We start from the raw sequence: 57,671 nt of genomic DNA on the forward strand, positions 1-57,671 counted from the left end.
AGAACGCCAGGAGGCCCGCTACGGCGGCAAGGGTGGGCCCAAGTGTTGTTGAATTGAGCTAAACCCCATGTGGGAGCGGGCTTGCTCGCGAAAGCGGTGGGTCAGTCGCCATTGATGCGGCTGACATCCGTCTTCGCGAGCCGGCTCGCTCCCACATTGGTTTGTGCTTTTCTTTAATTTCGAAGCAGGAGATCCAGTTTGTCCTCTCCCATCCCGGTCACGATCCTCAGCGGCTTCCTCGGCGCGGGCAAGACCACGTTGCTGCGTCATCTGCTCAAGGCCGAGCACGGACTGAGAATTGCCGTGATCGAGAACGAATTCAGCGATGCCGGTATCGATACCCAGTTGCTGGGCGAAGAGCCGGTGCAGGTCATGACCCTGGCCAACGGCTGCGTTTGCTGCACGATCCACACCGACCTGACCAAGGCCCTGTACCTGTTGCTCGAACGGCTGGACAGCGGCGAAATCCATTTCGACCGTTTGGTGATCGAGTGCACCGGCCTCGCCGATCCGGCACCGGTAGCACAGACGTTTTTCATCGACGAAGACCTGCGTGAGCGCTACATACTCGATGGCATTCTGACCCTGGTAGATGCCGCCCACGCCGACACCCACCTGACCCAGGCCATTGCCCAGGCCCAGGTCGGATTTGCCGATCGCTTACTGCTCAGCAAGACAGACCTGGTCGACGCGGCGCACGTCGAGGCCCTTGGCGAACGCTTGATGCGCATCAACCGGCGGGCACCGATCCGAGTGGTCGAACACGGCAAGATCGACCTGGCCGAATTGCTGGATATCCGTGGATTCAATCTCAATGCGGATCTGGGCGCCGGGCTCAGCCTTCGTCCGGTTGGCAAGGCAACCACGGGCGATCGCATCAGCAGCCTGGTCCTGCGCACCGACAAGCCGCTGGACATCGACAAGCTCAGCGAATTCATGAACCAACTGCTCGAAGAGCACGGCAAGCAGTTGCTGCGCTACAAGGGGGTGCTGAATATTGCGGGCGAGTCCCGCCGATTGGTGTTCCAGGGCGTGCTCAAGTTGTACGGCTTCGATTGGGACACCGAATGGGCCCCAGGCGAAACCCGTGAAAGCGTGATCGTGTTTATCGCCGATGAACTACCCGAAGAGAAAATCCGCGCAGGTTTCGAGGCCGCGTTACGTTGACCGAAGACCCTCAAAGGCTTGTCCCGGTAACAGCGGCTGGCTGGAAACACGTCGCCGCTGTGCAGCGTCGTCAAAGTAGGCTCAGGAGAAAAGTTATCTTGGATTTTTCTTCTGTCTCGGCGAGGTAAAGATAAGGCGAGCCGCGCACCTTTAATCCGCCTATGTATTTATTGTTTTGTGTCATCAGCGAGACAGGCGAATGGGCGGCGGTATTGTTTTCCCGCGTAAGCGTTCGGTTTTGATGATCCAGGAGTGTAAGCACTGTTGGACTGCCGAGCTTTGGACCATCGACTCCTAGAGTCTCCAGCCAGCTTTTCCTGATGAGCTTGTCGTAGTGCTTGCCAGTGTTTTTGATGACCAGCTTATAGCCACCCACGGCGGGGCGAAACTGTAGCATCAGAGGCGCGGTGACGACGCCTGGTACTTTTGGCTTCATGCCAAGCAGATTGGAATGATCGCGGGTTTGCCGCCTGCCGCTGTAGAAACCTCCGCTGAACGCGGTCACGGTAACCATGGTCGGTTGGCCATGCAGTAGTTCAAGGAAGTTGACTTCAGCATCAAGCATGCTGAGCGTTGCTTCGAAAGATTTATTGTCCATTGGCCGTCGAGTCCTTTCTGGCTGGTGTAATGGGAATCGAAGGTTAATGGGTTTTCTTTCGTTCGCGGGGATGTATGTATTGCCAGTCGTTAAGTCTTTCCTGACTGTCTGGTTTTAGATTGAGAAGATGTTTCCTTGAATAACAGGCATAAAAAAGCCCGCATCTTTCGATGCGGGCTCGTTTTTATTGCAATCTTAATTAAGCGCCATAGACCGGCAGCTTCTTGCAAATAGCCTTGACCTTCTCACGCACGGCGTCGATCACCGCTTCGTTGTTCAGGTCCGCCAGGATGTCGCAGATCCAGCCGGCCAGTTCCTTGCACTCGGCTTCCTTGAAGCCACGAGTGGTCACGGCCGGGGTGCCGAAGCGCAGGCCCGAGGTGACGAACGGGGAGCGTGGATCGTTGGGCACCGAGTTCTTGTTGACGGTGATGAACGCTTTGCCCAGCGCAGCGTCGGCGTCTTTGCCGGAGATTTCCTGCTTGATCAGCGAGAGCAGGAACAGGTGGTTTTCAGTACCGCCGGACACCACGTCGAAGCCGCGCTCGATGAACACGCCGGCCATGGCCTTGGCGTTCTTCACCACTTGTTGCTGGTACGCCTTGAACTCAGGTTGCAGGGCTTCCTTGAAGCAGATCGCCTTGGCTGCGATCACGTGTTCCAGCGGGCCACCTTGGGCGCCTGGGAACACGGCGGAGTTCAGCTTCTTCTCGATGTCGGCGTTGGCGCGCGCCAGGATCAGGCCGCCGCGTGGACCGCGCAAGGTCTTGTGGGTGGTCGTGGTGACCACGTCGGCGAACGGCACCGGGTTCGGGTAGACGCCAGCGGCAACCAGGCCGGCCACGTGTGCCATGTCGACGAACAGGTAGGCACCGACCTTGTCGGCGATTTCGCGGAAACGCGGGAAGTCGAGGACTTGGGAGTAGGCGGAGAAGCCGGCGACGATCATTTTTGGCTTGTGCTCGAGGGCCAGGCGCTCGACTTCGTCGTAGTCGATCAGGCCGTTGCCGTCGATACCGTACTGGACGGCGTTGTACAGCTTGCCGGAGGAAGAAACGCTGGCGCCGTGGGTCAGGTGACCGCCGTGGGCCAGGCTCATGCCCAGGATGGTGTCACCGGCCGACAGCAGCGCCAGGTACACGGCGGCGTTGGCTTGGGAACCTGCGTGTGGCTGGACGTTCGCGTAATCGGCGCCGAACAGTTGCTTGGCACGGTCGATGGCCAATTGCTCGACCACGTCGACATATTCGCAACCACCGTAGTAGCGCTTGCCCGGGTAGCCTTCGGCGTATTTGTTGGTCAGTACCGAGCCTTGAGCTTCCATCACCGCGGGGCTGGTGTAGTTTTCCGAAGCGATCAGCTCAATGTGCTCTTCCTGGCGCTGAGCTTCTTGCTCCATGGCGGCAAAGAGATCGGCGTCGTACTTGGCAATAGTCAAATCACGGCTGAACATGGCGGTCCTCAAGGATCGGGGCAGAAAAGGGGGGCATTCTACCTCAACCGGTTTTGGAAGGCATATGAAAGGGCGTCATGTCTTGGACGAATGGGGTTCATGCGCCATTCAGCGGTGTCCAGGCCGGCTTCATCGCAAGCAAGCCCAGGCGCCTCGGAATTTCAGTCGAGCATGAACAACGCATCATTGCTGAACTGCGCTTCAAACCGATTCGCCGGCATCGGCCGGCCAAACAGGTAGCCCTGGACTTCGTCGCAGCCATGTTCGCGCAGGAAGTCCAGTTGCTCGTGGGTCTCGACGCCCTCGGCGATCACCGCCAGGTTGAGGCTGTGGGCCATGGCGATGATCGCTCGGGCGATCTGCGCGTCCTGCTCGCCGGACGGTAGGCCGTCGACGAAGGTGCGGTCGATCTTCAAGACGTCGATGGGAAATTGCTTGAGGTAGTTGAGCGATGAATAACCGGTGCCGAAGTCATCGACGGCAATGCTCAAGCCCAGGTTCTTCAAACCGGCGAGGATCTGCATCGCTTCGCTGACCTCGCGCATCAGGATACTTTCCGTCAGTTCAAGCTCCAGGCATGCCGGCGGCAGCCCGGTGCTGCGCAGGATATTGGCGATGCGCGTGCCCAACTGGCCGTCCGAGAATTGCCGGGCGGAAATATTGACCGAGACCTTCGGCACCCGGACCTTGGTCTGGTGCCAGGTCCTGAGTTGTCGACAGGCTTCGCTGATGACCCAGTCGCCGACGTCCACCACCAGCCCGAGTTCTTCGAGCACCGGGATGAAATCCCCCGGCGGCACCAAACCGCGTCGTGGATGGCGCCAGCGCAGCAGGGCTTCGGCACCGGTCAAGCGTTTGCCGTCGCCGCTGAATTGCGGTTGGTAATACAACACGAACTCATTTTGCTCCAAGGCATGGCGCAGGTCGCTTTCCAGTTCCAGGCGCTCCAGGGCGCTGGCGTTCATGTCGGCCTGGTAGAACTGGAAGTTGTTCTTGCCGCGTTCCTTGGCGTGATACATGGCCGTGTCGGCGTTCTTCATCAATTGGCTGAGTTCATTGCCATCCTGGGGGCTCAGGGCGATGCCGATACTGGCGGTGACAAAAAACTCGCGGCCTTCGAGCACGAATGGCCGGACCAGGCTCGCAAGGATCTGCTCGGCCACCGTGATCGCCCGGTTCAGTGCCATTTCGCGGCTGGCACGCGGTTGCAGCAGCAGGGTGAATTCGTCGCCGCCCATGCGCGCCACGGTGTCGTCGTCGGCGACACAGCCGAGCAGGCGCGTGGCCATTTCCTTGAGCATCCGGTCACCGGCCGCATGGCCAAGTGAGTCATTGATCGGCTTGAAGCGGTCCAAGTCGAGGAACATCAGCACTACCCAGCTCTTCTGCCGCTCGGCCGATTGCAGCGCAGTGTGCAGGCGGTCCTGGAACAGCGTGCGGTTGGGCAGGTGGGTCAGGGCGTCGTAGTAGGCCAGGCGATGGATGCGCTGCTCGCTGGCCTTGCGTTCGCTGATATCGCTGAAGAAACACACATAGCTGGCCAGGTCGCCTTCGTCGTCGAGCACCGCCGTGATGCCGACCCAGGCCGGGTAGTGTTCGCCGTTGCGGCGCTTGAGCCAGACTTCGCCTTCCCAGGTGCTGTGCTGTTCCAGTTGCTTGAGCACATAGCGCAGGTGCGCTTCCTGCTGGTCGTCAACGGTCAGCATGTTGGGCAACTGGTCCAGTACCTGCGAGACGGCATAACCGCTGACGCGACTGAACGCTTCGTTAGCCTGGACAATGTAGCCGGCCGGGTCGGTGATCAGGATCGCCGAGGTCGAGTGCTCGAATACCGTGGCGGCCATGCGCAAGTCCTTTTCGGCGCGACGCTGCTGGCTGATGTCGCGACCGACGCCGAGCACGCCTTCGAACGCACCGTTGTCGTCCCACACCAGCACTAGCCGCAGCTCGATCGGGATCTTGCGTCCATCGGCGCGCAGGCAATCGAACAAGAACAACTGGGTCTGCATCTGGTTGCGCAGCTCGGTCAGTTGCTCGGGCTTGTCGAGAGCCTTGCTGAGCCGGTCCATCAGGCTGTAGATGCCGGTCAGTTGCTGTGGATTGGCGATGGTTGACTGCCAGCCGTTCTGGAAGATCGAGTCGGCGGTGTAGCCCAGCACCGCCTGGACGGACGGGCTGACATAGTTGAGCGAAAGCTTGCTGTCGGTCGAGAAAATCACGTCACTGATACTCTCGGCGAGCATCCGGTAGCGTTGTTCGCTGTCGCGCAGCGATTCGCTGGCTTCGATCTGCTCGGTGACGTCCTTGGCCACGCCGATGATCCGCGTCACCTGGTCATGACGGTCCCGGGCCAGCGCCTGTTCACGGACTTCGAAACGGCGCCATTTGCCGTTGCGATGGCGAAAGCGCAACTGGCATTGCAGCAACTGTGTATAGCCGCCGCGTCGTTGTTCCTGGCGCAGCGTGTGATAGTGATCGGCATCGTCGCTGTGCAGCAGGATTTCCCAGAAATACTCGCCCATCTGGTGCAGTTCGGTACGGTCATAACCGAGCGTCTGGCCCAGGTGGTGGTTGCTGAAGATCATCCGCTGGCTGATCACATCCTGCACATAAAGATGATCCGGAACGGTACGCACCACATCGGACCAGAACCCTTCGCGCTCGAGCAAAGACAGTTCGATCAGCTTGCGGCTGGTGATATCGCTGATGCTGAGGATGACGGCGTTATAGTCGTGCTGCGTCTCCGGCAGGCGCAAGACCAGCCACAAGTGCTGGTCTCGGCCATGGGCGTCCTGGATCCTGATTTCCAGTTCCAGCTGTTTATGCGAATCGAGCAGCGCTTCGATCAGTTTCGAACCGACCGGGTTGTTGTCCTTTGCCGCATTGCCAACCAGCAATTGCCAGGCTTGCTCGCACGAATCGACATTGAGCAGCTTCAACGCCATCTGGTTGACTTCGGTGACGTGGACTTGCTGCTGCAACTGTTCGAGCTGTTGTGGGACCTCCAGCCAGGCACGCAACTGGTCGCCGCTGTGCAATCCGGCTCCGGCAAAGAATGCCTTGAGGCCGGAAAGGTCAAGCACGCAAAGGGCCACGCCGGTGCCTTCGAAGATGTCCTGGTAGCGACGGCGTCCTTCGTGCAACTGCCGCTGGCGTCGGCGCATGTTCAGCAGGGCAATCACCGGCAACAGCGAAAACGCCAGCCCCAGCAGGCATTTGCCGATGAAGGCAGGGAGCAGTTGCTCAAGCACCTGGCGTCGGTCGAATAACCCGCGCAGTTGCCAGTCGCTACTGCTCAGGGGCACGGTCAATACGGTGTTGCTCAGGTCTTGCGGGGTCAGTTGGGTCGGGGTGAGCGCGGGCAGGCTTTCGTCGCGGCTGATGATTTGCTGGTTGAGACGGTTCTCCACCAGCCAGAGAGGCCGCAGGCCCGTATCGGCTTGCTTGGTCAAGGTCGAAAAGAAACTGGGTGTCAGGCGCAGGGCCCAGTATCCGCGAGAGCTGCCGCTGGCCTGGTGCAACAGCAGGTGCACCACGGAACCATCCTCGGCGTTGCTGAAATAGTGCGCCTGGGCGTGACTGCGTCGCACCAGTTCGACCAGGTAGTTGGCGTCGTGGCTACCTGCGTCACTGTCACTGAGCACTCGGCCGGAGGGGCTCAACAGCGCCAGGCTGCGCAGTTCGGGCAATGATTGCTGGAGCTTGCGCAACAGGGCCTGCTGTTCGTCGGCGCTTTGCGGTTGTTCGACGATCGGTAGCAGGTTAAGGGCTATTTGCGCATTCAGGGCCATGTTCAGGCTGACTTGCGCGGCGAGGTCGGCGGTGTAGTCGATGGTGTACTGGCGTTGCTGCTGCTGGGTTTCGCGCAACTGGTCGAGCAGTTGCCAGAAGAGTAATCCCAGCAATAACAGCACCAGCGAGGCCAGCGCGCCCTTCAATGTCCCGCGCAGGGGCAAGCCAGGCACAGCGACGGGCGCGCTTGGGGACGGTGGCGAAGTGACGTTGGACAAGCTGTAATCCTGCGGTTTGCTGGACTGGCGCGACGTGCACTATAAGCCGGACGCCCGAAGGGCGGCTAGCATGCCTTGACTTGTGGCAAAGTGCCAGCCCTTGGCGGCTGGACCTTGACCGACGGTTGAGGTAGCTTTGCCGGTCAAACAAGAGCGTTCCAGCTCCAGATTCCCAGGCTCTATCGGCCCGCAGGCATTGATAATCATCAACTGCCCGCGCCGCGCATGGCCTGGCTCGTTCTTTTCACCTGTCACTGACGCTAGGTTCACCATGGCTCAATACGTCTTCACCATGCATCGGCTGAGCAAAGTTGTTCCGCCGAAGCGGGAAATCCTGAAAAACATTTCTCTGTCCTTCTTTCCCGGCGCCAAGATCGGCGTACTGGGCCTCAACGGCTCGGGTAAGTCCACGCTGCTGAAAATCATGGCCGGCGTCGATAACGAATTCGACGGCGAAGCCCGGCCGATGCCGGACCTGAACATCGGTTACCTGCCGCAAGAGCCCCAGCTGGACCCGACCAAGACCGTCCGTGAGGTGGTCGAGGAAGCGGTCAGCGTCATCAAGGACGCCCAGGCGCGCCTGGACGAGGTCTATGCCGCCTACGCCGACCCGGACGCCGACTTCGACAAGCTGGCCGCCGAACAAGCCAAGCTCGAAGCGATCCTGCAGGCCAGCGACGGCCATAACCTGGACCGTCAGCTGGAAGTGGCCGCCGATGCGCTGCGCCTGCCGGCCTGGGACGCGAAGGTCGAACACCTCTCTGGTGGCGAGAAGCGCCGCGTGGCCCTGTGCCGCCTGCTGCTGTCGGCCCCGGACATGTTGCTGCTCGACGAACCGACCAACCACCTGGACGCCGATTCCGTCGCCTGGCTCGAACATTTCCTGCACGACTTCCCAGGCACCGTGGTTGCGATCACGCACGACCGTTACTTCCTGGACAACGTCGCCGGCTGGATCCTGGAACTCGACCGCGGCGCGGGCATTCCGTACGAAGGCAACTATTCGGGTTGGCTGGAAGCCAAGTCCGATCGTCTGGCCCAGGAATCCAAGCAGCAGTCGGCCCATGAAAAAGCCATGAAGGAAGAGCTGGAGTGGGTGCGCAAAGGCGCCAAGGCCCGCCAGTCCAAATCCAAGGCACGTCTGCAACGCTTCGAGGAAATGCAATCCCAGGAATTCCAGAAGCGCAGCGAAACCAACGAGATCTACATTCCGGCCGGCCCGCGCCTGGGTGACAAGGTCATCGAGTTCAAGAACGTCACCAAGGGTTATGGCGACCGCGTGTTGATCGACAACCTGTCGTTCGCCATGCCAAAAGGCGCCATCGTCGGTGTGATCGGTGGTAACGGCGCGGGTAAATCCACGCTGTTCCGCATGCTGATGGGCAAGGAAACGCCGGATTCGGGCACCATCGAGATCGGCGAAACCGTGCAGTTGGCCTGCGTCGACCAGAGCCGCGAGGACCTGGACGGCAGCAAGACCGTGTTCCAGCAGATCTCCGACGGTTCCGACCAGATCCGCATCGGCAACTATGAAATCCCGTCGCGCACTTATGTCGGTCGCTTCAACTTCAAGGGCGGCGACCAACAGAAGTTCGTCAAGGACTTGTCCGGTGGTGAGCGCGGTCGCTTGCACCTGGCGTTGACCTTGAAGGAGGGCGGCAACGTCCTGCTGCTCGACGAACCGTCCAACGACCTCGACGTCGAAACCCTGCGTTCCCTGGAAGAAGCCTTGCTGGACTTCCCGGGCGCCGCCATTGTGATCTCCCACGATCGGTGGTTCCTCGACCGTGTGGCGACTCACATCCTGGCGTACGAAGACGACTCGCAAGCGGTGTTCTTCGAAGGCAACTACACCGAGTATGAAGCCGATCGCAAGAAACGCCTCGGCGAAGCCGCTGCCCAGCCGCATCGCGTACGGCACAAGAAACTGGCCTGATTCGGTCGGTTGCATGAAAAACGGAGCCATCATCGGGCTCCGTTTTTCATGGGCACAACCCACTGTTGGTTCGCTCAGGCTGACATCGCGAAATCGAGCGAGAGGATATTGGGAATCGTTGGATCTATCTCATACAGCAAGGCATAGCCTGCGCCCGTAATGCCAGTCAACAGGCTGACGTCGGGCACTCTATCGCGATCGAGAAACGGGCCTTCGAAAAACTGCCGTGCGACCTCTCCAAGAGCTTGTCTAACCCTGGCGATGCCCTCGGGATTGTCCGAATGCCGATACCATTCATACAGGCAGATCAGATTGCCGAAATCGCCATGGCACAAGCTATAGCCCCCGCCGAAGCCGTGCTGCCATAGATTGTTCTCGCAGCGCTGGATGTCGTCGAGCACCGTCTGCCGGGTCGTTTCGTCCAAGGCGTCGCCCATCGACTTCATGAGCTGTTGCCTGGCGATGAGGATGCCACCGTCTCCGTGGCACCATTTGGAGGCATGGTCCACGGGCCCCTGGTTTCTCAGGTCGAGCCAGAAACCGTCTCGACTCAAGCGGTTTTCCCCCGCCAGCACTTGGATAGCCAAAGGCACTAGCGTCTTATCGCCGGTCGCGTCATAGGCTTTGCACAAGGCATGAATGACACCTGAAAGGCCATGGGACAGGCCGGTCAGAATCACGGAGCGGTCATCGCGTCGCAGAAGTTGGCCGTCTTCAATCAGTAATTGGTCCTTGATGTAGTCGACCATGCGCCGGATGGCAGGCCTGACATCCGCCTGACTCGATAATGCATGGACATTGGCGAGCAGCGTTATCGCACCACAACAACCGCCCAGAAAGTCGAAATCGTAATTGTCCGGCGGCACTTCCATCAGTCGGGCCAGCAGCTCGGCAATTTCCTTATCGTGTTTTGGCTCGCTCGTTATCTGCCGACGATTGATCAGCAGATAGAGATAAGCTCCCAGGCCATGATAGGCGCTGACGGTCAGGTCCGCGCTGAAGAAGCCAAAATGATGCTCCAGTGAGTTCAACACTTCATCCAAGAGCGACAACCAGTGCGGTTTGCCGCTTACCTTGAACAGGCTCAGATAAAACAACCCAATCCCGGCGATACCGGAGTACAACCCGTGTTCCATCGGCAAAGGGTATTGCCGGTGAGTCGTCGGGTGGGTATGAAAAGCCAACCAGCTGACGTCCATTGCCGTTCCCTTGAGGGCAAGTTCTTCGAGGCGGGAGCTGATAGTCGATATCGCGTCGAGTCGGTCCGGCCGGGGCGACTTTTCAGGGGCCGCACACGTCGCGGTAACCCGGGAAGGCGGATGTCCTAGGGCTTCAGGAAATAGACTGATCTCGATCAGCGTGCGTTGCAGTGCCCAGTCCCCGCGGGAGAGGTTGGATATTTTCCGCAGACAGCTTTTTATAGGTGGCTCGACGCCAGCCATCTTTATTTCTTGACCCTGTGCACTCGTAAAATGATCGGCAGTTAGTGGCATGGTGAAACATGGGATGCAGGACCGGTGCAGGTCGGCTATTTCATACCGCGGGATGGCTTTTTCCCGAAGGGGCTCTTTCGAATCCTTCCACAGGGTTGCGAGCAGAAGCTCCCTGTCGAGCATGTTTTGCGTAAAGCGTGGATGGCGCAGCAGCTTGATGAAATCAGCGTAGCGTTGAGAGTTCTTGAGCAATACGCGGGTAGACAGTTCGCCAGCGGATAGTTCGAGCATCTGCATGATCGTTTGCCGATGATTCATCAGCTCGCCATAGGCATAGTCGAAACCTTGGAGCAGTTGTGCCCTGTACGTTTCGGGCCCCTTGCGTTCACCCTGCAACAGTGGCAAATGCTTCTGCGTCGGCTGGTGCTCGAATTCGACCTTGCGCAGGTGGTAAAAGCCCTTTTCGAAAACGAGGGATTGACGGGTAGAAATGAAGAGTGCTTGCCGAGTCAGCCCGCTCTGGTCGTTATTGGAATTCTGTGAAAAGGGCACAAGGCCGCTGGAACAGACCGATTGTTGGATCACGTTGAAACTATTGGACAATGCACAGCCAGCGGGTAATCCAGTGAACAAGTTACTGGTGGAGGCAGTGAACAGGCACTCCAGGTCAACCATGACCGGGTTGCTTTTACAGGCAATGATGTTTTCAAAGTGGAAGTCGATGCCGTTCAATGCGTGGATAACGGCTATCTGTGCGCCCATTTTCTTGTAAAACAATTCAACGTCCGCTGCGTTGTCGCAGGGTAGATGATTGATTGTTTCAATCCAGCTATGCCGTTCGCGGCTGAGGGTCCGTGGCGATTGGATAAAAAAACAATCGGCGCCTGTCGATTCGTGCAACCGTTCAAGAAGGCGATTGAAAAACAATGCCTCACGACTTGCCCTCGGCTTATAAACCAAGGTCGTCGCGCCAATATAAATTTGGCAAACCGTTTCGCCGCGGCCATGGGGATCCCCTAGGCCAAGTTCAATGGCATTGATTTGCCGGGAAGTAACAGAGAATTCAGTTTCCAGTGAATGGATATCGACTGCGAAGTCGAGAATGACCTTGTAAAGGTAATCATGGGCATCTTCCAGCAGATCAAACAGCAGGGTCGCCAGTACCGGATAAGTCTCGAAGAACCCTTTTAGTGGTGATGCGCGTAGCTGTTCATTCAAACTGTCCAGGTCTATGTTGTCGCCTTCCGCAATGCGCGTATTCAAGTAATGAACCAGGCTTTGTTCTGACAGGCGCGCTATTCGGGTCACGACGTAAAGTTCGAGGCCCGTGAAAAAGCTGGATTCGTCAATATACGTCGAGGCGCGCGAGTAGCGCCCATCCGCCTTGAAGGTTTCAATGAAGTAAAGGAAAAAACGTTGGCTAAACCAATGAAAGTTTTCCTTATCGCTCGAGCAAATTGTCGTTTCGATAGACAGGCGCTCGAACCGAGCGATTTTTTCCCTAAGTAGATTCAGGGCGGTTTCGCCATCAACAGGCAAAGGCTGCTGATTGACGGGTTCATTGATATACGAAATCAATTGTTTCCTGCCGGTCCCGAAGTGCTCCAGCAAGGGCTGGTCGTCATCGTGCAGGCGAGATAAATTGTTTTCAAACAGGGCGATGTTACTTTTGGAAGAGAATCGATATCCCCCTCGCTGATCCAGCTTCAACGCATTGACAAGCATGCCGTGGTTCCTGATCTGGATAGAGCAGGCGATGCCTGCTCTATATTTCTAGCTATTGCAGGTTCTAGCTGTCGGTCGGATTAACATCCAAATGACTTGGTAGAACCAATGCAGTGTCTCGCGATCTTCGGGCACCAGAAGACATACGAACCGGAGCGTGTAAAGTTGCTCAGGGAGAAAGAGGGGCTGCCCCCTGTAATGCTGGTCTGTTGCGCAGGGCTGGACTCAGCACAGAATGGCGGTGCATTGTATGGTGCCGCACTCGACAATAGTCAGTGCTGCTGATGCGGTACTTGAGTTGCCAAGATCTTGAAAGGACTTCAGATCGCTTTCGAAATCGCCGGACATGGCAAGAATCTGTTCGTTCATTATGTAATTCCTATGGCTGGTGTCACGCACTGGGTGCGGATTAGTGGCAGTGAAAGGTGAAGGATTTTACGTTGATGTGGGAATCTTTTGTTTGATGGTATGCCTTGAAGTCGATATCGAAATTTCCAGACATTTCCAGCAGTTGATGGCTGATCATATAAGTATCCTTTGATTGTTCTGGTGCGCCGATAGAGGCGAGGCAAACCATAACATGGCACTCGGTGGGTAGAAACTTGTTGTTGTGGCCTGATGTTGCAGTTGTGTTTTGCTACAAACTTGTCGTGTGTTGCTATAAGTATGTAGTGGGGTTTAGTTGGTCGTGGTCAGCCAGCGTTTATTTCGATAACTTCAATGATGAGATGGCCGGCTGGTCGCTGCCAGGTTACTTCATCCCCTACCTTGGCCCCCAGTAAAGCCCGGCCCAGCGGCGAGCCCCAATTGATCAATCCTCCGGCCGCATCGGCCTGGTCTTCCCCCACCAATTGCACGCGCTGCGCCTGACCGTGCTCATCGGCAAAGGTTACCCAATGCCCGATCCGCACCTGATCTGTAGCATTCGCTGTAACAACCTGGGCGCTTTGCAAGCGTCGGTTGAAGTACCGCAGATCTCTTTCGATGTCCGCGATACGCTGCTTGTCCGCCCGCTCGCCCTGGGCAGTCTGTTGGCTATGCAATTGCTGCAACTCGGCGACCCGTGCCTGCAATTGAGCAAGCCCTGTCGGCGTGACGTAGTTGGGTTGCGCGCTGATCTGGCGTTCGACCGGTTGATTGGCCTGGGCGGCGGCGTTGTCTTCGTTGACGAAAGCGCGACTCATAGGTTTCTCCTCTGTTGGAGTTTGGGCCATGGTCGCAAGGTTTTGGTTTCGACGAATGTCTCAGAGCGACTCACTGCGAGCGATAAGCCCGGGCGGCGTCGCGATCTTTCTCTTGTTGCCAGGCACGTTCGCGATCGTCCCAGTGGCGTTCGCGGTAGTCGTTACGCTCTTCACTCTCGCGCATGGCCTGGCACTGGCGAAAACCGTCGCTCCAGCCTTCGGCGTAATGTGCGTCCTTGAGGTAACGTGGCACATCTTTCCTGAACTGGCCGGTAATCGCCCCGGCTGCTTGTCGGCCACTGCTGCAACCATCATCGAAACCGTCTGCAAAGGCAGGCGGAAAACCTCGGGCGATCAAGTCCTCGCGGGTGGTTTCGCAGCCGCCGAGCAACATCAACACACCCAGTACCACCGTCGCACGCCACATGTGCTGTCATCCCGACCGATCCACTCATGACAGAAGTCTAGAAGTGGATTCGTCAGAAAGGCGTGAAAGCGCGGTGATCAATCCGTTCAGTAGTGATACCACTTCACTTCAAGCATCACCTCGTTCTCCGGCGAGGCCAATTGGCTGAACTCGCGCTGGGCGCTCAGGCGCAGGCCGAGGTTGCGGGACAGTTCCCACTGCTGGTTGAGGCTCACGCTACGGCGCACTTCGCCGTTGACGAAATAATCGCCCTTGGCTTCCAGGCTCAGGTTGCCCAGCGGGTTTTTCCACAGCACACCGCTGTTGAACCCGGCAGCCGGGGCGATGAATTGGGCGAAGTCATTGTTGTGCTCGACTCGCACCGTACCCAAGGCAAAGCCCAGCACATCTTCGCCCAGCGCCCAAGTGCCACCCGCGCCGCCATTGACGTGGCTGACCAAGGTTTCATCGTCGTGTTTGCCCGGCACCCGCTCCAGGCCGCCGGTGACCTGCCAGGAAAGCGGTTGCAGCAGCTCGTTGCGCGGGGTCAGGGAACGGATGGTCGCCAAGTCCAGTTGTTGCACTTGCCAGTCGTTGCCTTCGTATTGGCGCAGCTTCAACTGGAGGATTTCAATCTGCGCCCCCAGCGGGAAGCTTTCGGCATTGTCGTTGAGGTCGTGATAGGCCATGCGCAGGCCGTACTCACCAAATGCGCGGTCGCCCCGTGTGCCCAGGCCGGCCTGCCAGGTGCGCGACTCATGGCCGTCTTCCGGCAGGCCCGGTTGTGGGATGTCGAGTTCCGGCGCGGGGTTCTGGTTGATTGCCCGCAGCAATTCGAAACTGCGCTGGGCCCGCTGTGGATCGCGCTCCTGGCCATTGGCGCGATAGCGCTCCAGACGATAGGCGGCATCGATGATCAATGCCTGGCGCTCGCGTGGTAATGCCTTGAATTCCCGGGTCTGCAATTGTTGCTGGGCGGCGCTGACTTTCAGCACCCACTGCTGTTCCTCATCGCTCAAGGGCTCGGCGCGGCTGAGCAGCTCTCGTTCACGGGACGGCCGGTACTGGATGCTTTCCACCAGTCCGGCTTCTTTCACTGCCTTGACGGTGTCGGTGGGAATCGCGGTCAGCGGGAACTGTTCGGTCAGGCGCAGGCTGGGGCGCGCGACTTGCAGCAATTCAAGCAAGCGATAGGAGCAGTTTTCGTCGAAGAAAAAGTAGTCGAACTGGATCTGCTTGAGCTCCCACACATGCTCGACCATGCGTTCGGTCTCCGCCTGGCTCAGGTTGAGGCGGTATTCCCACAGGTCGCGGTTCTCGAGGCTACGGTACTCGGAGAGTTTTTCCTGATAGGGCACCAGGGCGAACAGGCCGGGATAGCCGCCCATCAGGCCTTTCCAGGCGTAGAGGATGCTGTTGTCCGAACCTTCGATGTAGGCGCCGAAGTTGATTGCGTAGCTGAGCAGGGCGGTCTTGTCGCTTTGCACATCGGCCTGGTCGATGCGCAGCAGGGTGTGACCGAACATCGAGGACGGGCTGTTGAGGTACGCGGCGGGGAAAATCATCACCGCGCTGTGGGGCGAAACGTCCTTGAACCACTGCGTGTAATCGCTGCAATTGACCGTCGGCAGGTCCGCCAGGTCGAGCTGCGCCTTCAACCAGCGGGTTCGCGCCGGGTATACGCATTGCGCGTGTTGCTGGCCGGCGCTGGCCGGACCGTACAAGGCTTGGAGCGTGGCGGTCAGTTCGCGGTCGGGATGCTGGTTGCCGTCGGGTGCCAAGAAGAATTTCTTGTCGCTGATGTAGCTGCGCCAGCCGCCGAGCTTGGCGGTTTCGTAGTGGCCCAGGGAAATCCAGAAGCGGTCATTGGTCAGTTGCTGCAAACGTTGAGGGTCGATATGAGGCGCGGCGGATAGCGGGGCGCACACACAGAGCGCCAGCCAGGCAAGGCGTTTGAGCATAGTCGGCTACTTGGAAAGTCGAAAAATAAAGACCGAGAGGGCCCCAAAAAGAAAACCCGCTCCCCGAAAGGAGCGAGTGATGCCGAGCTTAAGCTTGAGTCGCGTACTTGGCCAGGCGAGGGTCGTTTTTCAGCACGGCCAGGGTATTGGTATGCACGTCTTCTGCAGTCACGTCAGCTTTGCTGAAGATCTGCTGGAAGTGCTCATGGGTCACTGCGGAGAAGTGTGCGCGATCTTCCGGCGCCACACCCAGTACCACGGCGTAGGTGGTCAGCGCTTCACCCTGACCCTTGGCCATGTCTTCGGACAGCTCGTTCATCATGCCATTCATGGCCAGCCAGGATTTGCCGCCGTAGGTCAGCGCGGCGTTGGTCGAGCAGCCGTTGGTGCCGGAGGTCATGCCGAAGGTGGCGTTGCCGGAAGTGCCGTTGGTGGTGGATGCGAGGAAGTGAGCCGGGGTGCCACGCTGACCTTCGAACAGCATGTTGCCCCAACCGCAATCCGGGCCGCCCGGCGCCTGAGCCATGGCGTTGATGGATACAGCGGTGAAGAGAGTACCGAGAAGAATCCGTTTCATAGCTATGTTCTCTTTATGTGCATACCAATGGACAGGGTCTGGCCCCTACAGCAGCCAGTGGGCCGGTTATTGTTCCAGCCGCGCAGTTTGGAGTTTAGGCACGATCCGAGGGTTCCGTGACATTTTGCAAAAACATTACGGCAAATCCATTGCTTGCGCGGCTCTGCCCAGGGTTTTTCCCTCGACTATGCTTTGGTCTCAGGCGCTCCTTGCCAGTCAGGTACGGGCAGCGCCAGAATGCCGCTATCTGCCCCGCCTGATGTAAGGAAGCCCGATGCCTGATCCTGTTGCTGCCAGCTTGCGTCTAGCGCCCGAAGCGCTGACCCGTCCGTTTTCCGCTGAACAGTTCAGCTTCTCTACCACTAATGATCTGGAGCCCTTCCGCGGTGTGCTTGGCCAGGAACGTGCGGTCGAAGCATTGCAGTTCGGTGTGGCGATGCCACGCCCCGGTTACAACGTATTTGTGATGGGTGAGCCCGGCACCGGCCGGTTCTCGTTCGTCAAACGCTACCTCAAGGCCGAAGGCAAGCGCATGCAGACCCCGGCGGACTGGGTCTATGTCAACAACTTCGACGAGCCACGCGAGCCGCGCGCCCTGGAGCTGCCCTCCGGGACGGCGGGCACGTTCATAGGCGATATCAACGGCCTGATCGACAACTTGCTGGCGACATTTCCGGCGGTGTTCGAACATCCGTCCTACCAACAGAAAAAGAGCGCCATCGACCGCGCCTTCAACCAGCGCTACGACCGCGCCCTCGATGTGATCGAGCGCCTGGCGCTGGAAAAAGACGTCGCGCTGTACCGCGACAGCAGCAACATCGCCTTCACACCGATGAGCGAAGGCAAGGCCTTGGACGAAGCGGAGTTCGCCCAGTTGCCGGAGGCCGAGCGCGAGCGATTCCATGAGGATATTTCCGGCCTGGAGGAGCGCTTGAATGAAGAACTCGCCAGCTTGCCGCAGTGGAAGCGCGAGTCCAACAATCAGCTGCGCCACCTCAACGAAGAAACCATCACCCTGGCCTTGCAGCCCTTGCTGGCGCCGTTGTCGGAGAAATACGCCGAGAACGCCGCCGTGTGCGGTTATCTGCAAGCCATGCAGGTCTATCTGCTCAAGACCGTGGTCGAGCAGTTGGTCGACGACAGCAAGACCGACGCGGTCGCCCGCAAGCTGCTGGAAGAGCAATACGCGCCGAGCCTGGTCGTCGGCCATCCGGCGAGCGGTGGCGCCCCGGTGGTGTTCGAGCCGCATCCGACCTACGACAACCTGTTCGGGCGCATCGAGTACAGCACCGACCAGGGCGCGCTCTACACTACGTATCGGCAGTTGCGTCCGGGTGCCCTGCACCGTGCCAACGGCGGGTTCCTGATCCTTGAAGCGGAAAAAATGCTCGGCGAGCCGTTCGTGTGGGATGCGCTCAAGCGTGCCCTGCAATCGCGCAAGCTGAAAATGGAGTCGCCGCTGGGGGAGCTGGGTCGCCTGGCGACGGTGACCCTGACACCGCAGCACATCCCGCTACAGGTCAAGGTCGTCATCATCGGCGCGCGCCAGCTCTATTACGCCTTGCAGGACCTAGATTCGGATTTCCAGGAGATGTTTCGCGTGCTGGTGGATTTCGACGAAGACATCCCGATGGGCGATGAGAGCCTGGAGCAGTTTGCCCAGTTGCTCAAGACCCGTACCTCGGAGGAGGGCATGGCTGCGCTGACCGCCGATGCGGTGGCGCGCCTGGCCACCTACAGTGCGCGCCTGGCCGAGCACCAGGGGCGCCTGTCGGCGCGTATCGGCGACCTGTTCCAACTGGTCAGCGAGGCGGATTTCATTCGCCAACTGGCCGGCGACGAAATGACCGACGCCGGCCACATCGAGCGCGCCCTCAAGGCCAAGGCCACCCGCACCGGGCGCGTTTCGGCACGAATCCTCGACGACATGCTGGCGGGGATCATTCTCATCGACACCGATGGCGCGGCCGTGGGCAAGTGCAACGGGCTCACGGTGCTTGAGGTGGGCGACTCGGCGTTTGGCGTGCCTGCGCGGATTTCCGCCACGGTGTACCCGGGCGGCAGCGGCATCGTCGACATCGAACGGGAGGTCAACCTCGGCCAGCCGATCCACTCCAAGGGTGTGATGATTCTTACCGGGTATCTGGGCAGCCGGTATGCCCAGGAATTTCCCCTGGCGATCTCGGCCAGCATCGCCCTGGAGCAATCCTACGGCTATGTGGACGGCGACAGCGCATCCCTCGGCGAGGCGTGCACGCTGATTTCAGCTTTGTCGAAGACTCCGTTGAAGCAGTGCTTCGCCATCACCGGCTCGATCAACCAGTTCGGTGAAGTGCAGGCGGTGGGCGGGGTCAACGAGAAGATCGAAGGGTTCTTCCGCCTTTGCGAAGCCCGTGGGCTGACGGGCGAGCAGGGGGCGATCATTCCCCAGGCCAACGTCGCGACCTTGATGCTCGACGAAAAAGTGCTGGCCGCCGTGCGCGCCGGGCAGTTTCACGTCTATGCCGTGCGCCAGGCCGATGAGGCATTGAGCCTGCTGGTGGGGGAACCCGCCGGTGAGCCGGACGAGAACGGCGAGTTCCCTGAGGGCAGCGTTAACGCTCGCGTAGTGGAGCGGTTGCGGGTCATTGCGGAGATGATCAGCGACGAAGATATCAAGGAAGCGGAAAAGGAAATGGCGCAGCAGGCGCTGGTGGAGGCCAAGCCGGCGTAAAGCTTTCCTGACCGCCGCAAGACCGGTGGGAGCGAGCAACGTCGCTCCCACCGTATTGTTGTGGATGATTCCCCATAAGCGTCACCAGTTTGGCGTCAATATTCACACTGTGACCGCTCGGCGTATTCTGGTCTCGAAATCCTTCGTTGCTGGAACTTTTCTCCTATCCTCAGTTCAAGGATAACGAGAGCCATCATTGGATCGAAACAGCCCGCTCACGGGCTGAATACCGGATCTACCCGAGGGGCGCCGCCATGTCGCGCAACCTTTGCCTCACTCGCCAATGCCTGGGCCTTGTGACCCGCATTGAATGTGCTGTCCGCCCGCTGGCTGGAGATACGGGCATGTGGACCGTACTCTTCGCCGCCGGAATGGCCGGTGAACAACCTTCCGCCATCAAGGCCCAAGGGCCGTTTCCGGGGCCGACCGCCGCAGAAACCATTCTCGACACCATCGTCCAGAACCTGACGACCCATGGTTATGAACTGGCTGACGATCCGCAGATCTGGTCCCTGCACATGCAGGCGCAACTGCGGGAAATCAACGGTGGTCGCTGTCGCAACGTCGGCGGTTTCGAGTTTCGTCCGCTTCAGTGAGTCGTTTCCGAACACGCTCGGCCAGTCACCTGTGGGCCGGACCGGCGTTTGTCGGTCAGGTCTTGGCTGATATACTCGCCGCGTTTTTTCAGCCCTGGTGAGACTCAATGGAACGCTTTATCGAAAATGCAATGTACGCCTCCCGTTGGCTGCTGGCGCCGATCTACTTTGGGCTATCGCTGGGCTTGCTGGCCCTGGCGCTGAAATTCTTCCAGGAAGTATTTCACGTCATCCCCAACGTGTTCTCCATGGCCGAGTCCGAGCTGATCCTGGTGCTGCTGTCGTTGATCGACATGGCGCTGGTGGGCGGTTTGCTGGTCATGGTGATGATCTCCGGCTATGAGAACTTCGTCTCGCAACTGGACATCGGCGACGACAAGGAAAAACTCAACTGGCTGGGCACGATGGACTCTTCGTCGCTGAAGATGAAGGTCGCGGCCTCGATCGTTGCCATTTCCTCGATCCACTTGCTGCGTATCTTCATGGACGCCAAGAACGTCGATCCTGACCACCTGATGTGGTACGTGATCATCCACATGACGTTCGTGGTGTCGGCATTCGCCATGGGCTACCTGGACAAACTGACCAAGCACTGAGATCCAGCCGCGATTCTGAAGCAGCGCCCGCCTGTCGAGAGACAGGCGGGCGTTGTCGTTTAGAGGGGAGGGCGCGCGAGCGGTTCGTCCGCGCCATGGCATCTGTGCTAGTCTGCTTGCCCTTTTGGTTCCGGGCGCTCCGGGAGGCGCTGTGTCACGCACGGCAACTTTCCGGGCCGTCCGCACAGCGGAGCAGCATGATGTCCGAAGTTAACCTGTCCACCGACGAAACCCGCGTCAGCTACGGCATTGGCCGTCAGTTGGGCGACCAACTGCGCGACAACCCGCCACCGGGCGTGAGCCTGGACGCAATCCTGGCTGGCCTGACCGACGCGTTCGCCGGCAAGCCGAGCCGCGTGGGCCAGGACGAGATGTCCGCCAGCTTCAAAGTCATCCGCGAAATCATGCAGGCCGAAGCGGCCGCCAAGGCTGAAGCCGCTGCTGGCGAAGGCCGTGCGTTCCTGGCTGAAAACGCCAAGCGTGAAGGCATCACTACCCTGGCTTCCGGCCTGCAATTCGAAGTGCTGACCCAGGGTGAAGGCGCCAAGCCGACCCGTGAGGACCAAGTGCGTACCCATTACCATGGCACTCTGATCGACGGCACTGTATTCGACAGCTCCTACGATCGTGGCCAGCCAGCCGAATTCCCGGTAGGTGGCGTTATCCCAGGCTGGACCGAAGCACTGCAACTGATGAATGCCGGCAGCAAATGGCGCCTGTACGTGCCGAGCGAACTGGCCTACGGCGCTCAAGGCGTTGGCAGCATTCCACCGCACAGCGTGCTGGTGTTTGACGTCGAGTTGTTGGACGTCCTGTAAGGCCCTGCCCGGTTTAATTGCCGGACATGAAACTGTGGGAGCGATGGTGCGGCAATCCGACTTGCTCGCTCCCACAGGGCTAAGTGTTTCATCCCTGGAACCTGCCGCTGAAATCCCCCGTTGGGCGCAACGCCCGGGCATAACAGAACAGGAACAGGTTTCGCACCAATTCCTTGAGTACCAGCGGCTCGCTGGAATTGAGGCTGCTGAGGTCCAGGTCTCCTTGGTCCTTCAGCTCGCTCAAGGCTTCTTCTTCAAGCACCGCACAGACTTCCCCGGTTTCCCGATGCAGGATCCTCAGGTAGGGATGTGGGCGGTCCAGCCAGGCATCGATCAAATAAGTCATGGTTCTCATCTCCTTGATGGGTTCGATGAGAATAATTCTTATTCGCTAAATAGCAAGTCTCTATTGGCGCAACGATTGTTTTTCTGACGATGGGTTGTGATAGCTCAAGCGGGCTGGAGCGAGCGTGCTTGCACAAGAGGGGGGCGGCGCGGGGAGGGCAAAGCGCCATCCCACGCGGGGCGCGGGATGGGAGTACAGCAGGTTCAGACTTTTCTGACGAACTCGGATTTGAGCTTCATCGGGCCGATGCCATCGATCTTGCAGTCGATGTCGTGGTCGCCGTCGCACAGGCGGATGTTCTTGACCTTGGTGCCGACCTTGACCACCAGCGAGGTGCCCTTGACCTTGAGGTCCTTGATCACGGTGATGGTGTCGCCGTCCTGCAGGACGTTGCCGACCGAATCCTTCTTCACTGTGTCGTCGGACGGCGTTTCAACTTCACCGCTGGCGGACCATTCGTGGGCACACTCCGGGCAGACCAGTTGGGTGCCGTCTTCGTAGGTGTATTCGGAATTGCATTTCGGGCAGGGAGGCAACGTGCTCACTAGGGTTCCTTGGGTATCAGGAGGGCAAAAGGGCGCACATTATATAGGGTTTTGTTGCTGGGATGGGTGTTCGCAGTCCCGTGGCGAGGAAGCTTGCTCCCTCGCCATAAAAGCTCGCCTTGATCGGCCAGGATCAGTGCGTACGGGCGACCGCAAACTCGCTCAGTTCCACCAGCGCATCGCGGTATTCGCTGGCGGGCAGGGCATCGAGGCATTTGATCGCGCGGGCAACGTAGTCTCGGGCCAGGTTCGCGGTGTACTCCAGCGAGCCGGAGGCTTCGACTGCGACACGGATGCTTTCCAGGTCTTCGATCCCGCCTTTCTGGATCGCCTGGCGGACCAGCGCCGCCTGTTCCGGCGTGCCCTCGCGCATGGTGTAGATCAGCGGCAGGGTCGGCTTGCCTTCGGCCAGGTCGTCACCGACATTCTTGCCCAGGGTCTCGGCGTCACCCTTGTAGTCGAGCAGGTCGTCCACCAACTGGAACGCGACGCCCAGGTGATCGCCGAAGGTGCGCAGCGCTTCGCTCTGCTCGGCGGTGGCGCCGGCCAGGGCCGCGGCGCTGTGGGTCGAGGCTTCGAAGAGCATCGCGGTCTTGCCGCGGATGACTTCCATGTAGGTTTCTTCCGTCGTGCTGGCGTCGCGCACCTTGGACAGCTGCAATACTTCGCCTTCGGCAATGATGCGCGTGGCCTGGGACAGGATTTTCATCACTGGCATCGAGCCCAGCTCGACCATCATTTCGAACGAGCGTGAATACAGGAAATCACCCACCAGCACGCTTGGGGCATTGCCCCACATGGCGTTGGCGGTCGAGCGGCCACGGCGCATGCCGGACATGTCGACCACGTCGTCGTGCAGCAGGGTCGCGGTGTGCAGGAACTCGATGGTGGCGGCCAGCAGGCGCATGTCGTCGCCTTCGCGGCCCAGGGCCTTGCCGCACAGCAGCACCAGTAATGGACGCAGGCGCTTGCCACCGGCCGACGTGATGTAATCGCCGATTTTCGATACCAGCGGCACTCGGGAAGTCAGCTGCTTCTTGATGATGCCGTCGACGGCACTAAAATCGTCCGCCACTGCGCGGTAGAAAGCTTGGGGTTGCATCAGCGACAGGCGCTCCAGAAGGGTTGCGCGGCATGCTAGGACCCACGTCCGCAGGTGTCAAGGCGCGACCAGACCCTGTTAAAGCTGCTGCGCTCGGTAATCCTGCGTCAAAAACAGGCTCGGAATACGCATTTACAGCCTGTAAACTCCGCTTCCTCGTCTGTTTTTTCCTTGTCTTCCCTTCGCTCGCGACGCTTTAACAGTGTCTGGTCGCTACTTGCAAGGCTCCGTTGCCTTGCGTACAATCGCGCACCCTGAACTTCCTGGGCAGCACCTGCCTTACGCAATTGCATCCGGGCCTTCCAGCCCATGCAGCCATGCCAGCCAATACCTCTTCCTATAAAGCGCTGGGTGAGCAGGATTATCGGAGAAATACCATGTCGTACGCAGTAATTGTTACTGGTGGCAAGCAATACAAGGTCGCCCCAGGTGAATACCTGAAGATCGAAAAACTGGAAATCGCTACCGGCGAATCCGTGACTTTTGATCGCGTTCTGTTGGTCGCCAATGGCGATGACGTGAATATCGGCGCTCCAGTCGTTGCTGGCGCTACCGTTGTGGCTGAAGTGATCTCCCAAGGTCGTCACGATAAAGTCCGCATCATCAAGTTCCGTCGTCGTAAGCACCACATGAAGCGCATGGGCCACCGCCAGTGGTACACCGAGATCAAAATCACCGGTATTCAGGCTTAATTTCAGCCTAATTCCTCACTAGGAGAATTGAACTCATGGCACACAAAAAAGCTGGTGGTAGTACCCGTAACGGTCGCGACTCAGAAGCCAAACGCCTTGGCGTGAAGATGTATGGCGGCCAGAAAATCATTCCGGGCAACATCATCGTGCGTCAGCGCGGCACCCAATTCCACGCCGGTTACGGTGTTGGCATGGGTAAGGATCACACCCTCTTCGCTAAAATCGAAGGCGTGATCAAGTTCGAAGTAAAGGGCGCGTTCAACCGCCGTTACGTGAGCGTTGTCGCAGCTTAATTGCGAGATCGCTGGAAAAGCCCTGTCTTGCGACGGGGCTTTTTCGTTTGTGGGGTGAGTCTCTTGCAAAACTGTTTGTATGGGCTGTCGGCGCTGCGGTTGGGCGTGTTTTCAGGTCGCTGCGCTCATTTTTGCAAGAGTCTTATGTCTTGTTTTTTTCGGCTCGTCCGTACGGCGAGAGGCGTGTGTCATGAAGTTTGTTGATGAAGTATCGATTCGAGTAAAGGCTGGCGACGGCGGCAATGGTTGCATGAGTTTCCGTCGGGAAAAGTTCATTGAAAACGGTGGTCCGAACGGTGGTGACGGGGGCGACGGCGGCTCGATCTACATGCTCGCCGATGAAAACCTCAACACCTTGGTGGATTACCGTTACACCCGGCACTTCGATGCCGAGCGTGGCTCCAACGGCGGCAGCACCGACTGCACCGGCAAGAAGGGTGAAGACCTGATCCTGCGCGTGCCGGTCGGCACCACGGTGATCGATTCCGCCACTCAGGAAGTGATCGGCGACCTGACCAAGGCCGGCCAGCGTCTGCTGGTGGCCCATGGCGGTTGGCACGGCCTGGGTAACACCCGTTTCAAATCCAGCACCAACCGTGCGCCGCGCCAGACCACGCCAGGAAAGCCCGGCGAGCAGCGCGACCTGAAACTGGAAATGAAGGTATTGGCCGATGTGGGCCTGTTGGGTCTGCCGAACGCCGGTAAAAGTACCTTCATTCGCTCGGTGTCGGCGGCCAAGCCGAAAGTGGCCGATTACCCGTTCACTACCCTGGTGCCGAACCTGGGCGTGGTCAGTGTCGATCGCTGGAAAAGCTTCGTGATCGCCGACATTCCGGGGCTGATCGAAGGTGCTTCCGAGGGTGCTGGCCTGGGGATTCGTTTCCTCAAGCACTTGTCCCGTACCCGCCTGTTGCTGCACCTCGTCGACATGGCCCCGCTGGATGAAACCAGTGCTGCCGATGCCGCCGAAGTCATCGTCAACGAACTGACCAAGTTCAGCCCGGCCCTGGCCGAGCGCGATCGTTGGCTGGTGTTGAACAAGTGCGACCAGATCCTCGAAGAAGAGCACGAGGAGCGGGTCAAGGAAATCGTTGATCGCCTGGAGTGGGAAGGTCCGGTCTACGTGATCTCGGCCATCGCCAAGGAAAACACCGAGCGCCTCTGCCACGACATCATGCGGTACCTGGAAGATCGCGCCGACCGCCTGGCCAACGACCCGGCCTACAAGGAAGAGTTGGCCGAGCTCGACCAGCGCATCGAAGACGAGGCTCGCGCCCAATTGCAGGCGCTGGACGACCAGCGTGCCCTGCGTCGCAGTGGCGTCAAGTCGGTCCATGACATCGGTGACGACGATTGGGACGAAGAAGATGTGGATGATGAAGACGGTCCGGAAATCATCTACGTCCGCGACTGATGCTCCTCGGTTGAAATCGGATCTGTGGGCGCGGGCTCGTTCCCACAGGTTCAAGTGTTTCAGCGCGGTGTTATCATCGCAGCCAGCCGGTTTCCAAGGCGCCGCTCGATCGAGCGGCGTTTTGGTATCTGTAAAACGCAAATACGAATAATCCCATGGGCGGCGCTGGGTCGCGCCGTTCGCTGGCAAAGGTTGAAGATGATGCGGAGCAAGGTGACGGGTGCGCAGCGCTGGGTCGTGAAGATCGGCAGTGCACTGCTGACAGCGGATGGCAAAGGCCTGGATCGCCAGGCAATGGCGGTGTGGGTCGAGCAGATGGTGGCCTTGCATGAGGCTGGCGTTGAGCTGGTATTGGTCTCTTCCGGGGCCGTGGCCGCCGGCATGAGCCGCCTGGGCTGGACGTCGCGACCCAGCGCGATGCATGAGCTGCAGGCTGCCGCCGCCATCGGCCAGATGGGCTTGGTGCAGGCTTGGGAATCGAGCTTCGCCGAGCATGGTCGCCATACCGCGCAGATCCTGCTGACCCATGACGACCTGTCCGACCGCAAGCGCTACCTCAATGCCCGCAGTACGTTGCGGGCGCTGGTGGAGCTGAAAGTCATCCCGGTGATCAATGAAAACGACACGGTGGTCACCGACGAGATCCGTTTTGGCGACAACGACACGCTGGCTGCGTTGGTGGCGAACCTGGTGGAGGCGGACTTGCTGGTGATCCTCACCGACCGGGACGGCATGTTCGATGCCGACCCGCGCAACAATCCCGATGCCAAGCTGATCTACGAGGCCCGTGCCGACGACCCGGCGCTGGATGCTGTGGCGGGTGGCACCGGCGGTGCGCTGGGGCGTGGCGGCATGCAGACCAAGTTGCGCGCGGCGCGCCTGGCGGCTCGTTCCGGGGCGCATACGATCATCGTGGGCGGCCGGTTGGAGCGGGTGCTTGATCGCCTGAAGGCCGGCGAGCGTATCGGTACCTTGCTGTCACCTGAGCGCGGCATGCTGGCGGCGCGCAAGCAATGGCTGGCCGGGCACCTGCAGACCCGTGGCACGTTGGTGCTGGATGCCGGGGCAGTGTCGGCCTTGTCGCAGGGTAACAAGAGCTTGCTGCCGGTGGGGGTGAAGCTGGTCCAGGGCAGTTTCCGTCGGGGTGAGATGGTGGTGTGCGTGGCGCCGGACGGTCGTGAGATCGCCCGTGGCCTGGCCAATTACAGTGCGCTGGAAGCACAGAAAATCATCGGTCAGTCGTCTGATGCGATTGTCGGTCTGTTGGGTTATATGGCGGAGCCTGAGCTGGTTCACCGTGACAACCTGATCCTCGTCTAAGGAAAAATCATGGGTTTGGCAAAAGGATTGATCGGCTTGCTGTTGGCGATGCCATTGCTGGCTTCGGCCGAGGAAATTGGTCAGGTATCGACCGTTTTCAAATTTGTCGGGCCGAATGACCGGATCGTCGTCGAGGCGTTCGATGATCCCAAGGTCGATGGCGTGACCTGTTACCTGTCGCGAGCCAAGACGGGTGGGGTGAAAGGTGGTCTCGGGCTGGCCGAGGATCGTGCCGAAGCATCCATCGCCTGTCGGCAGGTTGGACCGATCAGCTTCAAAGGCGAGCTCAAGGACGGCGAAGAGGTGTTCCGTGAGCGCACTTCGCTGGTGTTCAAGACCATGCAGGTGGTGCGTTTCCTCGACAAGAAGCGCAATACGCTGGTGTACCTGGTCTACAGTGATCGCGTGATCGAGGGCAGTCCGCAGAATGCGGTGACGGCGATTCCGATCTTGCCTTGGGCGCGGGCTCAATAACCTACGCAAAAAAACTGTGGAAGCGAGCAGGCTTGCTCCCGCAGTTTTTTTGCGATGTGCGGACAAAACGCAGGCAATAAAAAACCGACCCTGAGGTCGGTTTTTTAACGAGCGCGTCGCTTAGGCAGCAGCGGCAACGTTCAAGGCCTTTACGTGGCCATTCAGGCGGCTCTTATGGCGAGCAGCCTTGTTCTTGTGGATGATGCCTTTATCGGCCATACGGTCGATAACTGGCACAGCCAGAACGTAAGCAGCTTGTGCTTTTTCAGCGTCTTTTGCGTCGATGGCCTTGACTACGTTTTTGATGTAGGTACGGACCATGGAACGCAGGCTGGCGTTGTGGCTGCGACGCTTCTCAGCCTGTTTTGCACGTTTTTTGGCGGAAGGTGAGTTGGCCACCGTCGAGCTCCTCGAAAGACTTTTTAGGAAATAGCAAACAAAATAGGCCGCGAATCATGCCGATGAGTTGAGGTCTTGTCAAGGGCGGGTGACACGTTCCGCTGAATGGCAGGTGCGGCGCACCGAATGATTTCTTTCCGGCGTGCGACCTGTAAACTCGCGGGCTTTGGCGCTGTGCTGTTTAGCGGCGCGGAGTATCGCATAAGTGGGCGCATTGTTCGCCTGCTGTTTATCGACAGGCAAAAACTCTTTTCATGAACCTGCTCAAATCGTTGGCTGCCGTCAGCTCTATCACGATGCTTTCCCGCATCCTGGGTTTCGTTCGCGATACGCTGATTGCCCGGATCTTCGGTGCCGGAATGGCCACCGACGCCTTCTTTATCGCGTTCAAGTTGCCCAACCTGCTTCGGCGAATCTTTGCCGAAGGGGCCTTTTCCCAGGCCTTCGTACCGATCCTGGCGGAATATAAAAGCCAGAAGGGCGACGAAGCGACCCGCACATTCATCGCCTACGTGACGGGTTTGCTGACCCTGGTGCTGGCGCTGGTCACGGCCGCCGGCATGCTTGCCGCACCTTGGGTGATCTGGGCCACCGCGCCAGGCTTTACCGATACGCCGGAAAAATTCCAGCTCACCTCCGATCTGTTGCGGGTGACCTTTCCTTATATATTGCTGATCTCCCTGTCGTCGCTGGCCGGGGCGATCCTCAACACCTGGAACCGGTTCTCCGTGCCGGCCTTCGTGCCGACGCTGCTCAATGTCAGCATGATCGTGTTTGCGTTGTTCCTGACGCCGTACTTCGATCCGCCGGTAATGGCCCTGGGTTGGGCGGTATTGGTGGGTGGCCTGGCGCAGTTGCTGTATCAACTGCCGCACCTCAAGAAGATCGGCATGCTGGTGCTGCCGCGGCTGAACTTGCGCGACAGCGGCGTCTGGCGGGTCATGAAACAGATGTTGCCAGCCATTCTCGGCGTTTCGGTGAGCCAGATTTCCCTGATCATCAACACCATATTTGCCTCGTTCCTGGTGGCCGGTTCGGTGTCATGGATGTATTACGCCGACCGCTTGATGGAATTGCCATCCGGCGTACTGGGCGTGGCGCTGGGCACGATCCTGCTGCCGACCCTGGCCAAGACCTACGCCAGCCAGGATCGCCATGAGTATTCGCGGATCCTCGACTGGGGGCTGCGCCTGTGCTTCGTGCTGGTCCTGCCTTGTGCCTTGGCGCTGGGGATTCTCGCCGAGCCGCTGACGGTTTCGCTGTTCCAATACGGTCAGTTCAATGCCTTTGACGCATTGATGACCCAGCGAGCGTTGATCGCCTATTCGGTGGGACTGCTCGGAATCATCGTGATCAAGGTCCTGGCGCCGGGTTTCTACGCCCAGCAGAACATTCGCACGCCGGTGAAGATCGCGGTCTTCACCCTGGTAATGACGCAACTGTTCAACCTGCTGCTTATCGGCCCCCTGGCCCACGCCGGCCTGGCCCTGGCGATCAGCGCGGGTGCCTGCCTCAACGCCGGCCTGCTGTTCTATCAGCTGCGCAAGCAGAAGATGTATCAACCACTGCCGGGCTGGGGCAAGTTCGGCTTCAAGCTGCTGGTCGCCGTGGCGGTGATGTCGGCGGTGTTGCTGGCGGGGATGCATTTCATGCCGGCTTGGGGCGAAGGGCAGATGCTTGAGCGTTTCCTGCGCCTGGGCGTGCTGGTCGTGGCGGGCGTGGTGGCATATTTCGGCATGCTGCTGCTGATGGGATTCCGTTTGCGCGACTTCAACCGCAAGGCCTTGAGCTGAGCGCGCGCTCATCCATGATCACAGGCCCGACGGCGGTTTTGTCGGTTCGATCACTTTGGGTTACGGTGTTGCCTGTCACCGACCGCCGGGTGTGGTTATAATCGGCCACTTTATGAGCAAGAAGCGCGTTATGCAGCTGGTTCGAGGCCTCCACAACCTGCGTCCCCGACATCGGGGCTGTGTCGCCACTATTGGCAACTTCGACGGTGTCCACCGTGGCCACCAGGCTATCCTGGCGCGGCTGCGCGAGCGTGCGCTGGAGTTGGGCCTGCCCAGCTGCGTGGTGATCTTCGAGCCGCAGCCACGGGAATTTTTCGCCCCGGACACCGCCCCGGCCCGTCTGGCCCGGTTACGCGACAAACTGCAACTGCTGGCCGCCGAAGGCGTCGATCGGGTCCTTTGCCTGGCTTTCAACCAGCGCCTGAGCCAGCTCAGTGCCGCCGAGTTCGTCGACACAATCCTGGTGGATGGTCTCGACGTGAAGCATCTGGAAGTTGGCGACGATTTCCGTTTCGGTTGCGACCGGGCCGGGGATTTTGACTATTTGCAACAGGCCGGCATCGCCCAGGGGTTTACCGTCGAAGCGGCGCAGACCGTCGAAATGGATGGTTTGCGCGTTAGCAGCACCCAGGTCCGCAATGCCTTGGCGGCGGCCGACTTCGAATTGGCCGAGCGCTTGCTCGGCCGCCCGTACCGGATTGCCGGGCGGATCCTGCACGGGCAGAAGCTGGCGCGCCAACTGGGTACGCCAACGGCCAACGTGCAGCTCAAGCGACGTCGCGTGCCGCTGACCGGGGTATTCCTGGTGAGTGTCGACATCGACGGCAAGACCTGGCCCGGCGTCGCCAATATCGGCGTACGCCCCACGGTGCAGGGAGATGGCAAGGCCCATCTCGAAGTACACATTCTGGATTTTGCCGGCGATCTGTATGACCGGCGTTTGACGGTGGTTTTCCACCAGAAGCTGCGTGAAGAGCAGCGTTTTGCCTCTCTGGAGGCGCTCAAGACGGCGATCCATGCAGATATCGCCGCCGCCCGTGCCCTTGTCGCAACCAGCGCCAATCGCTAATGAAGAGCCTTAAATGACCGACTATAAAGCCACGCTAAACCTTCCGGACACCGCCTTCCCAATGAAGGCCGGCCTGCCTCAGCGCGAACCACAGATTCTGCAGCGTTGGGACAGCATTGGCCTGTACGGAAAGTTGCGCGAAATTGGCAAGGATCGTCCGAAGTTCGTCCTGCACGACGGCCCTCCGTATGCCAACGGCACCATCCACATCGGTCACGCGCTGAACAAGATTCTCAAGGACATGATCATCCGCTCCAAGACCCTGTCGGGCTTTGACGCGCCGTATGTCCCGGGCTGGGATTGCCACGGCCTGCCGATCGAGCACAAGGTCGAAGTGACCCACGGCAAGAACCTGGGCGCCGACAAGACCCGCGAGCTGTGCCGTGCCTACGCCACCGAGCAGATCGAAGGGCAGAAGTCTGAATTCATCCGCCTCGGCGTGCTGGGCGACTTCGCCAACCCGTACAAGACCATGGACTTCAAGAACGAAGCCGGCGAAATCCGTGCCTTGGCGAAAATCGTCGAGGGCGGCTTCGTGTTCAAGGGCCTCAAGCCGGTGAACTGGTGCTTCGATTGCGGTTCGGCCCTGGCCGAGGCGGAAGTCGAGTACGAGAACAAAAAGTCCTCGACCATCGACGTCGCGTTCCCGATCGCCGATGAAGACAAGCTCGCCGCGGCGTTCGGCCTGGGCAAGCTCGCCAAGCCCGCCTCGATCGTGATCTGGACCACCACGCCGTGGACCATTCCGGCCAACCAGGCGCTGAACGTCCACCCGGAATTCAACTACGCCTTGGTTGACGTCGGCGACAAGCTGCTGGTGCTGGCCGAAGAGCTGGTCGAATCCTGTCTGGTCCGCTACAACCTCCAAGGTTCGGTGATCGCCACCGCCCCGGGCTCGGCGCTGGAACTGATCAATTTCCGCCATCCGTTCTATGACCGTCTGTCGCCGGTGTACCTGGCCGACTACGTAGAACTGGGTGCGGGCACCGGCGTGGTTCACTCCGCACCGGCCTATGGCGTCGACGACTTCGTGACCTGCAAGAAATACGGCATGGTCAACGACGACATCCTCAACCCGGTGCAGAGCAATGGCGTGTACGTGCCGTCGCTGGAGTTCTTTGGCGGCCAGTTCATCTGGAAAGCCAACCCGGCCATCGTCGACAAGCTGACCGAAGTCGGCGCGCTGCTGCACACCACCGTCATCGAACACAGCTACATGCACTGCTGGCGCCACAAGACCCCGCTGATCTACCGCGCCACCGCGCAGTGGTTCATCGGCATGGACAAGCAGCCCTCCAGCGGCGACACCTTGCGCCAGCGCTCCCTCAAGGCCATCGAAGAGACCCAGTTCGTGCCGGCCTGGGGCCAGGCGCGCCTGCACTCGATGATCGCCAACCGTCCGGACTGGTGCATCTCCCGCCAGCGCAACTGGGGCGTGCCGATCCCGTTCTTCCTGAACAAGGAAAGCGGCGAGTTGCACCCGCGCACCGTTGAACTGATGGAAGTCGTGGCCAAGCGCGTCGAAGCCGAAGGCATCGAAGCCTGGTTCAAGCTCGACGCCGCCGAGCTGCTGGGCGACGAAGCGCCGCTGTACGACAAGATCAGCGACACCCTGGACGTCTGGTTCGACTCCGGCACCACCCACTGGCACGTGCTGCGCGGTTCGCACCCGATGGGCCACGAGAGCGGCCCACGCGCCGACCTGTACCTGGAAGGTTCGGACCAGCACCGTGGCTGGTTCCACTCGTCCTTGCTGACCGGTTGCGCCATCGACAACCACGCGCCGTACCGCGAGCTGCTGACCCACGGCTTCACCGTCGACGAGTCCGGCCGCAAGATGTCCAAGTCCCTGGGCAACGTGATCGCGCCGCAGAAAGTCAACGACACCCTGGGCGCCGACATCATGCGCCTGTGGGTGGCGTCCACCGACTATTCCGGCGAGATGGCCGTTTCCGAGCAGATCCTGCAGCGCAGCGCGGACGCTTACCGTCGCATCCGTAACACCGCGCGCTTCCTGCTCTCGAACCTGACCGGCTTCAACCCGGCCACCGACCTATTGCCGGCCGAAGACATGCTCGCCCTGGACCGCTGGGCCGTGGATCGTACTTTGCTGCTGCAACGCGAGTTGCAGGAGCACTACGGCGAATACCGCTTCTGGAACGTCTACTCCAAGATCCACAACTTCTGCGTGCAGGAACTCGGTGGTTTCTACCTCGACATCATCAAGGATCGCCAGTACACCACCGGCGCCAACAGCAAGGCGCGCCGTTCGTGCCAGACCGCGCTGTTCCACATCAGCGAAGCGCTGGTGCGCTGGATCGCCCCGATCCTGGCGTTCACCGCCGATGAGCTGTGGGAATACCTGCCGGGCGAGCGCAACGAGTCGGTGATGCTCAATACCTGGTACGAAGGCCTGACGGAACTGCCGCAAGGCTTCGAGCTGGACCGTGCGTATTGGGATCGCGTAATGGCGGTCAAGGCGGCGGTCAACAAGGAAATGGAGATCCAGCGGGCGGCCAAGGCCGTCGGCGGAAACCTGCAGGCCGAAGTGACCCTTTATGCCGAAGACGCCTTGAGCGCCGACCTGGCGAAGCTGGGCAACGAGCTGCGTTTCGTGCTGATCACCTCCACCGCCAGCGTTGCACCTTTCGTGCAGGCGCCGACCGATGCGGTGACCACTGAAGTCAGCGGCTTGAAGTTGAAGATCGTCAAGTCGAACCACACCAAGTGCGCCCGTTGCTGGCATTGCCGCGAAGACGTCGGCGTGAATCCGGAGCACCCGGAAATCTGCGGTCGTTGCGTCGACAACATCAGCGGCAGCGGCGAGGTTCGCCACTATGCCTAATGCAGCGGGCCGTTTCGGTCGGTTGGGCTGGCTCTGGTTGAGCTTGCTGGTTCTGGTCATCGACCAGGCCAGCAAGTACTACTTCGAGAACGCGTTGACGATGTACCAGCAGATCGTGGTCATTCCCGACTACTTCAGCTGGACGCTGGCCTACAACACCGGCGCGGCGTTCAGTTTCCTGGCCGACAGTTCGGGCTGGCAGCGTTGGCTGTTCGCCCTGATCGCCATTGTGGTCAGCGCCGTGCTGGTGGTCTGGCTCAAGCGCCTGGGGCGTGACGAAACCTGGCTTGCCGTGGCGCTGGCCTTGGTCCTGGGTGGTGCGCTGGGCAATCTCTATGACCGGGTTGCCTTGGGGCACGTGATCGATTTCATTCTGGTGCATTGGCAGAACCGCTGGTATTTCCCGGCGTTCAACTTTGCCGACAGCGCCATCAGCGTGGGCGCCGTGATGCTCGCGTTGGATATGTTCAAGAGCAAGAAAACCGGAGAAGCCGTCCATGACTGAGCAGCGTATCGCTCAAAACACCGAAGTGAAGCTTCACTTCGCCCTGCACTTGGAAAACGGCGACACCGTCGACAGCACCTTTGACAAGGCACCGGCGGTGTTCAAGGTCGGCGACGGGAACCTGCTGCCGGGCTTCGAGGCGGCTATCTTCGGTTTCAAGGCCGGCGACAAGCGCACCGTGGTCGTGCCACCGGAAAACGCCTTTGGTCAGCCCAACCCGCAAAACGTGCAGACCATGCCACGCTCGCAATTCCAGGACATGGAGTTGTCCGAGGGCTTGCTGGTGATTTTCAACGACGCGGCCAATACCGAATTGCCGGGTGTGGTAAAGGCTTTCGACGACGCCCAGGTGACCGTGGACTTCAACCATCCATTGGCGGGCAAGACCTTGAATTTCGAAGTGGAAATTCTTGAGGTCAAGGCGGTTTAAGGTTTAACGGCAATTATCGCCCCCACAATACCTGTGGGAGCGAGCTTGCTCGCGAAAGCTGACTCACAGCCACCGTCGAGCTGACTGACCCACCGCTTCGCGAGCAGGCTCGCTCCCACAGACACGAGGCACAGCATGCAAATCAAACTCGCCAACCCCCGTGGCTTCTGCGCCGGCGTGGACCGGGCGATCGAAATCGTCAACCGCGCCCTGGAAGTCTTCGGGCCGCCGATCTACGTGCGCCATGAAGTGGTGCACAACAAGTTCGTCGTCGAGGACCTGCGCAATCGCGGGGCCATTTTCGTCGAGGAACTGGATCAGGTGCCGGATGACGTCATCGTGATCTTCAGCGCCCACGGCGTGTCCCAGGCGGTGCGTACCGAAGCCGCTGGCCGTGGCCTGAAAGTGTTCGACGCCACATGCCCGCTGGTGACCAAGGTGCACATCGAGGTCGCGCGCTACAGCCGCGACGGTCGCGAATGCATCCTGATCGGCCATGAGGGCCACCCGGAAGTCGAAGGCACCATGGGCCAGTACGATGCAAGCAACGGCGGCGCGATCTACCTGGTCGAGGACGAGGAAGACGTGGCGGCACTGCAGGTGCGCAACCCGGAAAAGCTTGCCTTCGTCACCCAGACCACCCTGTCCATGGACGACACCAGCCGGGTCATCGACGCCTTGCGTTCGCGCTTCCCGGCCATTGGCGGACCGCGCAAGGATGACATCTGCTACGCCACCCAGAATCGCCAGGACGCGGTCAAGCAACTGGCCGACGAGTGCGACGTGGTCCTGGTCGTCGGCAGCCCGAACAGCTCCAACTCCAACCGCTTGCGCGAGCTGGCCGAGCGCATGTCCACCCCGGCCTACCTGATCGATGGCGCCGAAGACATGCAACGCAGTTGGTTCGACGGCGTCGAGCGGATCGGCATTACCGCCGGTGCGTCCGCCCCGGAAGTCCTGGTGCGCGGCGTGATCCAGCAATTGCAGGCTTGGGGCGCAACCGGCGCCGATGAGTTGGCTGGCCGTGAGGAAAACATTACGTTCTCGATGCCGAAGGAATTGCGCGTCCGCTCCCTGCTTTGAGTCCTTTTGCACACAAGGCCTGCTCGGCCTTGATACTTTCCAGGCGGACGCGACCGGAAGGCGCCAGTATCACTTGATGATGGCTGACCGGCCCGCGTTTGGCGCACACATGCAGCGTGCCGGCCTGGAACGAGCCATTGGAGTGGAGCGCTTCGCCCTGGCTGCCGAACCTCACCCTGCGTTTGACCGGCGAGTTGCCGATCACCCGGGCGCGTGCAGTGCGCTCCATCAGCAAGGTTTGCTCCTTGTCGTCCAGCATGATCCGCCAGCCGTTGCCCCAATCGTTGTCTATCCCTTGTATCAATACACGACGGTTGCGCGTGATGGCTTCGCTGCGGGCGCTGCGCAATCCGCTGAGCAGCAACTGCGCCGTGTCCTCGCGCTGGATGGATTCGATCAGTTCTTTGTAGCTTGTGCCGGCCCAAGGCAGAACAATCGCGGCAATTGCCAGTCCCATAAGCAGTTCGAGCAGGCTGAAGCCCTGTTGGTACATGACGTCTCCTCCCTGGAGATTGTGGAGCGGACTAAAAACTTATGAATCATTGGTGGCGAGGGGTTTTATCCCCGCTGGGCTGCGAGCAGCCCCCAAACCAGGCCTCGCGGGGTTCAAGCAGGAACGAATCAACATCATTGGGGCTGCTGAGCAGCCCAGCGGGGTTAAATCCCCTCGCCAAAGGTTGCACATATGGCGGTGGTTTGTTCTAGCGTTGTAGAAGCAGGTATAGCCGACGGCAACGGAGGGCATCGATGGATCTTCGTACAAAAGGTTTCACGCTGATCGAGCTGCTGGTGGCCCTTGGCGTGCTGCTGATCCTGATCACCATGGCGGTGCCGTCGTTCACCGGTTCGCTGCAAAGCAGCAAGGCCGATACGGAGATCGGCGACCTGCGCCGCGCCTTGAACTTCGCGCGAATGGAAGCGATCAATCGTGGCATTACCACGCGCATTCGCCCGACGACGCAGGGCGGTGCCTGGAGCGGTGAATTGATCGTGTACGACAACACGGGCAATCCGGCCAACCCGACCGATGTGTTGCGGGTTGTTCCAGCGATGGGCAGCGGCGTGACTCTGACGCTAACCTCAGAAGTGACCGGTATCGATTTCAACAACCTGGGCGGATTATCGGCACCGGCCACTCCGGTGGGCTTCAGTTACGTACGGGGGGCGCAGAGCAGGACGCTCAATGTTTGCCTCAATGGACGCATTGTATTGGATGGAAGTTGCGGATGAAGGGTTGCAGTAGAAGAGCGCAGGAGGGCATGACGCTGATCGAGGTGCTGGTGGCGGTGCTGATCCTGGGCGTAGGCTTGCTGGGGGCGGCAATGGTCCAGCTCAACGCGCTCAAGTACACCGACAGCTCGCGCATGACCAGCCAGGCCAGCTTCATCGCCTATGACCTGCTGGACCGCATCCGCGCCAATTCCGCCGCCGACTACACCATCACACCGCCCACCTCGCCCAATCTCAGCGTGACCCGGGACCAGGACCTGTATGACTTCAAGACCAACATCGTCGCCTTCGGCGGCGCCACGGCAACCGGCACTGTCGCGCTGAACCAGCGGGTCTACACCATCACCATTTCCTGGGACGATGCCCGGGCCGCCAACACGACCGATGCGGCCGAAGCACGGCGCAGCTTCGTGTTGACCAGCCGCGTCGCCGTCGATCCGGTGGCGACGCCGCCATGAACAGACGCAGCCGGGGCTTCGGCCTGATCGAATTGATGATCGCGCTGGTGATCAGCCTGGTCGTCGTGTTGGGCGTCGTGCAGATTTTCATCTCCGCCAAGAACACCTATGTCAGCCAGAACGCTGCGGCGGTGATGCAGGAAGACGCACGGTTTGCCTTGAGCAAGATGGTCCAGGAGATTCGCATGGTGGGCATGTTTGGCTGCCTGGCGAGCATTACCGATGCCTCTTCGAACAACGATTTCGCCGCCAGCCAAATCACACCGATTCGCTGGGACAACGCCAACCGCAGGTTGACCCTGGTGACGGCCGACATCGGCAACAGCGGCGGCACGCCGGCCTGGACCATCATTTCCGATTGCCGTAACACGGCGACCGCCTACACCGACGCACGAATCCCGGCGAGCGGGCAGTTGGCCTTTCCGATCCGTCGGCTGGTCTACGGCTTCACCAACAATCAACTGCTCCTGGGCAGTGGCCGAGGTAACCCGACCATGGCGGTGCTGGTGGACAACGTGCGGGCGTTCGACGTGATGTTTGGCGTGGCCGGCAGCGCAACGGACATCGCCGCCAGCAGCTACAGTGCCAACCCTACCGACCCGGCGCTGATCCGCAGCGTGCGCCTGACGCTGACGCTGTTCGATCCAAAGAACAGCGTGCGCGACCAGACCTTCAACGTGGTCGCCGCCTTGCGCAACCGGCTGCTATGAGGAGGCAATCGATGAACTCGACAAGCCTCAAGCATCGCCAGCGCGGTATGGCGTTGCTGGTCAGCCTGGTCTTTTTGCTGCTGCTGACGCTGATCGGCCTGTCGTCGATGCAGAGCGCCACGCTCCAGGAAAAAATGACCAGCAGCGTCATGCAGCGCAACCAGTCGTTCCAGTTGGCCGAGGCAGCGCTGAGAGTGGGGGAGAGCGCGGTGCAGGTCGAGACGTATTCATTGCCGGTCTGCACCACCACGGCCCAATGTGCCCCACCGGCCGAATCTGCGACGGTGAACGCGGCGGGGCGCAACTCGTCGTCGGGCGTGCTCTGGGTGGCTGCCGCGGGCGGGTTTTATGGCGTGCAGAACATCGGCACGACGGTTACGGCAGTCAACGTGCCGATCAATACCTCGGCGACGCTGTACCGGATCACCGCGGTGGCTGTAGTGGGCAATAACCAGCGCAGCGTGGTGGAGAGCATCTATGCGAAATATTAGGGCGCTGCGGGGCTGGTTGTGGGGAGTGTTGCTCAGCCTCTACCTGACGGCTCCGGCGTACGGCTTCACGCCTTCTGAATCACCATTGTTGAGCGCGGCGGCGGTGACGCCCAACGTGATGCTGCTGATCGACGATTCGGGGAGTATGAACAATATTATCTGGGCGGCGGGGTTTGACCCGGCGGCGACGCAGACGCGCACGTTCGCGTGTAACTCCAGTAGCAGTTGCAACGACAGATATGAGTTGGACCTGGACGATTCGAACATCCTGTTGGTGGGGCTTTTACGGGGCGGCTGCTCGTCTGGTTGGCACGGCTTCTATCGATCCGGTATCGGGCGGATCTGTCTGCGGCTGCCGGATCCCGTGGGTGGCGGTAACACCCGTTATACTGCCCGGTACCTGGCCTATCTGGTGACCCTGGCCAACGGCTCCAGCCGGGACTTCACCACGGGCACGATTCCCAACGACTACCGAATCAACGTCGCGCGGGATGTCTCGACCGACCTGGTCGCCAACAACCGCGCCCTGCGCATCGGCCTGGCCACCTTCAACCCGCCCAACAGCAGCAATTCGGGCCCGGGTGGCTATATTGCCCGGGCCATCAGCGATCTATCGCCAGTGAGTGGCAGCGTCACCCAGACCCAGGCCAACAGCAACTACAGCGCCCTGATCAATGCCATCAACGGCCTGGGCGCCGTGGCAAACACCCCATTGGCCGAAAGTTACTACGAAGTCACTCGCTATTTCCGTGGCATGGCGCCGTATTACAACGGCACCCCCAGCACCTACACCAGCCCGATCCAGTATCGATGCCAGAAGAACTTCGGTGTCGTGATCACTGACGGCCTGCCCACTTATGACCGAACGTTTCCGACCAATGACCCACAGGGCGGATCCCGCCTGCCTAATTGGGACGGTATCAGCAGCAACGACGGAGCCGATCCGCTCGGCAATGCGGAGGGCGACACGCTTTACCTGGATGACATCGCCAAGTTCGCCTTCGACATCGACATGCGCTCCACCGGTACCGACGTCACGGGGAAAAGTTGGGATGGGGCCGAATTTGGCCGGCAATATCTCAATACCTACACCGTAGGATTTGCCGTTACCAACCAGATGCTCTCCGACGCCGCTCGTTATGGCGCGGGCAAATATTATCCGGCCACCAACAGCGAGGGCCTGAGCTCGGCGCTGTCATCGGCCCTCAGCGACATCACCTCCAAGGCCGGTTCTGGAGGCGGCGGCACCAGCAATGGCGCCACGCTTACCAGCACTTCGAGTTTCTACCAGACCACCTATGATCCCAAGGATTGGCGCGGCACCATAAGAGCGTTCGGCTTCAACTCCACGGGAACGGTCAACACGGCGGCGGCGCAATGGACCACCGATACCGCCATCGTGCCCGGCGCAACGGCGCCGATCTATCAGTCCTGGAACACCGCGACCAACGTGCCGGTAACCCTGGCCTACGGCAACTTCTCGCCGGCCCAGCAGGCCAGTTTGAGCCAAGGCCTGCCAACGGGTGTCACCGGCAACGACCTGGTGGAGTGGAGCAAGGGTGTCAACAGGACCGGGCTGAAGGTGCGCAGTGTCTTGCTCGGGGACATCATCAACTCTCCGCTGGTGCTGGCTTCACCCAACGACCAGACCGCTTCGGACCTGGTGAACGACACCAGCTACAGCACCTACCTGACGACCAAGGCCGCGAACATGAACGCCAGCCTGGTGGTGAACGCCAACGACGGTTTCTTCAGTGTCATCAACAGTACGAACGGAACCCGGCGTTACGCTTATATGCCATCGAGCGTCCTGCCCTCATTGCAGTTCATCGCTGATCCCAGCTACATCAACGGCGTGAGCCATAAGTTCCTGGTGGACGGGCAGGTCGGCGTCTTTGATGCGCAACTGGGCAGCGTCTGGAAAACCCTTGCCCTGGGGGGAACCGGCGCGGGTGGCCGGGCTTTCTATGCGGTGCAGCTGTTCGATGCATCGGCGGGCAACGCGATACGGGCGTTGTGGGAGATCAGCGCGCCGACCGTTGCCAACACGGCCAACGCATTCAATGACCTGGGCTACGCCTACGCGCGCCCTGAAGTGGCACGGCTGGCGGATGGCCGCTGGGCCGCTTTCATTTCCAATGGTTACGGTAGCAATACCGGTGTGGCGGCGCTGTACGTGGTGGACATTCGCGACGGTTCGCTGATCCGGAAAATCGTCGTCAACAGCAGCGAAACCAATAACGGCCTGTCCTCGGTCAAGCTTCGGGTCAACTCGCAGAACGTGGTGCAGGCCGCCTACGGTGGTGACTTGAGAGGACGGATGTGGAAATTCGACCTCAGTGGTACTTCTCCGAATACCTGGGGCCTGGCATTTGCCGGCCAGCCGTTATTCACCGCGCCCGGTGGCGCAACGCAACCGATCACCGCACAACCCCTGCTGGCGGAGAACCCTCAGGGAGGCATCCAGGTGTTTTTCGGCACGGGTAAGTTCAATGAGTCCGTGGACAAGCTAAACAAGGATTTGCAGGGGTTCTATTCGATCTGGGACGCTGCCGGCGGCACGGGGCAGATGACCGTCGCGAACCTGCAGGCCCAGTCGATCACCAGTATCTTTTCCGGTACCACCGGGCAATTTGTCACCACCAGCCAGAACAACGTCGCTTATCCCACCCAAAAGGGCTGGTATCTGCCTCTGATATATAACAACGCGTTGACCGGTGAGCGGGTGATCAACCCGGCCAACCTGGTGCTTGGACGCGTTGTCTTTACCACCGCCGCCGTGGACACCACCGACCCTTGCGCCAGCTTTGGTACCGGCAAACTGATCGAAGTGGATGCGTTCAACGGTAAGATGCTCAACTATGCGGTACTCGATACCAACAACGACGGTTCGCTCAACAGCCTCGACACGATTTCCGCGGGGGTGGTGTTCACGGGCGGTATCCCGACCCTGAGCGCCGTCGTCAGTGCCAACGGGGCCACTAACATGATCGTGAACGATTCCGGCGGCGGTATCACCGACCTGCTGGGCAAAGCCGTCGGCGGCAGCCGCCGCATCATGTGGCGACAAATACAGTGAGAGGCAAGGCATGCACAGATCCAACCGTGGTTTCACCTTGATCGAAATCATGATCGTCATTGCGATCATCGGTATCGTGATCACCATCGGCTATCCGAGCCTGACCGAGTACATGAAAAAGGCCCGGCGTACGGAGATCGCCTCGCTGTTGTCGGAGCAGGCGCAGATCCTCGAGCGTCATTACTCGAAGAACAACGTCTACACCAACGCGACCGGCCTGAGCACCGGCAATGATTTCTACACCATTACCCCGACGACGCTGACGGACCAGGCCTTTACTCTTACAGCCTTGCGCAAGAGCGGGTCGTCCATGGCGACGGACAAATGCGGTGATTTCACGATCAACAACACCGGCAAGCGGGACATAGTCAACTCCGCCGCCGACGTGACCGCCAAGGATTGCTGGGGCCGCTGAGTTTTTCTTTTTCCGGGCGCTGTCTCGCGCCCTCTGTCTTGTGAGCCGAAACAGAACATGACCAAGCAACAGCAAGTGGTGATCGTTGGCGGCGGAGTCATTGGCCTGCTGACCGCATTCAATCTCGCCTCCGAAGGGCAGCGCGTCGTCCTGCTGGACCGTTCCGGCGTTGGCCAGGAGTCATCCTGGGCCGGTGGCGGTATCGTTTCGCCGTTGTACCCGTGGCGTTATAGCCCGGCGGTCACTGCGCTGGCCCATTGGTCGCAGGATTTTTATCCACAGCTGGGCGAGCGCTTGTTTGTCGCTACCGGAATTGATCCGCAGGTGCATGTCACCGGCCTGTATTGGCTGGACCTCGACGACCAGGACGAAGCGCTGGCCTGGGCCGAGCGGGAAGGGCGTCCGCTGCGGGCTGTGGATATCTCCGAGGTCCACGACGCGGTGCCGGTGCTCGGTTCGGGATTTTCCCGGGCGATTTACATGGCGGACGTGGCTAATGTGCGTAATCCGCGATTGGTGAAGTCGCTCAAGGCAGCCTTGCTGGCGCTGCCCGATGTCACGCTTCATGAGCACTGCGAAGTCAGTGGATTCATTCGCGACGGTGGACGTGTGGTGGGCGTGCACAGTTCTGCTGGTGAAATTCGTGGCGATGAGGTGGTGTTGGCCGCCGGTGCCTGGAGTGGCGAGTTGCTCAAGACCTTGGGCTTGAAGTTGCCGGTCGAGCCGGTCAAGGGCCAGATGATTCTCTACAAGTGCGCGTCGGATTTTCTATCGAGCATGGTCCTGGCCAAGGGCCGATACGCGATTCCGCGTCGTGACGGGCACATTTTGGTTGGCAGTACGCTGGAGCGGGAGGGCTTTGACAAGACGCCTACCGACGCGGCGTTGGAGAGCCTGAAGGCTTCGGCGGAGGCGCTTATTCCTGAGCTTGCCGATGCCGAGGTGGTGGGGCATTGGGCCGGGTTGCGGCCGGGGTCGCCGGAGGGGATTCCCTATATCGGCGTCGTGCCGGGGTTCGAGGGTTTGTGGTTGAACTGTGGGCATTATCGCAATGGGTTGGTGCTGGCACCGGCTTCGTGTCGGTTGTTTGTGGATCTGATGTTGGGGCGGCAGCCGGTGGTTGATCCTGTGCCTTATTTACCTTCTGGGCGGTTGTAATTCGTGTACATATCCATTGCTGCGGTAACGGCTGCTTAGGGTTCCGCTCTTACAGCGGGTTACTTTTTTGGCGTCTGAAAAAAGTGACCCGCTGTACACCGTCGCGGCCGGCATTGACACCGAATCCCTCCTCACCAACCTCAGCGAAACCCTGGCCTCAGCCAACGCCACCATCAGCGACCTGGCCTTCGACCTTGAAGGCTCACGACGACAAATCGCCCTGGGCGTACAGCAACTGATTGAACTGGGGTGAATTGCTCGCCAATCGAGTGCTGGACGAGCAGGTACCGGTGGGCTAAAGAAATCGTCGGGTAGAAGGATTGTTCCGTGGCGAGGGGATAAATCCCCTCGCCACAAAGATTTGTATGGCTCTGGCTGAGCTGGATGAACTCGTACTCAATCCAACCCCAACTTCTTCAACCGATATCGCATCGACCGAAACGACAACTTCAATCGTTGTGCCGCCGCCGTGCGATTCCAGCGGGTTTCCTCAAGCGCCTGGAGGATAACCTTGCGCTCGACATCTTCCAGATAGTCTTCCAGGTTATCGACCCGCACCAGATCGGGATTCGCCAGGTCACCAGCAGCGTTGCTTTCGGCAAGCCGCAAGTCGTCAGCCTCGATCTGATGGTGTTCGCAAAGGGTATAGGCTCGTTCGAGCATGTTCTCCAGTTCTCGCACGTTGCCCGGAAAGCGATAGTTGCGCAGGGCCTCGAGCGCCTGTGGATGCAGCGTCGCCGCAGGATTGCCGGTGCCGGCGGCGAGGCGCTGGAGCATGTGGTTGGCCAGTGGTTCGATGTCTTCACGGCGTTCGCGCAGGGGCGGGACGCGCAGCTCGATGACGTTCAGTCGGTAATACAGATCCTGGCGAAAGCGCCCGGCGGCGACTTCGGCGTCCAGGTCTTTATGGGTGGCGCAGAGAATACGTACGTCCACTATTTCTTCCTGCTGCCCCCCAACGGCGCGCACGGCTTTTTCCTGGATGGCCCGCAAGAGCTTGACCTGCATCGTCAGCGGCAGGTCCGCCACTTCGTCGAGAAATAGCGTTCCGCCGTGGGCGGCCTGGAACAGTCCGGGTTTGTCTTCGATGGCGCCGGTAAAACTGCCTTTGCGGTGGCCAAAAAACTCGCTTTCCATCAGCTCCGTGGGAATCGCCCCGCAGTTGACCGGCACGAAGTGCTGGCTGGCCCGCGGGCCTTGTTCGTGGATCAGGCGGGCGACCAGTTCCTTGCCGCATCCCGACTCACCACTGATATATACCGGTGCCTGGCTGCGGGCCAGTTTTTCGATGTGGTTGCGCACGCTGCGCATCGGTGGCGAGTCGCCCAGCAGGCAGCGCTCTACGGTCGCGGTGGGCGTGGTGCCCGGTGACAGGCGCAGGGCGCTGCCGATGAGTTCGCGCAGGCGGGCCAGGTCGACGGGCTTGGTCAGGAAATCGAAGGCGCCGGCCTTGAGGGCATCGATGGCGACTTCCAGGCTGCCGTAGGCGGTGATCATCGCCACGGGCAGTTGGGGATAACATTGCTGGATGTGTTTGACCAGCTCCAGGCCGGTGCCATCGGGCAGGCGCATGTCGGTCAGGCACAGGTCGAAGGCTTCGCCCGCCAGCGTCGATTGCGCCTCGGCCAGGTTCTTGGCGCTGCGGGTGTCGAGTTTCATCCGTCCCAGGGTCATTTCCAGGAGTTCGCGGATGTCCGGCTCGTCATCGACGATCAGGATTCGTTGCCGTGAGCGTGTATTCAAATCTGTTTCCGTCCGTGAGCAAAGGTGATGCGAAAGCAGCCGCCGCCTTGGCGTGGTTTGAAGTCTAGGCGGGCCTGGTTGCTTTCGCACAGCTCACGGGACAGATAGAGCCCAAGGCCGGTGCCCTGGTGGCTGGTGGTGAAGAAAGGTTCGAACAAGTGCGCCTGCTGGTCGGGCGTCACGCCGGGACCGTTGTCGCGGATGTCCAGTGCCGCCAATTGGCTGTGCGGATCGATGAACAGCTCCAGCCAGGCTTCGGCCCGTTCATGGGCCATCGCGCTGTGGCGCCAGGCGTTGCGTAGCAGGTTGTCCAGCACTTGCGCCAATTGGTCGGGGTCCATCAAGGTGATGTAGTCGCCCGGGGCGATGTGCAGGTGCAACTGTTGGTGTGGCGCCGCGCTTTCCCGGGCTTGTTGGACGAATTGCTCCAGCCAGGCGCGTAGATCCAGGCGTTGCGGCGCGGTTTGCTGGCGGCGGGACAGTTGCAGGACATTCTCGATGACGCGGTTCATACGTTGGGAGTGATCTTGAATAATCTGCGTCAGACGCCGGTCCGCGTCGTTCAGTTCCTCGGATTCACGCAGCAATTGTGCGGCGTGGCTGATTGCCCCCAGTGGATTGCGGATTTCATGGGCGATACCGGCGGTCAGGCGCCCGAGGGAAGCCAGCTTCAGTTGCTGGGCGTGTTGGGCCACCTGGGCCAGGTCTTCGAGGAATACCAGGATCTGTTGCTGGTCTTGTGATCCCAGGGCGATGAAGCTGGGCTGCAACGTCAGGCCGCTGCCGCTGATGGTCAGGCTCTGCGGTCGCAGGCTGGGGTTGTTCAGCCACAATTGCAGCCGTTCGACCAAGGCGCTTGATGAGTCATCGATCCGCTGGCCGATCAGGTCATGCATACCCAGCAGGTTCAAGGCGCTTTCGTTGGCCAGTTGTACCTTGCGTTGGCGGTCCAGGACCAGGATGCCGGTGCGCATGCGTTGCAAGATCAGTGCGTTGAGCGCTTCGAGGCTGAGCACTTCGCTGGCCCGTTGCTCGGCAAGGGTTTCGCTGGCTTCCAGTCGTCGGGTCAGGCGTTGCACCAGCAAGGCAGCGGCAAAGCACAAGGCGCCCAGGGTGCCCGCCTGCAGATAACTGCTGGGCCGGCTCGAATCACTGAGGCCGAGCACCAAGGTCGAGCCGACGATGCCGAGGGTGGCCACGGCAGCGAGTAACAGGCCGATCCGGCCTCGCAGCAAAGTATTGCCGATCGCCACCGAGACAATGATCAGGTTACCAATGGCACTGGGAGCACCGCCTGCGACGAAGAACAACCAAGACAACAGCGAGACGTCGGTCAGTGCCAGGCCAAACAGTCGGGCGGGGTGGCGGGTGTTTTCGAGGAATACCACCAACAGGATGTTCAGGATCAGGTACAACCAGCTGCCGCTGCGCAGCAGATCGTCGTTGGCGAACTCCAGGAGGCGGTTGTCCATGTTGCTGGAGATCAACAGCACCAGCGTGATGCCGATGCTGAGGCGGTACAGGTGATAAAGACGCAGCAGGCGCTGCGCCTGTTTGACGCGGGGGCGTTCGGCCTCAGCGATCACGAGTACCCGGGCCTTGCTCGAGATGAGCCTGGCTGCAATACCATTGTTGCTCGAGCGCCAGCGCCCGGTCCCGCGGCAGGTGTACGCCGCAATGGGCGCAGCGAACCATCGGCGGGGCATCCTGCTCGCGGGGCGAGTTGGGCGCGGAAGAGGCGCCCTTGAACTTGCGCCACAGCCATATCGCGGCGGCAATCAATACGATCCAGAACAATAGACGAAGCATGGTGGGCGGCTTTTTGGCTAGAGATCAGGCAGTTTAGCCAAGGACAGGAACGGCGCACAGCGCAATAAAACCCGGGCACAAAAAAGGAGACTCGCAAGTCTCCTTTTTTCATCGGGTCGTGTCTTAGTCAAACAGGCCGAAGGTCATGTAGCTGAGCCAGGAGCGGTCGCTGGACTCGCTTTCAGGTTCTTCTTCCTCGATCGCGTCGCCATTTTCATCTTTTGGCTTGAGCTCGTCCGGGATGGCTTCCTTGGCGTCCTGGAACTGACGCTGGACGTCCTGGTTGGCGCGGGTTTCGCCCGGCGGCAGCGGAGGACGGGACTCGATCAGGCCCAGGGTCGCCTTGCTCAGCCACGAACGGTTGTCGGCTTCGGCGACGCGTGGGGTGAACTGGCCGTCGACCAGGGAAGGGTGGTCAGGGTAGTTCAGCTTCAGGGTTTCCAGGCTGGTGGCCGCCAGGTCGTCCAGGTGCAGGCGCTGGTAGGCTTCGGTCATCACCGCCAGGCCGTCGCCCACCGATGGGGTTTCCTGGAAGTTTTCCACCACGTAGCGGCCACGGTTGGCGGCGGCGACGTAGGCCTGGCGAGTCAGGTAGTAATCAGCCACGTGGATTTCGTAGGAAGCCAGCAGGTTGCGCAGGTAGATCATGCGCTGCTTGGCATCCGGCGAATAACGGCTGTTGGGGAAGCGGCTGGTCAGCTGGGCGAACTCGTTGTAGGAGTCGCGCGCGGCGCCCGGGTCACGCTTGGTCATGTCCAGCGGCAGGAAGCGCGCCAGCAGGCCGACGTCCTGGTCGAAGGAGGTCAGGCCCTTGAGGTAGTAGGCGTAATCGACGTTCGGGTGCTGCGGATGCAGACGAATGAAGCGCTCGGCGGCGGACTTGGCAGCTTCCGGCTCGGCGTTCTTGTAGTTGGCGTAGATCAACTCCAGCTGGGCCTGGTCGGCGTAGCGACCGAACGGATACCGCGACTCCAGCGCCTTGAGCTTGGCGGTGGCGCTGGTATAGCTGTTGTTGTCCAGGTCGTTCTGCGCCTGTTGGTACAGTTCGACTTCGCTCAGGTTTTCGTCTACGACTTCCTTCGACGAGCAAGCAGCAGTCAATGCGAGGATGGCGATCAGCAGCAGGTGTTTCACTTGCATGGCGGCTTGCGTCCCTATGACGGCCGCTGTCTTGGGCGGGGCCGTCCTGTTATGATGAGCGCCCCGTTGAAAAGCCTCGGGGCAAAAGACGCCGTATTTAACCACAAGCGCGCAGCCGAAACCAAAGGCTGTGCCGACGCCCAGTCCGAGCATGTCCGATAAAATAGAACTTCGCGCAGAGGTGCCGTCCGAATTGGGCGGCCAACGCCTCGATCAAGTCGCCGCCCAACTCTTCGCCGAGCACTCTCGCTCGCGCCTTTCCGCCTGGATCAAGGACGGTCGCCTGACAGTGGACGGGGCGGTGATCCGTCCGCGCGACATCGTCCATGGCGGCGCCATCCTCGAGCTGACCGCCGAACAGGAGGCCCAGGGAGAATGGGTCGCCCAGGACATTGCACTGGACATCGTCTATGAAGACGACGACATCCTGGTGATCAACAAGCCTGCGGGTCTGGTGGTTCACCCGGCGGCCGGTCATGCCGACGGTACGTTGCTCAACGCCTTGTTGCACCATGTGCCTGGCATCATCAACGTGCCGCGCGCCGGTATCGTGCATCGCCTGGACAAGGACACCACTGGCCTGATGGTGGTCGCCAAGACCATCCAGGCGCAGACACAGTTGGTCACACAGCTGCAAAGCCGGAGTGTCAGCCGCATCTATGAATGCATCGTGATCGGTGTGGTCACCGCCGGTGGCAAGATCAACGCGCCGATCGGCCGTCACGGCCAGCAACGCCAGCGCATGGCGGTGATGGAAGGTGGCAAGCAGGCGGTCAGCCATTACCGCGTGCTTGAACGCTTCCGTTCCCACACCCACGTGCGGGTCAAGCTGGAAACCGGGCGGACCCACCAGATCCGTGTGCACATGGCCCACATCAATTTCCCATTGGTCGGTGACCCTGCCTACGGTGGTCGCTTCCGTATTCCGCCGGCTGCCAGCCAGACCATGGTCGAGTCGCTGAAGAATTTCCCGCGCCAGGCGCTCCACGCGCGTTTCCTGGAGTTGGATCACCCGACGACCGGTAAGCGCATGAGCTGGGAATCGCCGCTGCCGGATGATTTCGTCTGGCTGCTGACGTTGCTCAAGCAGGACCGCGAGGCGTTCATCGGATGAATGACTGGCTGATGCCCGACTGGCCCGCGCCAGCCCGGGTCAAGGCCTGCGTCACCACCCGCGAGGGCGGCGTCAGCCTGGCGCCGTTCGACAGCCTCAACCTGGGTGATCATGTCGGCGACGACCCTTCGGCCGTGGCCGAAAACCGTCGCCGCCTCACCGATCAATTCGCGATCACTCCGGCTTGGTTGCAGCAAGTCCATGGCATTGACGTGGTCGAGGCGGATCCTACTCGGGTCGCCACCGCCGATGCGAGCTGGTGCGCCACGCCGGGCATCGCTTGCACGGCAATGACGGCGGACTGCTTGCCGGTATTGTTCTGCAACCGCGCCGGAACCCGGGTCGCGGCGGCCCATGCCGGTTGGCGCGGGTTGGCAAGCGGTGTGCTGGAAGCCACCCTCGACAGCCTCGCGTTACCAGCGGATGAAACCCTTGTCTGGCTCGGCCCGGCCATCGGTCCGCAAGCGTTCGAAGTCGGGCCGGAAGTGCGCGAAGCATTTATTGCGCAGCATACCGACGCAGAGCGGGCCTTCCAGCCCAGCCACAACGCCGGCAAGTTCCTGGCCGATATCTACGCACTGGCGCGCCTGCGCCTGGCGGAACGGGGCATTACCGCCGTGTACGGTGGCGGCTTGTGCACAGTGAGCGACCCACGCTTCTTTTCCTACCGGCGCAACGCCCGCACCGGTCGCTTCGCTTCCTTGATCTGGCTCGAACGCTAGACTTCCCTGATCTGTATCAACAGCGCGCTGCTTGAATCTTCCAGAATCGGCCACATCTATAGCGGTATCTGGCAGGTTTCTTCATTCAGGATGTTTCTTAGGTCCGGCCTGCTCAAAAGGAAGGTGACCCATGCGTATCGACCGTTTAACCAGCAAATTACAATTGGCCTTGTCCGACGCCCAGTCCTTGGCCGTCGGCCTGGACCATCCCAGTATCGAACCGGCGCACTTGATGCAAGCCATGCTCGAGCAGCAGGGCGGCTCCATCAAGCCGCTGCTGATGCAAGTGGGCTTTGACGTCAACAGCCTGCGCAAAGAGTTGGCCAAGGAACTTGACCAACTCCCTAAAATCCAGAATCCGACCGGTGACGTGAACATGTCCCAGGACCTGGCGCGACTGCTCAACCAGGCCGACCGGCTGGCCCAGCAGAAGGGCGATCAGTTCATCTCCAGCGAACTGGTGCTGCTCGCCGCGATGGACGAGAGCAGCAAGCTCGGCAAGTTGCTACTCGGCCAAGGCGTGAGCAAGAAAGCCCTGGAAAATGCGATCAATAACCTGCGTGGCGGCGATGCTGTCAACGACCCTAACCACGAGGAAGCCCGTCAGGCCCTGGATAAATATACGGTCGACCTGACCAAGCGCGCCGAGGAAGGCAAGCTCGACCCGGTGATCGGCCGTGACGATGAGATCCGTCGCACCATCCAGGTCTTGCAACGGCGCACGAAGAACAACCCGGTACTGATCGGCGAGCCCGGCGTGGGCAAGACCGCCATTGCCGAAGGCTTGGCCCAGCGCATCATCAACGGTGAAGTGCCCGATGGGCTGCGGGGCAAACGCCTGTTGTCCCTGGACATGGGGGCCTTGATCGCCGGCGCCAAGTACCGGGGCGAGTTCGAAGAACGGCTCAAGGCCCTGCTCAATGAACTGTCGAAGCAGGAAGGGCAGATCATCCTGTTCATCGACGAATTGCACACCATGGTCGGCGCCGGCAAGGGCGAGGGCTCGATGGACGCTGGCAACATGCTCAAGCCCGCGCTGGCCCGCGGCGAGCTCCATTGTGTCGGTGCGACCACGCTCAATGAGTATCGCCAGTACATCGAGAAGGACGCTGCACTTGAGCGGCGCTTCCAGAAAGTGCTGGTGGATGAGCCGAGTGAAGAAGACACGATCGCCATCTTGCGGGGCCTGAAGGAGCGCTACGAGGTTCACCACAAGGTCGCGATCACCGATGGCGCGATCATCGCGGCGGCCAAGCTTAGCCATCGCTACATCACTGACCGTCAGTTACCGGACAAGGCCATCGACCTGATCGATGAGGCCGCCAGCCGCATCCGCATGGAAATCGATTCCAAGCCTGAGGTGCTGGATCGGTTGGAGCGGCGCTTGATTCAACTCAAGGTCGAATCCCAGGCCTTGAAGAAAGAAAGCGACGAAGCGGCGAAAAAACGTCTGGAGCGGTTGCAGGAAGAAATCGTTCGTCACGAGCGCGAGTATTCCGACCTCGAGGAAATCTGGAACTCGGAGAAAGCCGAGGTCCAGGGTTCTGCGCAGATCCAGCAAAAGATCGAACAATCCCGCCAGGAACTGGAAGCGGCTCGTCGCAAAGGCGACCTCAACCGCATGGCCGAGCTGCAGTACGGGGTGATCCCGGACCTGGAGCGCAGCCTGCAAATGGTCGACCAGCACGGCAAGAGCGAAAACCAGTTGCTGCGCAGCAAGGTCACCGAGGAAGAGATCGCCGAAGTGGTGTCCAAGTGGACCGGCATTCCGGTCTCGAAGATGCTCGAGGGCGAGCGTGACAAGCTGCTGAAAATGGAAAGCCTGTTGCACCAGCGTGTGATTGGCCAGGAAGAAGCGGTGGTGGCGGTGTCCAACGCCGTGCGCCGGTCCCGCGCCGGTTTGTCGGACCCTAACCGTCCGAGCGGCTCGTTCATGTTCCTCGGCCCGACCGGTGTGGGTAAGACCGAATTGTGCAAGGCGCTGGCCGAGTTCCTCTTCGATACCGAGGAGGCGATGGTGCGCATCGACATGTCCGAGTTCATGGAGAAGCATTCCGTGGCTCGCTTGATCGGCGCACCGCCGGGCTATGTCGGCTACGAGGAGGGCGGTTACCTGACCGAGGCCGTGCGTCGCAAGCCGTACTCGGTGATCTTGCTCGATGAGGTCGAGAAGGCTCACCCGGATGTGTTCAACATCCTGCTGCAGGTATTGGAGGACGGTCGCCTGACCGACAGCCACGGGCGCACGGTGGACTTCCGCAACACCGTGATCGTGATGACCTCCAACCTGGGCTCTACGCAGATCCAGGAACTGGTGGGTGACCGCGAGGCGCAACGTGCTGCGGTCATGGACGCGATCTCTACGCACTTCCGGCCGGAATTCATCAACCGCGTCGACGAAGTGGTGATCTTCGAGCCACTGGCTCGCGATCAGATCGCCGGCATTACCGAGATCCAGCTGGGTCGCCTGCGCAGCCGCCTCACCGAGCGCGAGCTGAAGCTGCAACTGAGCGACGAGGCGTTGGACAAGCTGATCGCGGTGGGTTACGACCCGGTCTACGGCGCGCGGCCGCTCAAACGAGCGATCCAGCGCTGGATCGAAAACCCGTTGGCGCAGTTGATTCTGTCGGGGCGCTTCATGCCGGGCGAAACCGTGACCGGTACCGTGGAAAACGACGAAATCGTCTTCAACTGAAGGCCGGCACAGCCGGATATTGGAATGGCCTCGCCTTGCGAGGCCATTTTTTTCATCAGGCCGTTGAACTCAAAGGAAAAGACTTGTAAAGTGCGCCCCGCAGTACGTCACCCCAAGGGCGACTTCTCTCCGGGAAGGAACCTAAAATAAGTTGCAAATCATTGTCTTGAAAGCAATTTAAGGGGTTGACAGAGGTTTTGAAGATTGTAGAATAGCGCGCCTCAGACACACGAACGCAGCGATGCAGACGGGTCGAAGAGGTTGAAGCAAGCTTCAACGCTGTAGCGGTAAATTGCAGTAACTTGAAATATCAGTTCCGTGATAGCTCAGTCGGTAGAGCAAATGACTGTTAATCATTGGGTCCCAGGTTCGAGTCCTGGTCACGGAGCCATTTCAATCGGGGTATAGCGCAGTCCGGTAGCGCGCCTGCTTTGGGAGCAGGATGTCAGGAGTTCGAATCCCCTTACCCCGACCATATTTGGGTCGTTAGCTCAGTTGGTAGAGCAGTTGGCTTTTAACCAATTGGTCGTAGGTTCGAATCCCACACGACCCACCATTTTTGAAACCAGTTCGCTGGAATCGAATCTTAAGATCAGAGGCCAAAAGCGCTGATCGAGGAAGGCGACTTGCGAAGGTCGCCTTTTTTTACCGGGGTATAGCGCAGTCCGGTAGCGCGCCTGCTTTGGGAGCAGGATGTCAGGAGTTCGAATCCCCTTACCCCGACCATATTAAAAATCCTCGTATCGAAAGATACGGGGATTTTTTTTGCCCGCGAAAAAGCAGATGGCTTCAAGTCGTCGTACAACCTGCCGATAACCCGCCGACAGGGCACGTATCGATCGCCCTCCTTCAGGCCAACAACAATAAAAGGCGCCCGTCATGTTCCTTCGCCAATTGAATATCGCCCGCCGCGCCGCGCTGGGTTTTGCCTTGATCGCCGTACTGGTGGCGCTGCTCGGGGTATTTGCGCTGGGACAGATGTCGAGCATCCGCGACAGCGAGGTCGCGGTGGAAACCCAATGGCTGCCCAGCATCCGTGGCGGTGACGAAATTCGCGAATTGATGCTGCGCATTCGCACCATTTCCCTGCGCATGGCCCTGGACCAGGACCCGAAGAATATCCCGGTGTATCGCGGCCAGATGGATACCCGCGACAAAGAACTGAGCGAAAAGATCGCCAGTTACGACAAGCTGGTCATCACGCCGGAAGGCAAGGCGCTCTACGACCAGTTCAAGCAGACCTTTGCCGCCTACCGTTCGGGCATTGCCCAATCGTTCACCTTGGCCGAGCAGGGGCGTCGGGATGAGCTGATCAAGCTGTTGCTGGTGGACATGAAGACCGTAGTGGACGGGTCGGGCAAGCAGCTCAATGATCTGGCGCAATTGTTCTCCAGGCAGGTGTCGATCGAGAGCCAGAAATCCCAGGAGCATTACGTCAACTCGCGGATGATCGTCAGCCTGTTCGTCGTGCTGGCCGCCCTGGCGACGGTCGTCCTCGCGATGCTGCTGACCCGCAGTATCGTCAAGCCCTTGGGTGAGGCGGTGAACGCGGCGGAGAACGTAGCACGTGGCGACTTGACCCGCCCGATCGAGACCCATGGCAACGATGAAGTGAGTCGTTTGCTCAAGGCCTTGGCCACGATGCAGCAGAACCTCCGTCAGACCTTGCAAAGCATCAGTGGCTCTGCGGCTCAACTGGCGACCGCTGCCGATGAGCTGAATGCGGTCACGCTCGACAGCACCCAGAGCCTGCAACAGCAGAACACTGAAATCGAACAGGCCGCCACTGCCGTCACTGAGATGACCACCGCCGTTGAGGAAGTCGCGCGCAACGCCGTTTCCACCTCCGACGCCACCCGTCTATCCAGCGAGTCGGCGACGTTGGGGCAGGAGCGGGTCAGCGACACCGTCGAGGCCATCAGCGCGCTTGCCGATGACGTGCAGGTTACAGGCGGCCTGGTGCAGTCACTGGCCAGCCAGTCCCAGGACATCGGCAAGGTGCTGGATGTGATCCGGGCCATTGCCGAGCAGACCAACCTGCTGGCCTTGAACGCGGCCATCGAAGCGGCCAGGGCGGGGGAGAGCGGTCGTGGTTTTGCGGTGGTCGCCGACGAAGTGCGAGCCTTGGCTTATCGCACGCAGCAATCGACCCAGGAAATCGAGCAGATGGTCCAAGGCATGCGTAACGGCGCCACCCAGGCGCTCGACTCCATGCAGGCCAGCTCCAGCCGCGCGGCGAGCACGTTGGCGATGGCGGAACGGGCGGGCGAGGCATTGCAGACCATTACCGCGTCAGTGCACCAGATCCACGAACGCAACCTGGTGATCGCCAGCGCCGCCGAGGAGCAAGCGCAAGTGGCCCGTGAGGTGGATCGCAACCTGGTCAATATTCGTGATCTGTCCGTGCGCTCGGCCACCGGGGCGGACCAGACGAGTGCGTCCAGCCATGAGCTGTCACAACTGGCGAATTCGTTGCGCACGATGGTGCAGCGGTTTCAGGTTTGATTGAAACCAAGTACTGACGGTGCCGCCGCGTTCCGACGAAGGCGATGGATGCCTCAGTGCAACTTCAGCCGCGGCTCGGTCCCGCGCCCGATCTTGCTGCCCAACATCAGCATCGCCGTGCGGAACACGCCATACAGTGCCATCTGGTGCATGCGATACAGCGAGACATAGAACATCCGCGCCAGCCAGCCTTCGAGCATCACGCTGCCGGTCAGGTTGCCCATCAGGTTGCCCACCGCCGAGAAGCGCGACAGCGAGATCAGCGAGCCGTAGTCGGTGTATTTGTATGCCGGCAGGGCCTTGCCTTCGATCCGCAGCTTCAGCGATTTGGCCAGCAGCGAGGCTTGCTGGTGCGCGGCCTGGGCGCGTGGCGGAACGTTGCGGTCGCTGCCCTGTTGTGGGCAGGCGGCGCAATCGCCGAAGGCAAAGATGTTTTCGTCGCGAGTGGTCTGCAGCGTCGGCAGCACTTGCAACTGGTTGATCCGGTTGGTCTCCAGCCCATCGATCTCCTTGAGGAATTCTGGCGCGCGAATCCCGGCCGCCCAGACTTTCAGGCTTGCACCGATCACTTTGCCATCCGCGGTGATCAGGCTGTCGGCGGTCACTTGGCTGACGGCGGCATTGGTCATCACGTTGACGCCGAGCTTTTCCAAGGTCTTGTGCACCGGCCCGCCGATGCGTTCCGGCAGGGCCGGCAAGACCCGTGGGCCCGCCTCGATCAGGGTTATGTGCATGTTCTCCGGTTTGATCCGGTCCAGGCCGTAGGCATGCAATTCGTGGGCGGCGTTGTGCAGCTCGGCCGCGAGTTCGACGCCAGTCGCGCCCGCTCCGACGATGGCGACGCTGATGCGCTCGATGACATCGGTCTGCCCTGCATGGGCACGCAGGTAGTGGTGAAGCAATTGCTGGTGGAAGCGTTCGGCCTGTTTGCGGGTGTCGAGGAACAGGCAGTGTTGCGCCGCGCCTTCGGTGCCGAAATCGTTGGTGGTGCTACCCACCGCGATCACCAGCGTGTCGTAGCCCAGTTCCCGGGCCGGCAACAGTTCTACGCCCGCCTCGTCATAGGTGGCGGCCAGTTGGATTCTTTTGTTCTCTCGATCCAGACCGCTCATGCGCCCGAGCTGGAACTCGAAGTGGTTCCATTTTGCCTGGGCGACATAGTTGAGTTCGTCTTCGGAGGAGTTCAGGGAACCGGCGGCGACTTCGTGCAGCAGCGGTTTCCAGATGTGGGTCAGGTTCGCGTCGACCAGCATTACGCTGGCCGTACCACGCTTGCCCAGAGTCTTACCCAGACGGGTAGCCAACTCCAGACCGCCGGCGCCGCCGCCAACGATGACAATACGATGAGTCATGGGGATATCTCGCAAGGCTAAAGGAATTCGGTGCCGTTACCTGTGCGAGCGTCGATGACAAAAAGCGGCTCATAGCGTCAGGTAACTGATCAATCGGCTCAACAGGCCCAGGCCAATCGTGATGGCCAGTACCACCACCAGGAGCATCCACGGCCGGAAAGGCCGGCGCTCGACTCGGTGCTGGGACAGTTGCAGGTACTCTTCGACATGCTTCTGGTCATCTGGGTTCAGGCGGCTGGTCATATTGGCCTCGTCAGGTAGACGTTGCGGAATGTGAAGACGTTACAGCGTCCGGCTATCCGGCATTGAAATTAGCGTAGCCGCTCGCCGGGACAGGTTCGACGCAAAGGCTGTCATCCAGGCGAATGATTCCGCTTTGTAGCACCCGCGCGGTAATTCCGCCATGGCCGCGTACGGCCTGGAAGGTGCCTTCGCCGAGGTTTCGTTCCAGTCGTGCACAGGGCTGGCACCAGCCGGTGGTTTCGAAGATCGCCTGGCCGATGCGAAAACGCCGGCCCTTGAGGCTGAACAGGTTGATCCCGCTCACTACAATATTGCGCCGCAGTTCTTGAGGCTGCACCGGCTGACCCTCGGGACGGCCCATCAGTGAACTGATCACGGCCAGGTGCTCCCATTGAATCAACGTCACTTGCCGCGCATTGCGAATGCCGGGGCGGGCGTGGTCGCCGGTCAATCCGGCCTCCAGGCGCGCCTCCACGGCGTCCAGTTCGATCATCGGCGCATGGCCCTGGGGACGCACACCGATCCAGCGCACGCGACCTTGTTGTGGCACAGCGGCGATCAATTCCTGCAATGGGCTCACAGACTGATCCCCACATCGAAGACGATGCTGCGGCCCAGGTTGCCCCGCAGGAAATCAGGTGCATCGGGGTGGGCGAACAGTACCCGGGCGAAGGTCGGCCCAACCAGCGACAACGAGCGCCAGCCCTGGCGCAGGTATTCGGTCGGGGGCGGGAAATGGCTGTTGAGGTCCAGGACTTCGCGCTTGAGACTGGCGAACGCGATGATGTCCAGCTCCCCCAGGTCCATGCCGCGCTCGGTGTAGTTGTGGGCTTTCTTGCGCAGGGTCGGTGCCAGCCTCATCAGGAACTCATTGGCCGGAATCCGCCGGGGCTTGGCCTCGCGCCGCACCAACTGGCTCAGGGAAAAGGCACTGCGGCGACGCTGCAATTCGTCGCGCCACTCGTCGTTGAGGCGGCGGCCTTCATCGAGCACGAAAAACACTTCGAAATTCGCATCGCGGAACAACACGTCTGGCGGCTCACCAGCGGGGGCGAACTCATCGGCGCGATAAGGCACGTTCAGCCCTTGCAGCAGGCGCTGGCAGACCCAACGCTCACGCTCCCATTTGCGGGCGTTGGAGAGGAAGGCGTTGGCTTGCTCGGCCGCGATGGTCAGCAGGCGTAAATAATCGGAGTCATCCATGAGCCCAAGCTTAGCGTTCAATTGCTACAAGCCCAAAGCGTTGCGTTGATTAATGGCGCCCAAGCGCGCAGGTGTAGACTGCCGGCTTGAATCTCAGGGCGGCCACGGAGTCTCTGATGCA

General features: G+C 60.3%; 50 protein-coding genes, 4 tRNA genes and 1 pseudogene. 33 read left to right on the forward strand and 22 right to left on the reverse strand.

Translation table 11 applies throughout. The annotated features are described in order from the left end of the window. Positions 1-198 precede the first annotated feature (198 nt). A complete protein-coding gene (gene yjiA, locus JZ00_RS24380; RefSeq protein ID WP_039593916.1) occupies positions 199-1,167 on the forward strand; it encodes a GTPase in 969 nt (322 codons plus the stop codon). Positions 1,168-1,237: 70 nt separating this feature from the next. Here yjiA and JZ00_RS24385 read toward each other — a convergent pair whose 3' ends face one another. From JZ00_RS24385 to JZ00_RS24395, 3 genes are all read right to left on the reverse strand, one after another. Next, positions 1,238-1,765 carry a hypothetical protein gene (locus tag JZ00_RS24385; RefSeq protein ID WP_039593915.1) on the reverse strand — a complete coding sequence of 176 codons (528 nt, stop codon included), beginning with the start codon at positions 1,763-1,765 and terminating at the stop codon, positions 1,238-1,240. Between the two features lie 199 nt (positions 1,766-1,964). Next, positions 1,965-3,218 carry a serine hydroxymethyltransferase gene (gene glyA, locus JZ00_RS24390; RefSeq protein ID WP_039593914.1) on the reverse strand — a complete coding sequence of 418 codons (1,254 nt, stop codon included), beginning with the start codon at positions 3,216-3,218 and terminating at the stop codon, positions 1,965-1,967. A gap of 161 nt (positions 3,219-3,379) precedes the next feature. Beyond that, a complete protein-coding gene (locus tag JZ00_RS24395; RefSeq protein ID WP_039593913.1) occupies positions 3,380-7,228 on the reverse strand; it encodes a sensor domain-containing protein in 3,849 nt (1,282 codons plus the stop codon). Between the two features lie 271 nt (positions 7,229-7,499). Between JZ00_RS24395 and ettA the strand changes: the two genes are divergently transcribed. Beyond that, positions 7,500-9,164, forward strand: a complete 1,665-nt coding sequence (gene ettA / locus JZ00_RS24400; RefSeq protein WP_039593912.1) for an energy-dependent translational throttle protein EttA — start codon at positions 7,500-7,502, stop codon at positions 9,162-9,164. Positions 9,165-9,238: 74 nt separating this feature from the next. Here the strand turns inward: ettA and lanM are convergent, their stop codons facing one another. The 6 genes from lanM to JZ00_RS24425 form a co-directional block, all read right to left on the reverse strand. Continuing rightward, complete coding sequence (gene lanM / locus JZ00_RS24405) at positions 9,239-12,322, reverse strand: type 2 lanthipeptide synthetase LanM (protein WP_039593911.1); 3,084 nt, start codon at positions 12,320-12,322, stop codon at positions 9,239-9,241. Positions 12,323-12,547: 225 nt separating this feature from the next. Beyond that, on the reverse strand, positions 12,548-12,691 hold the full coding sequence (locus tag JZ00_RS31290) for a hypothetical protein (RefSeq protein WP_196304808.1): 144 nt from the start codon (positions 12,689-12,691) through the stop codon (positions 12,548-12,550). Between the two features lie 323 nt (positions 12,692-13,014). After that, on the reverse strand, positions 13,015-13,506 hold the full coding sequence (locus JZ00_RS24410; protein WP_039593910.1) for a GreA/GreB family elongation factor: 492 nt from the start codon (positions 13,504-13,506) through the stop codon (positions 13,015-13,017). Positions 13,507-13,576: 70 nt separating this feature from the next. Further along, positions 13,577-13,933, reverse strand: a complete 357-nt coding sequence (locus JZ00_RS24415) for a hypothetical protein (RefSeq protein ID WP_039593909.1) — start codon at positions 13,931-13,933, stop codon at positions 13,577-13,579. Between the two features lie 86 nt (positions 13,934-14,019). Further along, the gene (locus tag JZ00_RS24420; protein ID WP_039593908.1) at positions 14,020-15,873 is read right to left on the reverse strand and encodes an Lnb N-terminal periplasmic domain-containing protein; all 1,854 of its coding nucleotides are present in this window, start codon (positions 15,871-15,873) and stop codon (positions 14,020-14,022) included. Between the two features lie 88 nt (positions 15,874-15,961). Continuing rightward, positions 15,962-16,450 carry a DUF3015 domain-containing protein gene (locus JZ00_RS24425; RefSeq protein WP_030140293.1) on the reverse strand — a complete coding sequence of 163 codons (489 nt, stop codon included), beginning with the start codon at positions 16,448-16,450 and terminating at the stop codon, positions 15,962-15,964. A 274-nt stretch (positions 16,451-16,724) separates the two neighbouring features. Here JZ00_RS24425 and JZ00_RS24430 point away from each other — a divergent pair, with 274 nt between their 5' ends. The 4 genes from JZ00_RS24430 (at position 16,725) to JZ00_RS24445 (ending at position 21,173) form a co-directional block, all read left to right on the forward strand. Continuing rightward, positions 16,725-19,163 (forward strand): Lon protease family protein, encoded by a 2,439-nt coding sequence (locus JZ00_RS24430; protein ID WP_039593907.1) that lies wholly within the window; start codon positions 16,725-16,727, stop codon positions 19,161-19,163. Positions 19,164-19,417: 254 nt separating this feature from the next. After that, a complete protein-coding gene (locus tag JZ00_RS24435; protein ID WP_039593919.1) occupies positions 19,418-19,759 on the forward strand; it encodes a PA4575 family protein in 342 nt (113 codons plus the stop codon). Between the two features lie 107 nt (positions 19,760-19,866). Next, the gene (locus JZ00_RS24440) at positions 19,867-20,355 is read left to right on the forward strand and encodes a TIGR00645 family protein (protein WP_039593906.1); all 489 of its coding nucleotides are present in this window, start codon (positions 19,867-19,869) and stop codon (positions 20,353-20,355) included. A gap of 200 nt (positions 20,356-20,555) precedes the next feature. Further along, positions 20,556-21,173, forward strand: coding sequence for an FKBP-type peptidyl-prolyl cis-trans isomerase (locus tag JZ00_RS24445; protein WP_003205746.1), 618 nt, complete (start codon positions 20,556-20,558; stop codon positions 21,171-21,173). An 88-nt stretch (positions 21,174-21,261) separates the two neighbouring features. Here the strand turns inward: JZ00_RS24445 and JZ00_RS24450 are convergent, their stop codons facing one another. From JZ00_RS24450 to JZ00_RS24460, 3 genes are all read right to left on the reverse strand, one after another. After that, on the reverse strand, positions 21,262-21,519 hold the full coding sequence (locus tag JZ00_RS24450; RefSeq protein ID WP_039593905.1) for a PA4570 family protein: 258 nt from the start codon (positions 21,517-21,519) through the stop codon (positions 21,262-21,264). A 203-nt stretch (positions 21,520-21,722) separates the two neighbouring features. Beyond that, the gene (locus JZ00_RS24455; protein WP_039593904.1) at positions 21,723-22,064 is read right to left on the reverse strand and encodes a zinc ribbon domain-containing protein YjdM; all 342 of its coding nucleotides are present in this window, start codon (positions 22,062-22,064) and stop codon (positions 21,723-21,725) included. Between the two features lie 133 nt (positions 22,065-22,197). After that, positions 22,198-23,166: a polyprenyl synthetase family protein gene (locus tag JZ00_RS24460; protein WP_039593903.1), complete on the reverse strand. Its 969-nt coding sequence runs from the start codon at positions 23,164-23,166 to the stop codon at positions 22,198-22,200. 377 nt (positions 23,167-23,543) lie between these two features. On the opposite strand from JZ00_RS24460, the gene rplU reads away from it, so the two are divergent. The 5 genes from rplU (at position 23,544) to JZ00_RS24485 (ending at position 27,359) form a co-directional block, all read left to right on the forward strand. Then, positions 23,544-23,858, forward strand: a complete 315-nt coding sequence (rplU, locus tag JZ00_RS24465) for a 50S ribosomal protein L21 (RefSeq protein WP_003176051.1) — start codon at positions 23,544-23,546, stop codon at positions 23,856-23,858. 35 nt (positions 23,859-23,893) lie between these two features. Next, entirely contained in the window at positions 23,894-24,151 is a 258-nt protein-coding gene (rpmA, locus tag JZ00_RS24470; protein ID WP_003176049.1) for a 50S ribosomal protein L27, read from the forward strand. A gap of 190 nt (positions 24,152-24,341) precedes the next feature. Then, positions 24,342-25,565: an Obg family GTPase CgtA gene (cgtA, locus tag JZ00_RS24475; protein ID WP_039593902.1), complete on the forward strand. Its 1,224-nt coding sequence runs from the start codon at positions 24,342-24,344 to the stop codon at positions 25,563-25,565. Positions 25,566-25,766: 201 nt separating this feature from the next. Next, positions 25,767-26,885 (forward strand): glutamate 5-kinase, encoded by a 1,119-nt coding sequence (gene proB, locus JZ00_RS24480; RefSeq protein ID WP_039593901.1) that lies wholly within the window; start codon positions 25,767-25,769, stop codon positions 26,883-26,885. A gap of 9 nt (positions 26,886-26,894) precedes the next feature. Continuing rightward, entirely contained in the window at positions 26,895-27,359 is a 465-nt protein-coding gene (locus JZ00_RS24485; RefSeq protein WP_039593900.1) for a CreA family protein, read from the forward strand. Positions 27,360-27,479: 120 nt separating this feature from the next. On the opposite strand, the gene rpsT is transcribed toward JZ00_RS24485, so the two are convergent. Beyond that, complete coding sequence (gene rpsT / locus JZ00_RS24490) at positions 27,480-27,758, reverse strand: 30S ribosomal protein S20 (protein WP_020798646.1); 279 nt, start codon at positions 27,756-27,758, stop codon at positions 27,480-27,482. A 254-nt stretch (positions 27,759-28,012) separates the two neighbouring features. Between rpsT and murJ the strand changes: the two genes are divergently transcribed. From murJ to ispH, 6 genes are all read left to right on the forward strand, one after another. Then, complete coding sequence (murJ, locus tag JZ00_RS24495; RefSeq protein ID WP_039593899.1) at positions 28,013-29,551, forward strand: murein biosynthesis integral membrane protein MurJ; 1,539 nt, start codon at positions 28,013-28,015, stop codon at positions 29,549-29,551. Between the two features lie 130 nt (positions 29,552-29,681). After that, a complete protein-coding gene (ribF, locus tag JZ00_RS24500; RefSeq protein WP_039593898.1) occupies positions 29,682-30,620 on the forward strand; it encodes a bifunctional riboflavin kinase/FAD synthetase in 939 nt (312 codons plus the stop codon). Between the two features lie 13 nt (positions 30,621-30,633). Beyond that, positions 30,634-33,465 carry an isoleucine--tRNA ligase gene (gene ileS, locus JZ00_RS24505; RefSeq protein WP_039593897.1) on the forward strand — a complete coding sequence of 944 codons (2,832 nt, stop codon included), beginning with the start codon at positions 30,634-30,636 and terminating at the stop codon, positions 33,463-33,465. Then, positions 33,458-33,970, forward strand: coding sequence for a signal peptidase II (gene lspA / locus JZ00_RS24510; RefSeq protein ID WP_039593896.1), 513 nt, complete (start codon positions 33,458-33,460; stop codon positions 33,968-33,970). The genes ileS and lspA overlap by 8 nt, the downstream gene beginning before the upstream one ends. Further along, a complete protein-coding gene (fkpB, locus tag JZ00_RS24515) occupies positions 33,963-34,400 on the forward strand; it encodes an FKBP-type peptidyl-prolyl cis-trans isomerase (RefSeq protein WP_030140281.1) in 438 nt (145 codons plus the stop codon). Before lspA ends, fkpB begins: the two co-directional genes overlap by 8 nt. A gap of 135 nt (positions 34,401-34,535) precedes the next feature. Further along, positions 34,536-35,483: a 4-hydroxy-3-methylbut-2-enyl diphosphate reductase gene (gene ispH / locus JZ00_RS24520; protein WP_039593895.1), complete on the forward strand. Its 948-nt coding sequence runs from the start codon at positions 34,536-34,538 to the stop codon at positions 35,481-35,483. Here ispH and JZ00_RS24525 read toward each other — a convergent pair. Next, positions 35,437-35,976: a GspH/FimT family pseudopilin gene (locus JZ00_RS24525; RefSeq protein ID WP_039593894.1), complete on the reverse strand. Its 540-nt coding sequence runs from the start codon at positions 35,974-35,976 to the stop codon at positions 35,437-35,439. The two genes, ispH and JZ00_RS24525, sit on opposite strands and share 47 nt — an antisense overlap. A 254-nt stretch (positions 35,977-36,230) precedes the next feature. Between JZ00_RS24525 and JZ00_RS24530 the strand changes: the two genes are divergently transcribed. The 8 genes and pseudogenes from JZ00_RS24530 to JZ00_RS24565 all read left to right on the forward strand — a co-directional run. After that, complete coding sequence (locus JZ00_RS24530) at positions 36,231-36,713, forward strand: GspH/FimT family pseudopilin (protein ID WP_039593893.1); 483 nt, start codon at positions 36,231-36,233, stop codon at positions 36,711-36,713. Next, a complete protein-coding gene (gene pilV / locus JZ00_RS24535; protein ID WP_039593892.1) occupies positions 36,710-37,171 on the forward strand; it encodes a type IV pilus modification protein PilV in 462 nt (153 codons plus the stop codon). The genes JZ00_RS24530 and pilV overlap by 4 nt, the downstream gene beginning before the upstream one ends. Next, positions 37,168-37,881: a PilW family protein gene (locus JZ00_RS24540; RefSeq protein WP_039593891.1), complete on the forward strand. Its 714-nt coding sequence runs from the start codon at positions 37,168-37,170 to the stop codon at positions 37,879-37,881. Before pilV ends, JZ00_RS24540 begins: the two co-directional genes overlap by 4 nt. Then, positions 37,878-38,372: a pilus assembly PilX family protein gene (locus JZ00_RS24545; protein ID WP_411829920.1), complete on the forward strand. Its 495-nt coding sequence runs from the start codon at positions 37,878-37,880 to the stop codon at positions 38,370-38,372. The genes JZ00_RS24540 and JZ00_RS24545 overlap by 4 nt, the downstream gene beginning before the upstream one ends. Continuing rightward, a complete protein-coding gene (locus JZ00_RS24550) occupies positions 38,359-41,451 on the forward strand; it encodes a pilus assembly protein (RefSeq protein ID WP_039593889.1) in 3,093 nt (1,030 codons plus the stop codon). Before JZ00_RS24545 ends, JZ00_RS24550 begins: the two co-directional genes overlap by 14 nt. 10 nt (positions 41,452-41,461) lie before the next feature. Continuing rightward, positions 41,462-41,866, forward strand: a complete 405-nt coding sequence (locus JZ00_RS24555; protein ID WP_039593888.1) for a type IV pilin protein — start codon at positions 41,462-41,464, stop codon at positions 41,864-41,866. Positions 41,867-41,923: 57 nt separating this feature from the next. Further along, a complete protein-coding gene (gene thiO, locus JZ00_RS24560; protein ID WP_039593887.1) occupies positions 41,924-43,024 on the forward strand; it encodes a glycine oxidase ThiO in 1,101 nt (366 codons plus the stop codon). Positions 43,025-43,106: 82 nt separating this feature from the next. Next, positions 43,107-43,323: pseudogene (locus JZ00_RS24565) on the forward strand (DUF6124 family protein); the annotation flags it as partial. 97 nt (positions 43,324-43,420) lie between these two features. On the opposite strand, the gene JZ00_RS24570 reads toward JZ00_RS24565, so the two are convergent. The 4 genes from JZ00_RS24570 to JZ00_RS24585 all read right to left on the reverse strand — a co-directional run bounded on the left by JZ00_RS24570 (position 43,421) and on the right by JZ00_RS24585 (position 47,716). Next, on the reverse strand, positions 43,421-44,767 hold the full coding sequence (locus JZ00_RS24570; protein WP_039593886.1) for a sigma-54-dependent transcriptional regulator: 1,347 nt from the start codon (positions 44,765-44,767) through the stop codon (positions 43,421-43,423). Continuing rightward, on the reverse strand, positions 44,764-46,353 hold the full coding sequence (locus tag JZ00_RS24575; RefSeq protein WP_039593885.1) for a two-component system sensor histidine kinase NtrB: 1,590 nt from the start codon (positions 46,351-46,353) through the stop codon (positions 44,764-44,766). The genes JZ00_RS24570 and JZ00_RS24575 overlap by 4 nt, the downstream gene beginning before the upstream one ends. After that, complete coding sequence (locus JZ00_RS24580; RefSeq protein WP_039593884.1) at positions 46,343-46,576, reverse strand: PP0621 family protein; 234 nt, start codon at positions 46,574-46,576, stop codon at positions 46,343-46,345. The genes JZ00_RS24575 and JZ00_RS24580 overlap by 11 nt, the downstream gene beginning before the upstream one ends. A 123-nt stretch (positions 46,577-46,699) precedes the next feature. Beyond that, a complete protein-coding gene (locus JZ00_RS24585; RefSeq protein WP_039593883.1) occupies positions 46,700-47,716 on the reverse strand; it encodes an outer membrane protein assembly factor BamD in 1,017 nt (338 codons plus the stop codon). Positions 47,717-47,867: 151 nt separating this feature from the next. Between JZ00_RS24585 and rluD the strand changes: the two genes are divergently transcribed. From rluD to JZ00_RS32165, 8 genes are all read left to right on the forward strand, one after another. After that, entirely contained in the window at positions 47,868-48,830 is a 963-nt protein-coding gene (gene rluD / locus JZ00_RS24590; protein WP_039593882.1) for a 23S rRNA pseudouridine(1911/1915/1917) synthase RluD, read from the forward strand. Next, positions 48,827-49,552, forward strand: coding sequence for a peptidoglycan editing factor PgeF (pgeF, locus tag JZ00_RS24595; protein WP_039593881.1), 726 nt, complete (start codon positions 48,827-48,829; stop codon positions 49,550-49,552). The genes rluD and pgeF overlap by 4 nt, the downstream gene beginning before the upstream one ends. Before the next feature lie 130 nt (positions 49,553-49,682). Beyond that, on the forward strand, positions 49,683-52,247 hold the full coding sequence (clpB, locus tag JZ00_RS24600) for an ATP-dependent chaperone ClpB (RefSeq protein WP_039593880.1): 2,565 nt from the start codon (positions 49,683-49,685) through the stop codon (positions 52,245-52,247). A gap of 315 nt (positions 52,248-52,562) precedes the next feature. After that, positions 52,563-52,638: transfer RNA gene (locus tag JZ00_RS24605), tRNA-Asn, on the forward strand. 7 nt (positions 52,639-52,645) lie between these two features. Beyond that, positions 52,646-52,722: transfer RNA gene (locus tag JZ00_RS24610), tRNA-Pro, on the forward strand. A gap of 5 nt (positions 52,723-52,727) precedes the next feature. Next, positions 52,728-52,803 (forward strand) — tRNA-Lys (locus JZ00_RS24615). A gap of 93 nt (positions 52,804-52,896) precedes the next feature. Beyond that, positions 52,897-52,973, forward strand: a tRNA-Pro gene (locus JZ00_RS24620). Positions 52,974-53,126: 153 nt separating this feature from the next. After that, positions 53,127-54,752: a methyl-accepting chemotaxis protein gene (locus JZ00_RS32165; protein ID WP_039593879.1), complete on the forward strand. Its 1,626-nt coding sequence runs from the start codon at positions 53,127-53,129 to the stop codon at positions 54,750-54,752. A gap of 53 nt (positions 54,753-54,805) precedes the next feature. Here JZ00_RS32165 and JZ00_RS24630 read toward each other — a convergent pair whose 3' ends face one another. The 4 genes from JZ00_RS24630 to JZ00_RS24645 form a co-directional block, all read right to left on the reverse strand. Next, complete coding sequence (locus JZ00_RS24630) at positions 54,806-56,104, reverse strand: NAD(P)/FAD-dependent oxidoreductase (RefSeq protein ID WP_039593878.1); 1,299 nt, start codon at positions 56,102-56,104, stop codon at positions 54,806-54,808. 69 nt (positions 56,105-56,173) lie between these two features. Continuing rightward, complete coding sequence (locus JZ00_RS24635; RefSeq protein ID WP_039593877.1) at positions 56,174-56,347, reverse strand: DUF3094 family protein; 174 nt, start codon at positions 56,345-56,347, stop codon at positions 56,174-56,176. 52 nt (positions 56,348-56,399) lie between these two features. Then, positions 56,400-56,927, reverse strand: coding sequence for an MOSC domain-containing protein (locus JZ00_RS24640; RefSeq protein WP_039593876.1), 528 nt, complete (start codon positions 56,925-56,927; stop codon positions 56,400-56,402). Further along, complete coding sequence (locus JZ00_RS24645) at positions 56,924-57,550, reverse strand: DUF1780 domain-containing protein (protein ID WP_030140261.1); 627 nt, start codon at positions 57,548-57,550, stop codon at positions 56,924-56,926. Before JZ00_RS24645 ends, JZ00_RS24640 begins: the two co-directional genes overlap by 4 nt. Positions 57,551-57,671: the final 121 nt, after the last annotated feature.

The organism is Pseudomonas frederiksbergensis, from assembly GCF_000802155.2.
GTDB lineage: Bacteria > Pseudomonadota > Gammaproteobacteria > Pseudomonadales > Pseudomonadaceae > Aquipseudomonas > Aquipseudomonas frederiksbergensis_A.

Bases quoted from the DNA above. Each gene is read 5' to 3' on its own strand.
- JZ00_RS24385 (WP_039593915.1), bottom strand. From the start codon at position 1,765: ATGGACAATAAATCTTTCGAAGCAACGCTCAGCATGCTTGATGCTGAA.
- glyA (WP_039593914.1), bottom strand. From the start codon at position 3,218: ATGTTCAGCCGTGATTTGACTATTGCCAAGTACGACGCCGATCTCTTT.
- ettA (WP_039593912.1), top strand. From the start codon at position 7,500: ATGGCTCAATACGTCTTCACCATGCATCGGCTGAGCAAAGTTGTTCCG.
- lanM (WP_039593911.1), bottom strand. From the start codon at position 12,322: ATGCTTGTCAATGCGTTGAAGCTGGATCAGCGAGGGGGATATCGATTC.
- JZ00_RS31290 (WP_196304808.1), bottom strand. From the start codon at position 12,691: ATGAACGAACAGATTCTTGCCATGTCCGGCGATTTCGAAAGCGATCTG.
- JZ00_RS24410 (WP_039593910.1), bottom strand. From the start codon at position 13,506: ATGAGTCGCGCTTTCGTCAACGAAGACAACGCCGCCGCCCAGGCCAAT.
- JZ00_RS24415 (WP_039593909.1), bottom strand. From the start codon at position 13,933: ATGTGGCGTGCGACGGTGGTACTGGGTGTGTTGATGTTGCTCGGCGGC.
- JZ00_RS24420 (WP_039593908.1), bottom strand. From the start codon at position 15,873: ATGCTCAAACGCCTTGCCTGGCTGGCGCTCTGTGTGTGCGCCCCGCTA.
- JZ00_RS24425 (WP_030140293.1), bottom strand. From the start codon at position 16,450: ATGAAACGGATTCTTCTCGGTACTCTCTTCACCGCTGTATCCATCAAC.
- JZ00_RS24430 (WP_039593907.1), top strand. From the start codon at position 16,725: ATGCCTGATCCTGTTGCTGCCAGCTTGCGTCTAGCGCCCGAAGCGCTG.
- JZ00_RS24435 (WP_039593919.1), top strand. From the start codon at position 19,418: ATGTCGCGCAACCTTTGCCTCACTCGCCAATGCCTGGGCCTTGTGACC.
- JZ00_RS24440 (WP_039593906.1), top strand. From the start codon at position 19,867: ATGGAACGCTTTATCGAAAATGCAATGTACGCCTCCCGTTGGCTGCTG.
- JZ00_RS24445 (WP_003205746.1), top strand. From the start codon at position 20,556: ATGTCCGAAGTTAACCTGTCCACCGACGAAACCCGCGTCAGCTACGGC.
- JZ00_RS24450 (WP_039593905.1), bottom strand. From the start codon at position 21,519: ATGACTTATTTGATCGATGCCTGGCTGGACCGCCCACATCCCTACCTG.
- JZ00_RS24460 (WP_039593903.1), bottom strand. From the start codon at position 23,166: ATGCAACCCCAAGCTTTCTACCGCGCAGTGGCGGACGATTTTAGTGCC.
- rplU (WP_003176051.1), top strand. From the start codon at position 23,544: ATGTCGTACGCAGTAATTGTTACTGGTGGCAAGCAATACAAGGTCGCC.
- rpmA (WP_003176049.1), top strand. From the start codon at position 23,894: ATGGCACACAAAAAAGCTGGTGGTAGTACCCGTAACGGTCGCGACTCA.
- cgtA (WP_039593902.1), top strand. From the start codon at position 24,342: ATGAAGTTTGTTGATGAAGTATCGATTCGAGTAAAGGCTGGCGACGGC.
- proB (WP_039593901.1), top strand. From the start codon at position 25,767: ATGCGGAGCAAGGTGACGGGTGCGCAGCGCTGGGTCGTGAAGATCGGC.
- JZ00_RS24485 (WP_039593900.1), top strand. From the start codon at position 26,895: ATGGGTTTGGCAAAAGGATTGATCGGCTTGCTGTTGGCGATGCCATTG.
- murJ (WP_039593899.1), top strand. From the start codon at position 28,013: ATGAACCTGCTCAAATCGTTGGCTGCCGTCAGCTCTATCACGATGCTT.
- ribF (WP_039593898.1), top strand. From the start codon at position 29,682: ATGCAGCTGGTTCGAGGCCTCCACAACCTGCGTCCCCGACATCGGGGC.
- ileS (WP_039593897.1), top strand. From the start codon at position 30,634: ATGACCGACTATAAAGCCACGCTAAACCTTCCGGACACCGCCTTCCCA.
- lspA (WP_039593896.1), top strand. From the start codon at position 33,458: ATGCCTAATGCAGCGGGCCGTTTCGGTCGGTTGGGCTGGCTCTGGTTG.
- fkpB (WP_030140281.1), top strand. From the start codon at position 33,963: ATGACTGAGCAGCGTATCGCTCAAAACACCGAAGTGAAGCTTCACTTC.
- ispH (WP_039593895.1), top strand. From the start codon at position 34,536: ATGCAAATCAAACTCGCCAACCCCCGTGGCTTCTGCGCCGGCGTGGAC.
- JZ00_RS24525 (WP_039593894.1), bottom strand. From the start codon at position 35,976: ATGTACCAACAGGGCTTCAGCCTGCTCGAACTGCTTATGGGACTGGCA.
- JZ00_RS24530 (WP_039593893.1), top strand. From the start codon at position 36,231: ATGGATCTTCGTACAAAAGGTTTCACGCTGATCGAGCTGCTGGTGGCC.
- pilV (WP_039593892.1), top strand. From the start codon at position 36,710: ATGAAGGGTTGCAGTAGAAGAGCGCAGGAGGGCATGACGCTGATCGAG.
- JZ00_RS24540 (WP_039593891.1), top strand. From the start codon at position 37,168: ATGAACAGACGCAGCCGGGGCTTCGGCCTGATCGAATTGATGATCGCG.
- JZ00_RS24545 (WP_411829920.1), top strand. From the start codon at position 37,878: ATGAGGAGGCAATCGATGAACTCGACAAGCCTCAAGCATCGCCAGCGC.
- JZ00_RS24550 (WP_039593889.1), top strand. From the start codon at position 38,359: ATGCGAAATATTAGGGCGCTGCGGGGCTGGTTGTGGGGAGTGTTGCTC.
- JZ00_RS24555 (WP_039593888.1), top strand. From the start codon at position 41,462: ATGCACAGATCCAACCGTGGTTTCACCTTGATCGAAATCATGATCGTC.
- thiO (WP_039593887.1), top strand. From the start codon at position 41,924: ATGACCAAGCAACAGCAAGTGGTGATCGTTGGCGGCGGAGTCATTGGC.
- JZ00_RS24580 (WP_039593884.1), bottom strand. From the start codon at position 46,576: ATGCTTCGTCTATTGTTCTGGATCGTATTGATTGCCGCCGCGATATGG.
- JZ00_RS24585 (WP_039593883.1), bottom strand. From the start codon at position 47,716: ATGCAAGTGAAACACCTGCTGCTGATCGCCATCCTCGCATTGACTGCT.
- rluD (WP_039593882.1), top strand. From the start codon at position 47,868: ATGTCCGATAAAATAGAACTTCGCGCAGAGGTGCCGTCCGAATTGGGC.
- pgeF (WP_039593881.1), top strand. From the start codon at position 48,827: ATGAATGACTGGCTGATGCCCGACTGGCCCGCGCCAGCCCGGGTCAAG.
- clpB (WP_039593880.1), top strand. From the start codon at position 49,683: ATGCGTATCGACCGTTTAACCAGCAAATTACAATTGGCCTTGTCCGAC.
- JZ00_RS32165 (WP_039593879.1), top strand. From the start codon at position 53,127: ATGTTCCTTCGCCAATTGAATATCGCCCGCCGCGCCGCGCTGGGTTTT.
- JZ00_RS24630 (WP_039593878.1), bottom strand. From the start codon at position 56,104: ATGACTCATCGTATTGTCATCGTTGGCGGCGGCGCCGGCGGTCTGGAG.
- JZ00_RS24635 (WP_039593877.1), bottom strand. From the start codon at position 56,347: ATGACCAGCCGCCTGAACCCAGATGACCAGAAGCATGTCGAAGAGTAC.
- JZ00_RS24645 (WP_030140261.1), bottom strand. From the start codon at position 57,550: ATGGATGACTCCGATTATTTACGCCTGCTGACCATCGCGGCCGAGCAA.